This window comes from Pseudomonas sp. MWU15-20650, assembly GCF_023242475.1.
Taxonomy (GTDB): domain Bacteria; phylum Pseudomonadota; class Gammaproteobacteria; order Pseudomonadales; family Pseudomonadaceae; genus Aquipseudomonas.
Genome location: NZ_JALJFG010000032.1, coordinates 1 through 57,671 on the forward strand (window position 1 = coordinate 1; position 57,671 = coordinate 57,671).

The 57,671-nt window shown below is 63.4% G+C and carries 46 protein-coding genes (1 of these 46 running past the window's edge); 32 read left to right on the plus strand and 14 right to left on the minus strand.

The genetic code is table 11. The features are described 5' to 3' along the window. Nucleotides 1-151 precede the first annotated feature (151 nt). The 6 genes from M5B43_RS20870 to M5B43_RS20895 form a co-directional block, all read right to left on the minus strand. Nucleotides 152-970, minus strand: coding sequence for an alpha/beta hydrolase (locus tag M5B43_RS20870; RefSeq protein WP_248751886.1), 819 nt, complete (start codon nucleotides 968-970; stop codon nucleotides 152-154). An 89-nt stretch (nucleotides 971-1,059) separates the two neighbouring features. Next, complete coding sequence (locus M5B43_RS20875) at nucleotides 1,060-2,451, minus strand: alginate export family protein (RefSeq protein WP_248751887.1); 1,392 nt, start codon at nucleotides 2,449-2,451, stop codon at nucleotides 1,060-1,062. After that, nucleotides 2,448-3,344: a glyoxalase gene (locus M5B43_RS20880; RefSeq protein ID WP_248751888.1), complete on the minus strand. Its 897-nt coding sequence runs from the start codon at nucleotides 3,342-3,344 to the stop codon at nucleotides 2,448-2,450. Before M5B43_RS20880 ends, M5B43_RS20875 begins: the two co-directional genes overlap by 4 nt. Before the next feature lie 117 nt (nucleotides 3,345-3,461). Further along, nucleotides 3,462-4,244, minus strand: a complete 783-nt coding sequence (scpB, locus tag M5B43_RS20885; protein ID WP_248751889.1) for a methylmalonyl-CoA decarboxylase — start codon at nucleotides 4,242-4,244, stop codon at nucleotides 3,462-3,464. After that, nucleotides 4,241-5,464 carry a CoA transferase gene (locus M5B43_RS20890; protein ID WP_248751890.1) on the minus strand — a complete coding sequence of 408 codons (1,224 nt, stop codon included), beginning with the start codon at nucleotides 5,462-5,464 and terminating at the stop codon, nucleotides 4,241-4,243. Before M5B43_RS20890 ends, scpB begins: the two co-directional genes overlap by 4 nt. Before the next feature lie 16 nt (nucleotides 5,465-5,480). After that, on the minus strand, nucleotides 5,481-6,776 hold the full coding sequence (locus M5B43_RS20895; RefSeq protein ID WP_248751891.1) for an MFS transporter: 1,296 nt from the start codon (nucleotides 6,774-6,776) through the stop codon (nucleotides 5,481-5,483). Between the two features lie 138 nt (nucleotides 6,777-6,914). Here M5B43_RS20895 and M5B43_RS20900 point away from each other — a divergent pair, with 138 nt between their 5' ends. Next, nucleotides 6,915-7,850 (plus strand): LysR substrate-binding domain-containing protein, encoded by a 936-nt coding sequence (locus M5B43_RS20900; protein WP_248751892.1) that lies wholly within the window; start codon nucleotides 6,915-6,917, stop codon nucleotides 7,848-7,850. Here the strand turns inward: M5B43_RS20900 and M5B43_RS20905 are convergent. Next, entirely contained in the window at nucleotides 7,837-8,409 is a 573-nt protein-coding gene (locus tag M5B43_RS20905; protein WP_248751893.1) for a LuxR C-terminal-related transcriptional regulator, read from the minus strand. The genes M5B43_RS20900 and M5B43_RS20905 overlap by 14 nt on opposite strands. 130 nt (nucleotides 8,410-8,539) lie before the next feature. On the opposite strand from M5B43_RS20905, the gene M5B43_RS20910 reads away from it, so the two are divergent. The 3 genes from M5B43_RS20910 to M5B43_RS20920 are packed head-to-tail and all read left to right on the plus strand — an operon-like array spanning nucleotide 8,540 to nucleotide 12,603. Then, nucleotides 8,540-9,718 (plus strand): acetyl-CoA acetyltransferase, encoded by a 1,179-nt coding sequence (locus M5B43_RS20910; protein WP_248751894.1) that lies wholly within the window; start codon nucleotides 8,540-8,542, stop codon nucleotides 9,716-9,718. A 3-nt stretch (nucleotides 9,719-9,721) separates the two neighbouring features. Next, nucleotides 9,722-11,254: an AMP-binding protein gene (locus M5B43_RS20915; protein ID WP_248751895.1), complete on the plus strand. Its 1,533-nt coding sequence runs from the start codon at nucleotides 9,722-9,724 to the stop codon at nucleotides 11,252-11,254. A 29-nt stretch (nucleotides 11,255-11,283) separates the two neighbouring features. Continuing rightward, nucleotides 11,284-12,603, plus strand: a complete 1,320-nt coding sequence (locus M5B43_RS20920; protein WP_248751896.1) for an MFS transporter — start codon at nucleotides 11,284-11,286, stop codon at nucleotides 12,601-12,603. A 685-nt stretch (nucleotides 12,604-13,288) separates the two neighbouring features. Here the strand turns inward: M5B43_RS20920 and M5B43_RS20925 are convergent. Then, nucleotides 13,289-13,600 carry a hypothetical protein gene (locus tag M5B43_RS20925; RefSeq protein WP_248751897.1) on the minus strand — a complete coding sequence of 104 codons (312 nt, stop codon included), beginning with the start codon at nucleotides 13,598-13,600 and terminating at the stop codon, nucleotides 13,289-13,291. Between the two features lie 217 nt (nucleotides 13,601-13,817). On the opposite strand from M5B43_RS20925, the gene M5B43_RS20930 reads away from it, so the two are divergent. The 4 genes from M5B43_RS20930 (at nucleotide 13,818) to M5B43_RS20945 (ending at nucleotide 16,542) form a co-directional block, all read left to right on the plus strand. Next, the gene (locus M5B43_RS20930; protein WP_248751898.1) at nucleotides 13,818-14,462 is read left to right on the plus strand and encodes a secretin and TonB N-terminal domain-containing protein; all 645 of its coding nucleotides are present in this window, start codon (nucleotides 13,818-13,820) and stop codon (nucleotides 14,460-14,462) included. After that, nucleotides 14,459-15,004, plus strand: a complete 546-nt coding sequence (locus tag M5B43_RS20935) for an RNA polymerase sigma factor (RefSeq protein ID WP_248751899.1) — start codon at nucleotides 14,459-14,461, stop codon at nucleotides 15,002-15,004. Before M5B43_RS20930 ends, M5B43_RS20935 begins: the two co-directional genes overlap by 4 nt. A gap of 37 nt (nucleotides 15,005-15,041) precedes the next feature. Further along, nucleotides 15,042-15,968, plus strand: coding sequence for a FecR family protein (locus M5B43_RS20940; protein ID WP_248751900.1), 927 nt, complete (start codon nucleotides 15,042-15,044; stop codon nucleotides 15,966-15,968). A 67-nt stretch (nucleotides 15,969-16,035) separates the two neighbouring features. Then, a complete protein-coding gene (locus M5B43_RS20945; protein ID WP_248751901.1) occupies nucleotides 16,036-16,542 on the plus strand; it encodes a GrpB family protein in 507 nt (168 codons plus the stop codon). A gap of 145 nt (nucleotides 16,543-16,687) precedes the next feature. Here M5B43_RS20945 and M5B43_RS20950 read toward each other — a convergent pair whose 3' ends face one another. Together M5B43_RS20950 and gspH are read right to left on the minus strand one after the other, a co-directional pair. After that, on the minus strand, nucleotides 16,688-17,299 hold the full coding sequence (locus M5B43_RS20950) for a prepilin-type N-terminal cleavage/methylation domain-containing protein (protein ID WP_248751902.1): 612 nt from the start codon (nucleotides 17,297-17,299) through the stop codon (nucleotides 16,688-16,690). Continuing rightward, nucleotides 17,296-17,748, minus strand: a complete 453-nt coding sequence (gene gspH, locus M5B43_RS20955) for a type II secretion system minor pseudopilin GspH (protein WP_248751903.1) — start codon at nucleotides 17,746-17,748, stop codon at nucleotides 17,296-17,298. Before gspH ends, M5B43_RS20950 begins: the two co-directional genes overlap by 4 nt. Before the next feature lie 93 nt (nucleotides 17,749-17,841). Between gspH and M5B43_RS20960 the strand changes: the two genes are divergently transcribed. Further along, complete coding sequence (locus M5B43_RS20960) at nucleotides 17,842-18,273, plus strand: type II secretion system protein N (protein WP_248751904.1); 432 nt, start codon at nucleotides 17,842-17,844, stop codon at nucleotides 18,271-18,273. Here the strand turns inward: M5B43_RS20960 and gspI are convergent. Next, nucleotides 18,260-18,625: a type II secretion system minor pseudopilin GspI gene (gene gspI, locus M5B43_RS20965; protein WP_248751905.1), complete on the minus strand. Its 366-nt coding sequence runs from the start codon at nucleotides 18,623-18,625 to the stop codon at nucleotides 18,260-18,262. The genes M5B43_RS20960 and gspI overlap by 14 nt on opposite strands. Before the next feature lie 147 nt (nucleotides 18,626-18,772). Between gspI and gspG the strand changes: the two genes are divergently transcribed. The 19 genes from gspG to M5B43_RS21060 all read left to right on the plus strand — a co-directional run bounded on the left by gspG (nucleotide 18,773) and on the right by M5B43_RS21060 (nucleotide 51,515). Beyond that, on the plus strand, nucleotides 18,773-19,222 hold the full coding sequence (gene gspG / locus M5B43_RS20970; protein WP_248751906.1) for a type II secretion system major pseudopilin GspG: 450 nt from the start codon (nucleotides 18,773-18,775) through the stop codon (nucleotides 19,220-19,222). 8 nt (nucleotides 19,223-19,230) lie between these two features. Next, complete coding sequence (gspK, locus tag M5B43_RS20975; RefSeq protein ID WP_248751907.1) at nucleotides 19,231-20,109, plus strand: type II secretion system minor pseudopilin GspK; 879 nt, start codon at nucleotides 19,231-19,233, stop codon at nucleotides 20,107-20,109. Then, nucleotides 20,106-21,176 carry a type II secretion system protein GspL gene (gene gspL, locus M5B43_RS20980; protein WP_248751908.1) on the plus strand — a complete coding sequence of 357 codons (1,071 nt, stop codon included), beginning with the start codon at nucleotides 20,106-20,108 and terminating at the stop codon, nucleotides 21,174-21,176. The genes gspK and gspL overlap by 4 nt, the downstream gene beginning before the upstream one ends. Next, the gene (gene gspM / locus M5B43_RS20985; protein ID WP_248751909.1) at nucleotides 21,169-21,681 is read left to right on the plus strand and encodes a type II secretion system protein GspM; all 513 of its coding nucleotides are present in this window, start codon (nucleotides 21,169-21,171) and stop codon (nucleotides 21,679-21,681) included. The genes gspL and gspM overlap by 8 nt, the downstream gene beginning before the upstream one ends. Continuing rightward, nucleotides 21,678-23,990, plus strand: a complete 2,313-nt coding sequence (gene gspD / locus M5B43_RS20990) for a type II secretion system secretin GspD (RefSeq protein ID WP_248751910.1) — start codon at nucleotides 21,678-21,680, stop codon at nucleotides 23,988-23,990. The genes gspM and gspD overlap by 4 nt, the downstream gene beginning before the upstream one ends. A 55-nt stretch (nucleotides 23,991-24,045) precedes the next feature. Next, the gene (gene gspE / locus M5B43_RS20995) at nucleotides 24,046-25,464 is read left to right on the plus strand and encodes a type II secretion system ATPase GspE (protein ID WP_248751911.1); all 1,419 of its coding nucleotides are present in this window, start codon (nucleotides 24,046-24,048) and stop codon (nucleotides 25,462-25,464) included. Continuing rightward, nucleotides 25,464-26,675, plus strand: a complete 1,212-nt coding sequence (gspF, locus tag M5B43_RS21000) for a type II secretion system inner membrane protein GspF (RefSeq protein WP_248751912.1) — start codon at nucleotides 25,464-25,466, stop codon at nucleotides 26,673-26,675. Before gspE ends, gspF begins: the two co-directional genes overlap by 1 nt. A 333-nt stretch (nucleotides 26,676-27,008) precedes the next feature. After that, on the plus strand, nucleotides 27,009-28,175 hold the full coding sequence (locus M5B43_RS21005; RefSeq protein WP_248751913.1) for a substrate-binding domain-containing protein: 1,167 nt from the start codon (nucleotides 27,009-27,011) through the stop codon (nucleotides 28,173-28,175). Nucleotides 28,176-28,403: 228 nt separating this feature from the next. Further along, a complete protein-coding gene (locus M5B43_RS21010; protein WP_248751914.1) occupies nucleotides 28,404-41,012 on the plus strand; it encodes a filamentous haemagglutinin family protein in 12,609 nt (4,202 codons plus the stop codon). A gap of 465 nt (nucleotides 41,013-41,477) precedes the next feature. Continuing rightward, entirely contained in the window at nucleotides 41,478-42,071 is a 594-nt protein-coding gene (locus M5B43_RS21015; protein ID WP_248751936.1) for a transposase, read from the plus strand. A 59-nt stretch (nucleotides 42,072-42,130) separates the two neighbouring features. Continuing rightward, the gene (locus tag M5B43_RS21020; protein WP_248751915.1) at nucleotides 42,131-43,714 is read left to right on the plus strand and encodes a ShlB/FhaC/HecB family hemolysin secretion/activation protein; all 1,584 of its coding nucleotides are present in this window, start codon (nucleotides 42,131-42,133) and stop codon (nucleotides 43,712-43,714) included. A gap of 25 nt (nucleotides 43,715-43,739) precedes the next feature. Then, nucleotides 43,740-45,539, plus strand: coding sequence for a MotA/TolQ/ExbB proton channel family protein (locus tag M5B43_RS21025; protein ID WP_248751916.1), 1,800 nt, complete (start codon nucleotides 43,740-43,742; stop codon nucleotides 45,537-45,539). An 11-nt stretch (nucleotides 45,540-45,550) separates the two neighbouring features. Next, on the plus strand, nucleotides 45,551-45,976 hold the full coding sequence (locus M5B43_RS21030; protein WP_248751917.1) for a biopolymer transporter ExbD: 426 nt from the start codon (nucleotides 45,551-45,553) through the stop codon (nucleotides 45,974-45,976). A gap of 3 nt (nucleotides 45,977-45,979) precedes the next feature. Then, entirely contained in the window at nucleotides 45,980-46,681 is a 702-nt protein-coding gene (locus M5B43_RS21035) for an energy transducer TonB (protein WP_248751918.1), read from the plus strand. A gap of 42 nt (nucleotides 46,682-46,723) precedes the next feature. Then, nucleotides 46,724-48,424: a putative porin gene (locus M5B43_RS21040; RefSeq protein WP_248751919.1), complete on the plus strand. Its 1,701-nt coding sequence runs from the start codon at nucleotides 46,724-46,726 to the stop codon at nucleotides 48,422-48,424. Nucleotides 48,425-48,442: 18 nt separating this feature from the next. Next, the gene (locus M5B43_RS21045) at nucleotides 48,443-49,069 is read left to right on the plus strand and encodes a DNA repair protein (protein WP_248751920.1); all 627 of its coding nucleotides are present in this window, start codon (nucleotides 48,443-48,445) and stop codon (nucleotides 49,067-49,069) included. A gap of 20 nt (nucleotides 49,070-49,089) precedes the next feature. Continuing rightward, nucleotides 49,090-49,569: a YbjN domain-containing protein gene (locus M5B43_RS21050; RefSeq protein ID WP_248751921.1), complete on the plus strand. Its 480-nt coding sequence runs from the start codon at nucleotides 49,090-49,092 to the stop codon at nucleotides 49,567-49,569. After that, nucleotides 49,566-50,498, plus strand: coding sequence for a peptidylprolyl isomerase (locus tag M5B43_RS21055; RefSeq protein WP_248751922.1), 933 nt, complete (start codon nucleotides 49,566-49,568; stop codon nucleotides 50,496-50,498). Before M5B43_RS21050 ends, M5B43_RS21055 begins: the two co-directional genes overlap by 4 nt. Before the next feature lie 39 nt (nucleotides 50,499-50,537). Next, complete coding sequence (locus M5B43_RS21060) at nucleotides 50,538-51,515, plus strand: LysR family transcriptional regulator (protein WP_248751923.1); 978 nt, start codon at nucleotides 50,538-50,540, stop codon at nucleotides 51,513-51,515. On the opposite strand, the gene M5B43_RS21065 is transcribed toward M5B43_RS21060, so the two are convergent. Further along, on the minus strand, nucleotides 51,512-52,378 hold the full coding sequence (locus M5B43_RS21065; protein WP_248751924.1) for a LysR family transcriptional regulator: 867 nt from the start codon (nucleotides 52,376-52,378) through the stop codon (nucleotides 51,512-51,514). The two genes, M5B43_RS21060 and M5B43_RS21065, sit on opposite strands and share 4 nt — an antisense overlap. Before the next feature lie 93 nt (nucleotides 52,379-52,471). On the opposite strand from M5B43_RS21065, the gene M5B43_RS21070 reads away from it, so the two are divergent. The 4 genes from M5B43_RS21070 to M5B43_RS21085 all read left to right on the plus strand — a co-directional run bounded on the left by M5B43_RS21070 (nucleotide 52,472) and on the right by M5B43_RS21085 (nucleotide 55,271). Next, a complete protein-coding gene (locus M5B43_RS21070) occupies nucleotides 52,472-53,026 on the plus strand; it encodes a DUF4865 family protein (protein WP_248751925.1) in 555 nt (184 codons plus the stop codon). 76 nt (nucleotides 53,027-53,102) lie between these two features. Continuing rightward, nucleotides 53,103-53,675: a histidine phosphatase family protein gene (locus M5B43_RS21075; protein WP_248751926.1), complete on the plus strand. Its 573-nt coding sequence runs from the start codon at nucleotides 53,103-53,105 to the stop codon at nucleotides 53,673-53,675. Nucleotides 53,676-53,783: 108 nt separating this feature from the next. Next, complete coding sequence (cobF, locus tag M5B43_RS21080; protein WP_248751927.1) at nucleotides 53,784-54,539, plus strand: precorrin-6A synthase (deacetylating); 756 nt, start codon at nucleotides 53,784-53,786, stop codon at nucleotides 54,537-54,539. 12 nt (nucleotides 54,540-54,551) lie between these two features. Then, entirely contained in the window at nucleotides 54,552-55,271 is a 720-nt protein-coding gene (locus tag M5B43_RS21085; RefSeq protein ID WP_248751928.1) for a phospholipase, read from the plus strand. A gap of 235 nt (nucleotides 55,272-55,506) precedes the next feature. Here the strand turns inward: M5B43_RS21085 and M5B43_RS21090 are convergent, their stop codons facing one another. Continuing rightward, complete coding sequence (locus M5B43_RS21090) at nucleotides 55,507-56,061, minus strand: hypothetical protein (protein WP_248751929.1); 555 nt, start codon at nucleotides 56,059-56,061, stop codon at nucleotides 55,507-55,509. Nucleotides 56,062-56,133: 72 nt separating this feature from the next. Then, nucleotides 56,134-57,671: the 3' portion of a monovalent cation:proton antiporter-2 (CPA2) family protein gene (locus tag M5B43_RS21095; RefSeq protein ID WP_248751937.1), read on the minus strand. The gene runs 271 nt beyond the window's last position; only the last 1,538 of its 1,809 coding nucleotides appear in the window; its start codon lies beyond the right edge, outside the window; the stop codon is at nucleotides 56,134-56,136.

The window sequence follows — 57,671 nt, forward strand, 5'->3', positions numbered from 1 at the left end:
GGGGTATCGGGTACACCGCATTCGTCCTTCTTTGGGGGCGCTACGCGCCCCAACGCGGGACAAGCCCGCTCGCTACAGGTTACCGGTTGCTCGTTCTAGCGCTTAACTGACTGGCATTGGGGCAGGCCCGGCCAAATAAGGAGAGGGTGTATCAGCGTTTCAGGAACGCCAGCAGGTCTTCGTTCAACTGCTGGGTGTGGGTGGCCGCGAAGCCGTGCGGCGCATCCTTGTACACCTTGAGTTCAGCGCCCTTGATCATCTGTGCCGCGACTTTACCGGTGGTCTCGAACGGAACGATCTGGTCGCCGTCACCGTGGATCACCAGGGTCGGCACGTCGATCTTGGCCATGTCCGCGCGAAAGTCCGTCTCGGAGAACGCAGTGACGCAATCCACGGTCGACTTGAGCGACGCCTGCAGGGCGATCTGCAAGCTTTGGGTCAGTACGCCTTCGGAGACTTTCTGGCCCTTGTTGATGCCGTAGAACGCCGGGTTGAAGTCAGCAATGAATTGCGCGCGATCCTTCAGCAGCCCAGCCTTGATACCGTCGAACACGTCGCTTGGAACACCCTGCGGGTAGTCCGGTTTCTGGCCGAAAATCGGGGTGACGGCACCCAGCAGCACCAGGCCGGCCACGCGGGTGCTGCCATGGCGGGCGATGTAGCGCGCCACGTCGCCGCCCCCCATGGAGAAGCCCACCAGGGTCACGTCCTTGAGGTCCAGGTGTTCGATCAACTGGGCAATGTCGTCGGCGAAGGTGTTGTAGTCGTTACCGGTCCATGGTTGGTCCGAACGGCCAAAACCACGACGGTCGAAGGCAATGGTGCGAAAGCCCCGGCTGCTCAGGTATTCCATCTGGTATTCCCACATGTCGGCATCCAACGGCCAGCCGTGGCTGAACAGGACAGGTTTGCCGCTGCCCCAGTCCTTGAAGTAGATCTGGGTACCGTCTTTGGCAACGAATGTGCTCATGGAAAACTCCTTGGTTATCGGGGGAAAAGCTCAGTGTCACTATTGCTGCAAACCGGGCGCCGGGCTTGTATGGGTGTGCTTGCTTGGGCTTACCAACTGAACTTGAGCTCCACTCCCAAGTAATTGCTGTCATCACCACCGGCGTCACGCAGGGTCTTGCCGACCGCGTAATGCACGGCTTCGACGGCGCCAGTGAGGTTGGGTGTGAAGACGTAGTCGGTACGCAGTTGACCATAGGCACCGGTCCAGCGTTTCCCCGCGCCTGCGGTGCCGGCGACAGGCAGGTTCGGCTGGGTGTAGACCGCGTCGCGGGTGGTTTGTCGCCAGAGCAGGCCGATGGCGGTTTGTACGCTCAGCTTGTCGATAGGCATGACGGTGATCGACGGTTTGATGTGCATCAGGTTGCTATAGCCGGTGTAGCCCGCCAGGGAAAAGTAGTAGCCGTTAGGGAACAATGGATTGAACGTGCCGACTGTGCCGTCACCGGCTTTTCGGTCGCCCGAGGCAATGTCCAGTTGCAGGCCGATGCGCGGCTTCCACGCCAGGCTGTCGAAGGTGTAGCCGGTGCGAGTGCCGCCGGCCCAGGCGCGAATATCCTTACTGCCCACCGAGCCGCTTTGCAGCATGGCCTCGATGTCCCAATCGAATCCTTGGGCGGCGCCTCCCAGGCGAGCGTCCAGTAGATGACGTGTCTCGTCGCCATCAGCGTCCAGGTAATGCGCGGCACTGCGTTCATACACGCCGTAGTAGGCGGACAGTTCATTCTTGCCGTCTATCAGCCGCTCAACACGCAGCATATGAAAGCGCGTGTCACCGTTGGACTTGTCGTCAAAATGCCGTCCGTCCTGGTACTGCACCGGCTGACTGGCGATCCCGATGAAACGCCAGTTGGAGGTCTCCCAGTCGCCCCATAGGGCGTCGAATGACTGGCGTACATTGGGGCCGTCCCGTGACGAGATGAAACGCTGCAAGTCAAAGGCAAAGTCCTGGCGGCCGATACGGCTTTTCAGCGTACCGTTACTGAAGGTATTCACGTATTCGGCGAAGGCCAGGCGCAGGTCCACACGGTTCTGGTCGGCACCGCCGATCGTGGTTTTGTCATACGCCCGTACATCCTCCAGTTGGGTAAACACACGCCAGTTTTCGTTCAGGTGCAGGTCGGCGTGTACCTGGAACCGTTGGATCAGGTAGCTATCACGCTTCTCGTTCTTGACGCCGAACCCACTGGCGTCGTTCATCTCGAAGCGTTCCCGCAGTGTTGCGCCCAACGACAGGTAAGTGAAGGGGTTGGCGCTCGACAACGGAATGTACTTCAAGCTGTCCAGCGGTTGCGTGCGCAACGCCGGGTCTTGAAGGACGGACCAGTCTTCTTGCCAGCGATTGGTCTTGATCGCCGGTCGGGTCGGTTGCTCGTCGGCATGGACGCTGCTGGCGAGCAGCGGCCACAACACGGCCAGGCCCCAGCCTGTATGGCGATTCATTTTGGCGCGTTGAGCTGGTGAATTTCCGCGACGTAACCGCCAGGGAATTCAATCAATGCGCTACGACGACCTTTGCTGTCGAAGGCCGGCACCAGGATTTTGGCCCCGGACCCCGTGGCCTTGCCCAGTGTGTCCGTAAGGTCGGTCACCTGGTATCCCGTTGTTTCATGGCCGAAGGGGTAGGGCAGTTGGCCGTTGGTGACCAGCACCGCCATGCGCCCGAACGCAGACTCGATATCGACGCGACGGTAGGTGTGGCCGGCTTGGCCCACCTCAACGCCAGGGGCGTGTTTGTCATCGGCCAGGACCTTGCCGTGAGAGAAGCCCAGGAACGCTTTGATAAACGCGTCGACACGGTCGGCAGAGAGGTAGACGCGGTTTTCCGGCACCGTCTGGAACGCTGTGTAAGCCGGGACTCGGGTATGCCAGTAGAGCTGCATGTTCACGCCGCCCGGCCATTGCACCACCGCATCACGCCCGATCGGGTCGGGGAAGTCGCTGACGATCACCGCTGCGCCATTCTCCCGTGCGGCCTTGAGCGCAACGTCCATGTCGTTGACCAGGTAGCCGTTACGTTCCTGGCCAAAAGGATGCGGGATGGGTGTTGTAAAACCGAACAGCGATACCGTACCGGCTGGGGTTTGCAGCAATTGCGAGGTGGTGCTGCTTGGCACTGGCAGCACGTTCACCACGACCTGAGGTGTACTTTTGCCACCGAAGGTGGCCAGGAAACTCTGGGCAAAACGTTCCACATCGGCGGGGGCAACGTAGACGTGGCTGGTGTCGTATTGCGGTGCCACGGCCACGCTCGGCGTTGCCGCGAAGGCGTTACCCATCATGGCTCCCGCCAGCAGCGTCAATGCCAACGATACCCTCATCACTTTTTTACACATGCCCACTCTCCAGTACTTTGTAGAAAGTCTGGAGCTTAGGGGCGACGCCGACAGGCGGATTGTACGGACGTGCTCGATTAAACGGTCCAGCGTCTATGCTGGTCCACTGACCTCCTGTCAACGCCCTTCAAATACCGGCGGGCGCCGTTCGGCGAAGGCTGCCAGCCCTTCACCAAAATCGGCACTGGCGCAGGCCAGGCGGCGTAGTTCGGCGATTTGCTCCATGGCCTGCACGGGCATCGGTTGCAGGTCTTCCAGGATGCGCAGTTGCTCCTTGACCGCCTGGATCGCCAGGGGGGCTTTGCCGGCAATGCCTTGGGCGATTTCCAGCGCGGTGGCTTCCAGGACTTCGGTGGGCACCAGGCGGTTGATCACGCCAAAGCGTTCGGCGCGTTCGGCGTCGAGCTTTTGCGCGCAGAAGAACATTTCCTTGAGCACATGAATCGGCAGGTTGTTGAAGAAGCGCAACAAGCCGCTGGTGGTGTAGGGCAGGCCGATATTGGCCGGAGTCATGGCAAAGCTGGCGCTGCGGTCGGCGACCACCATGTCGCAACTCATGGCCAGGTCCACGGCACCGCCCCAGGCCGAGCCGGAAATCGCCGCGATCACCACGCCAGGGTAGGCGCGGATACGGCGTAGCACTTGCTCCAGGGGCTTGCCGTAGGCCACGGGGTCGCGGTCGCGCGCCACTTCGCCGATATCATGCCCGGCGCTCCACACGGCCTGGCCGACTTCGGCCCCGAGGATCACCACACCGACACGCTGGGCGGCGAGGGCGATCAGGCTTTCATCGAGGCTGCCGAGCAGTTGCGCACTGAGGGCATTGCGCTGGCTGGGGTTACTGAACGTCAGGCGCGCAATGCGGGGTTCGACGAGGCTGAGTGACACGTTGGCGGTCATGGTGCGGTTCCTGTGTGACGGTCGGGTTCGCCCGCTTGCAAGAGCACGTTGGCCTTGAGCAGGGATTGGATGGTCGCCGGCGCAAAGCCGGCTTCTTGCAGCACCTCGATGCTGTGTTCACCCAGTAACGGCGGTGGTCGCTGTGAGGTGGCCGGCTCGGCTGCGCTGAACACCGGCGTGACCACTTGGCGCAGTGTGCCCAAGGTCGGATGATTCACCGTCTGGGTCAACCCGCAGTGCAGCACCTGCGGGTCGGCGAACACTTCATCGAGGGTATTGATGGGGCCTGCCGGCAGTCCGGCGGCGATAAGTCGCGCGGTCCAATCGCGCTTGCTGCGGGTTTTCAGGCGGGCTTCCAGGATGGCTTTCAACTCATCCCGACGTTCCACCCGCGCTTCATTGCTGGCAAAGCGCGGGTCGTGCGGTAACTCGGGCAAGTCCAGCAGCCCACACAAGCGCGCCCACATCGCCGAGGTGATCGGCGCCAGGTTCAACGGCCCGTCCAGGGTCTGGAACACGCCGTAGGGCGCAATGACCGCATGGGCATTGCCGGTGCGCCGGGGCACATCGCCCAGGCTCAGGTAGCGTTGGCCATGCACACTGAGCAAGCCCACCAGGCTGGCCAGCAACGAGGTGTGGACGTGCTGCCCCAAACCGCTGCGTTCGCGCTCCAGCAACGCGGCGAGTACGGCGGTGACCAGCCACATGCCCGAGGTCAGGTCGCCAATGGCGGTGCCGGTGCGGGTGGGGTCGCCGTCGTTGTAACCGGTCAGGCTCATCAGCCCGGAATAGCCTTGGGCGATCTGGTCGAAGCCCGGCCAACTGCTCATGGGGCCGTCGCTGCCGAAGGCGTTGATGCTGCCCAGGATCAGTCGCGGGTTGCGCGCACTCAGCACGGGGTAACCCAGGCCCATGCTCTCCAGCGTGCCGGGCTTGAAGTTCTCGATCACCACGTCGGCGCCGTCGATCAGTTGTTGCAGGGTGTCCAGCCCCTGGGGAGTGCGAAAGTCCACGCACACCCCGCGCTTGTTGCGGTTGCACGACAAATAATAGGTACTCACGCCGCGGTCGAACGGGCCCCAGGTACGGCTCATGTCGCCGTCGGGGCCGGGCTCCACCTTGATCACATCGGCGCCCAGGTCGGCCAGCACCATGGTGCAGAACGGGCCCGACAGCGCTCGGCTGAGGTCGATGATCTTGATGCCTTGCAACGCTTGCATGGGCGTCTCCTAAGGGTTATTGCGGCAGGGTCTGGTCACGGGTTTCAACAGCGAATGGCAGGATCAGCACCCCCAGCACAAAGGCGGCGGCCGTCCAGGCAATCGGTGCGCCGATGGAGCCATACCAATGGATGGCCGCCGCCAGCAGGAAGTTGACCCCTGCACCGATAAAGCGCCCCACCGAGGCGTTGAAGGCGAACGCCGTGGCACGGATACGCGTGGGGTATTGCTCGGGTAACCACAGGGAAAAAATCGCGAAATTGCCGCCGAAAAACCCAAGGAACACCAGTGACACCATGAACAAATGCAGGCCATCGTCGAGGTAAAACACCCAGCCGAAGGCAAACACAATGGCAGCCGCCATGCCGATGAAATACAGGCCCAAGGCTTTGCGCCGGCCCACCCGTTCGGCCAGCCACGGCGCCACCAGACAGCCCAGAATGGTGCTCAGGGACAACACCGCCGCGCCGATGGACGCCAGGTGCACCGCGCCGACGTGGTCGATACCGGCGCGGGTGGCCAGGGTGACCACCGCAGTGGCTTCGTACACAGAGCCGGCCCACAGGCCAACAATCGCCACGCCGACCAAGGCCGAGCTGGTGAGCGTGCGGCGCCGGAAGGCGGGGGCGAAGATCTCCCACCACGGCGTGCGAGGGCCGGTCGTGACCGCGTGGCGCTGCGGTTCCTTGACCTTCAGCGCGGTATAGATCGCCACCACGGCGGGAAACAAGCCACACAGGAACATCACCCGCCAGCCGTACGTGGCGCCGACGGTGTAGTTGAGCAGCGCGGCAATGAAAAAGCCCAGGTAGTAACCGGTTTGCAGGTAACCGGCGCCCATCTTGCGCCGGTCCTCGGGCCAGCTCTCGGCCACGTAGGTGCCGGCCAGCGCCCACTCACCCCCGACGCCGATCCCGGCAATCAGACGGAAAATCGCCAGTTGCCAGATGTTGTCGGAGAACGCGGCCGCGCCGGTGAACAGCGAGTACACCAGAATGCTCGCCGCCAACACCTTGACCCGCCCGAAGCGGTCGGCCAGCGGCCCCCAGATAAACGACAGGCCCCAGCCCACCAGAAACAGCCCGAACATGATCGAGCCATACATGGCGATATTCGCAACGCTGGGCTCAAGGCCGGAACGGGGCAGCAGCTCGGTGAGGGCGGGAATCAGCACCAGGGCGAAGATGACGGAATCCACACCGTCCAGCACCCAGCCCAGGTACACCGCCCAGAAACCGCGGATTTGCTCGCGGGACAGCGGCGTTTTGCTCGGGGTTACGCGTATTGCCGACGCGCTTAACGCTTTGGACATGACGACCTCCCATGACCCTGGTCGGGCCTTTTTGTTGTGGGTTCAATCTAGGTCGTAGGAGGCATAAGCCACAAATATGAAATTCCTTTGGTGGCATCGGATTTTTATATAGAGTCGAGGCTTTAGGGGAGGGCACCCATGGACCTGCGCCAGCTGCGGTACTTCGTCAAAGTGGTGGAGTGCGCCAACATCACCCGTGCCAGCGAGGCGTTGCATATCGCCCAACCGGCCATCAGCCAGCAGATGCGCAACCTCGAGCAGGACATGGGCATGCAACTGCTCGAGCGCAGTGCCCAGGGCGTGGTCCCCACGGCGGCTGGCCAGACCTTGTATCGGCATGCCGTCGACCTGTTGCGCCAGGCCGACGCCACCCATGAGCTGTTACGCCAGGATGCCGAATACCCCCAGGGCAAGGTCTCGGTCGGCATGCCGTCGAGCACCGCGCGGATGCTCGCCATGCCGTTGGCACGCACCATTCGCAGCCGCTACCCGGGGATCAAGCTGGAGTTGATCGATGCCCCGAGCGCCGACCTCGCTGGCCTGATCACGGCCGGGCGCGTGGCGCTGGCGGTGGTGGTCGATGGGGTGCCCACGCGTGGCGTGGTAGCCCAGCGCTTGTTCAGTGAAACCCTGTACCTGGTGGCGTGGCCGGCGTTTGAATTACCGCAGGCGCCGGTGAGCCTGCGGCACCTGGCGCACATGCCGTTGGTGCTGCCGTGTGCACCCAACACCATTCGCAGCCGTGTCGAAGCCGCGATGCAGGAAGCCGGGTTGCCCTTTGCCGTGGAGTTTGAAGCCAATTCCACCGACCTGCTGTTCTCGGCGGTGCAGGCCCGGCTCGGCGTGACCATCCTGCCGTGGGCGGCGGCCCATGTTGAGCTGGCGCAACAATCGCTCAAGCTGGCCAGGGTCGATCATCGGCTATTCAGCCGCGAACTGTCGCTGTGTTGGCCGGATACGGCGGTGCACAGCAATGCGGTGCAGAAGGTCAAGGCGACCATCCTGGAGCTGTTCGAGGGGTTTGAGCAGCAGCAGGGTTGGGCGGCGACAGCGATCGGCGTCACGCCACCATAATGATCTTGGACACCAACTCCACCACGGTCTTGGCCTGCAACTTCTTCATCAAACGTGCCCGGTGCACTTCCACCGTGCGGTGGGAGATCGCCAGGTGCAGGGCGATTTCCTTGGATTTGAAACCATTGACGATATGCATGGCGATTTCCCGCTCACGGGGCGTGAGGTCGCCGGTGCCCTGGTGGGTGCGGTCCAGGCGTTCGAAGTGCCAGATCATCAGCTTGAACGGGTCTTTGGGGGTGAGGGTGTAGCCGTGTGACTTGGCCCAGAACACTTCGCCGTTGCGATGCTGCATGAAGCGCTCGTCGGAATAAAAGCCGTTGTCGCTGTCGAGCAACCAGTCATGGCTGCGTTTGCCGATGGCCTGGTAGTCGGCCTGGGACGGGTAGATCAACAAGGTCAACTGGTTGAGCAGTGCTGCACGTGCATAACCGAACAGGTTCAGGAAGGCATCGTTGCAGTCGACTATAACGCGGTCGCTGGTGACCAACTGCGGCGCGGGAGAACGCTTGAACGCCAGGCGTTCGAGATCTTGGAAAGGCTCAGTAAACACGGTCATGGGGCATCCTGCCTCGTTGTTTTGCTCGCTGGCGCGCTACTTATCCATGTAAGTAGTTACACGAATTGGCGCGCGACCCAGGGTGAGCCATTGTAGGTAAAGTTCAGACCAACAACAGAAGAAACTGATTATGCCTGCTGATTGTGTGTCCATTGTTGCCGCCGGTCATTCGCGTTTTGGTCGCCTGGAAGGCACTACGCTGGAAGACCTGATCGTCCAGGTCACCCGTGAAGCCCTGAGCGACGCGGCCATCGAGGCGTCGCAGATTGATGCGCTGTTCCTCGGCCACTTCAATTCGGGGCTGGTGCCCGACGGGTTTGCTGCCTCGTTGTTGCTGCAGGCCGATCCAGGGCTGCGCTTCAAACCGGCCACCCGTTGTGAAAACGCCTGTGCGTCCGGCTCGGCGGCGATCCAGGCGGGGGTCAACGCGATTCTCTCCGGCAGTGCCGAACTGGTGCTGGTGGTGGGTGCCGAGAAGATGACCCACACCCGCACCGCCGAGGTCACCCAGGCCCTGGCCGGCGCCGGCTATCAGAACGACCCGGCCGAGGCCGGCCTGAGCTTCCCGCAGTTGTTCGGCCGCGCCGCCCGCCAATACGCCGAGCGCTACCACTGCCCGTTGGGCTCGATGGCGGCCATCGCCACCAAGAACCACTCCAATGCCATGGCCAACCCGTTGGCGCAGATGCATCGGGTGATGGATTTCGAGCATTGCAACAACGTGTCCCAGAGCAACCCCTTTGTGGCCGAGTCGCTGCGCCTGACCGATTGCTCGCTGATCAGCGACGGCGCGGCGGCGATTATCCTGGCGTCACCCAAGCGTGCGCGGGCGTTTCGCCGGGAGGTGCAACTGCGTGCGATGACCCAGGTCAACGACCTGTTACCCATCGCCCAGCGCGACATCCTGGCCTTTGAAGGCCCGCAGCGGGCGATTCACTCGGCGTTGCGCGGGGCCAACATCACCCTGGCCGACCTGAGTTTCGCCGAGGTGCACGACTGTTTCACCATCGCCGAGCTGCTGATCTACGAGGCCATGGGCCTGGCGCCCAAAGGCGAGGGGCACCGCGTGCTCGACAGCGGTGTGGTGCGGGCCGGTGGGCGGTTGCCGGTAAACCTCTCCGGCGGGCTCAAGGCCAAGGGCCATCCGGTGGGCGCTACAGGCGTCTCCATGCATGCCCTGGCGTTCCGGCAATTGACCGGCGAGCCCATTGGCCTGGCGGTGCCCAACCCTGAGTTCGGGCTGGTGTTCAACATGGGCGGCATGGCGGTGGCCAACTACGCCTCGGTCTTACAGGCGCGCAGGAGCTGAACGGTGAACATTGCCAACTGGCTGCACGACACCCAGCGCCGCACCCCGCAACGCCCGGCACTGTTCGACGGTACGCACCTGGTGGCCGACTACGCCACCTTCGCCGTCCATGTGCGCCAACGCGCCGCGTCCCTGGTCGATCAGCTCGGCCTGGTGCCGGGGGAGGCGGTGGCGGTGCTGATGAAAAACAGCTGCGACTACCTGGAATTACTCTACGCCATCTGGTGGATGGGCGCCGTGGCCGTGCCGATCAACGCCAAGCTGCATCCGCGCGAAGCGGCGTGGATCGCCGATAACGCCGAGGCACGCCTGATCTTTACCGATGGCGGCCAGGTGTTTTCATCACGGGATTTGCCCCTGCGCTGCAAGGAACTGGACGGTCACGTGCTGCCGCCGAGCCGTGGCTGGCCAACCCTGGAGCAACCCGTGCCACGCCGGGACCAGGACCTTGCCTGGCTGTTCTACACCTCTGGCACCACCGGGCGCTCCAAGGGCGTGATGCTGTCCCACGGCAACCTGATCGCCATGTCGCTGTGTTACGCCACGGATGTCGACCCCGTCAGCGCCGACGATGCGGTGGTGTATGCCGCGCCGATGTCCCATGGTGCCGGGCTGTACAACTTTATTCATGTGCGCTGCGGTGCGCGGCACGTGGTGCCGGCCTCCCACGGCTTTGACGCCGCCGAGCTGTTCGGGCTGGCGAGGCAGTTGGGCCATGTGTCGTTGTTCGCGGCGCCGACCATGGTCAAGCGCATGGTCGAGCAGGCACGGCGCCAGGGTTACCACGGTGAAGGGATCAAGACCCTGGTGTATGGCGGCGGCCCCATGTACCTGGCCGACCTGCGCGAGGCCGTCGATACCTTCGGCCCGCGCCTGGTGCAGATCTACGGCCAAGGTGAGAGCCCGATGACCATCAGCGTGCTGCCCCGTGCGTTGATTGCCGACCGTCAGCGCGCGGACTGGGACACCCTGGCCGCCTCGGTCGGCCACGCGCAAGCGTGCGTGGAAATTCGCATCCTGGATGCCGACCACCAGCCACTGCCCACCGGGCTGCGTGGGGAAATTGCCGTGCGTGGTGCCACGGTGATGCAAGGCTATTGGCGCAACCCCGAGGCTTCCCGGCGGGCGCTGGTCGATGACTGGCTGCTGACTGGCGATATCGGCTTTCTCGACGCGGCCGGTTACCTGACCCTGACGGATCGCTCCAAGGATGTGATCATCAGCGGTGGCAGCAACGTCTACCCGCGTGAAGTCGAGGAGGTGTTGGCGCAACATCCCGAGGTGTTTGAAGTGTGTGTGGTGGGCGAGCCGGACGCGCAATGGGGCGAGTCGGTGGTGGCCTTTGTGGTGACCCGCAGTGGCCAGCCACTCGATGAAGCCGAACTCACGGCGTGGTTCCTTGAGCGCATGGCCTCGTTCAAAAAACCGAAAAAGTACGTGTGGCGCAGCGAGTTGCCCAAGAACAGTTATGGCAAGGTGCTCAAGACCGACTTGCGGCAATGGTTGCAAGCCGCGAATATCGCTGCGCTTCCCTAGGATAGACAATCAGACAAGGAGTCCCCTCGATGGGCAATCATCCGCAAGACACGGCCCGCAAGCGGCGCCGTGCATTCCTCGGTGCCACCTCCGGCCACTTGATCGAGTGGTACGACTACGGCGTGTACGGTTTTCTCGCCGTCTATATCGGCCAGGCATTCTTCGTCTCCGATGACCCCACCACCAGCCTGTTGGCCAGCTTCGCCGCATTTGCCTTGAGCTTCTTTATTCGCCCCCTGGGTGGGCTGTTCTTCGGCCCGCTGGCCGACAAGATCGGGCGCCGCAAAACCCTGATCATGGCGCTGGTGATGATGACCGGCTCCACGGTACTGCTGGGCCTGTTGCCCACCTATGCCACCCTGGGCATCGCAGCCCCGATCCTGTTGATTCTGGTGCGTTGTGTGCAAGGCTTTTCGGCGGGCGGCGAGATCGGCACCGTCACCAGCTTTATCTCTGAATACGCAGGCACAGGCCGACGTGGTTTCGCGACGTGCTGGTTGATGGTCACCGCCGTGCTCGGCCTGTTGCTGGGCGGCGCCGTGGCCAATGGCATGACCTGGGTGATGGGCGCCGACGTGATGCAGGAATGGGCCTGGCGCGTGCCGTTCCTGATCGCTGCGCCCCTGGGTTTTATCTCCCTGTATATCCGTCTCAAGCTGGAAGACAGCCCCGAGTTCCTCGCCCTGCAACGCGCCGGGCAAACCTCCCGCGCGCCGCTGCGGGAAGTCTGGCAGTGGAAGCGCGCGATTGCCCTGGTGTTCTTTATCATCACCTTGCACAGCTCGATCTTTTACCTGGTGCTGACCTTTGCCTCGACCTACATGGCCAAGATCCTCAAGTTCGACAGCGGCACGACCTTGCTCTACGTGTTCGTCGCCAGTTTCTCGGCGGCATTCGTGATGCCGTTCGGCGGGGCATTTACCGATAAGTACGGGCGCAAGCCGTTCCTGATGGTGATCGGGACGTTGGCAACCTTGGCGATGTTCTGGCTATTCAAAATGGCGCCGACTGCCACGCCTGCGTCGTTCTTTGCGCCGTTGATGGCGGTGGCGATTCTGTTCGGGCTGTATGCATCGTCGACCTATGCGTTGATGAGCGAGTTGCTGCCCACGCGGATTCGGTCTACCGGGATTGCGGTGGCCTATAACGTGCCGGTGGCGGTGTTTGGCGGCAGTGCACCCCTGATCTCCACTTGGCTGATCAAGGTGACGGGCGACATTACCTCGCCGTGGTACTTCTACGTGGCCACTGGCGTGGTGTCGCTTATCGCCCTGGTGGTGTTACGCAAGGAGGATTTTGTGGCCAGCGGTAATCCGGTGGCAGTGCCCATCAAGGCGGCTTTGGCCTGATGATTGTCTGCGGTGTCCGCTAATTAAGGGCGATCAAGCTGTGGGAGAGGGCTTGGGTCCTCGCCCGTCCGGCCAGCGTGGTTTAACGGGAAGCCTGAGATCAAAAAGCCGGTAGATATCTACCTGAGTCATGGAGATCAAACTGTGGGAGGGGGCTTGCTCCCGATGGCGGTGGCTCAGTCACAGCTGCATTGACTGACGCTCCCTCATCGGGAGCAAGCCCCCTCCCACATTGGGTCCTCGCCCGTCCGGCCAGCGTGGTTTAACGGGAAGCCTGAGATCAAAAAGCCGGTAGATATCTACCTGAATAATGGAGATCAAACTGTGGGAGGGGGCTTGCTCCCGATGGCGGTGGTTCAGTCACAGCTGCATTGATTGACACTCCCTCATCGGGAGCAAGCCCCCTCCCACATTGGGTCCTCGCCCGTCCGGCCAGCGTGGTTTAACGGGAAGCCTGAAATCAAAAAGCCGGTAGATATCTACCTGAATAATGGAGATCAAACTGTGGGAGAGGGCTTGGGTCCTCGCCCGTCCGGCCAGCGTGGTTTAGCGGGAAGCCTGAAATCAAAAAGCCGGTAGATATCTACCTGAATAATGGAGATCAAACTGTGGGAGGGGGCTTGCTCCCGATGGCGGAGAGTCAGTCACCGCTTCATTTGCTGACACTCCACATTTAGCCTGTCTCTCAAGGCCGTTGCGGTTTAACCGACGTCCCAAACGTATTGCCCATGCGCGTGCCGGTCGCTGCCGGGGTGGCTAGACCCACTTGGTTAGGCGGCCGCTTTTGCACCGGGACGTTCTGTGCTTCACGGTTTTTTTGCGTGGCCTTGGACGCGTCCGGGTCGTTGCCCATTTGCTGGCTCAGGCAGCCGTAGTCGGGCGCTTTATAGCCATCCACTGTCACTTCCGTGCAGCCTTTGGCCGTCGTTTCAGCGTGGGCGAGCAGGGGTAATACGGCGCACAACCCTAGGCTGGCGAGTACGGCACAACGCTTCATCGGGGCCTCCTGGCAGGCCCGTGGAGGTGGGCCATTAGCCTGGCAAAGTGTAGTGCAGTGGGCTTGTCGTCACCGTGATGTTTTTTTTGCTATCACCGTAACATCAGATTCATAAACTGGCCTCAGGATGACGGTTTTCAAGGACACGTCGACCGTGCAGCGAAGGCGAGCGGGGGGGGAATTCAGAGGCTGGAGGCGTGCCGCAGGCGCCCTGGTCTTGCTGTTGCTGCTGAGTGGGTTCGAGCCCGCCCAGGCACACCCCCCGCTGCTGACACTGGACCTGCCGGCACAAGATCTGGAGCACGCACTGCACGCCTACAGCCGCGCCACCGGTATGGCGGTGCTGGTCGACCGCGAGCTGACGCGGGGCCGGCGCTCCATCGGTGTGCAAGGGCGTTTCACCGCGCAAGAGGCGCTGGCAGTGTTGCTGACGGGGAGCGGTCTGATGGCTCGTTATGCGCGCGATGATGCGTTTACCTTGCAGGTGCCACAGGTCAGCCAGGCGCCCTTGGCCCGGGGGGCGATGGCTCGCAGCGCCGCGCGGATCAACCACAGTTACGCCACGGCCTTGCAGCAGGCGATCGAGGCCAGCTTGTGCCGTTCTCCGCTGACCCGTCCTGGCAGCTTTCGTGCGCTGGTGCAGGTGTGGGTCAACGCCGAGGGCATCATCGAACACAGTCGGCTGGTCAGCTCCACCGGCGATGCACAACGCGATGAGGCGCTGGTACGCAGCCTGGGCGCGGCACGGGTCGAACGCCCGGCGCCGAGCTCACTGCGCCAGCCAGTGACCTTACTTTTGATGCCCGACACAACAGGAATGCGCATGGAATGCACAGCAGGGAACGGAGCCACGCAGGGATGAAAAATACCGGGCACAGTGCGATGGTCAGTTTGTTCCTGGCATCCTACGAGGACTTCAAGGTGCGTTTGCGCAAGCGCCTGGGCTCAGAGGACCTGGCCAACGACGTGCTGCATGAAACCTACCTGCGCGTCGACCGCATGGATGTGCCGCCGAACCTGCAACAACCCAATGCCTACCTGTACCGCATGGCGCTGAACATCGCCGCCGATCGTCGCCAGGCGGATGCTCGCTTGCTCACCGGCAGCGAAGTCCAAGAGCTGCTGCAAAGTAGCGACGAAGCCCAAGACCCTTCACGGGTGGTGGGCGGCCAGCGCGAGATCCAATCCCTGGTCAAGGCCCTCTACGAACTGCCGGCACGACGGCGCAAAATCCTGATTGCCGCACGCCTGGAAGAGGCGCCCCATCTGGAGATTTCCCAGCGGTTCGGCATTTCCACGCGCATGGTCGAGAAGGAAATCAAGGCCGCCCTGGGCCACTGCGCCAAGCGTCTCGAAAGAAAAGTGATTCAGCGGTTCGGTCCCGGGGCCGGAAAACCGTCTTAGTAGCGAGTCCCTGATAAAACCGTGAGTATTTGCGCGCTTGAACATCTTTAACCTCTCCGCCGCCCGGAACAAACCCGCCAACCCCTTGCACGACGAAGCGCGCGATTGGCTGGTGTTGCTGACCTCGGGCCAGGCCACCGTGGCCGACGCCAAAGCCCTGCGCGCCTGGTGCGCCCAGAGCCCCGAGCATGCCCAGGCATTCGAGCAGGCCAAGGTAATCTGGCAACAACTGGGCGCGGCCGCCGAGCAACTGGAACGTCCACGTCATTTTGGCCGCCGTGCCTTCCTCGGCGGCGCGCTGGCCGCTTCGGCGGCAGTGGTGATGGTGCAGGTCGGCGTGCCGGGCGGCTTCTCCGGGCTGACTGCCGACTACCGCACTGCCGTCGGCGAGCAACGCCAAGTGCAACTGAGTGAAGGGGTCAGCCTGGAACTCAACACCCAGACGCGCATCAGTCGGGTCGGGCAGGGCATCGAACTGCTCGAAGGCGAAGTCGAAGTGGTCGCCCACCTGGCACAGCCGCTCAAGGTCCAGGCCGGGCAAGGCTGGGTGAGCGCGGCGCATGCGCGTTTCAATGTGCGCAATACCGGCAACACGGTATGCGTGACCTGCATCGAGGGTTCATTGTCGGTGGACGCCGCCGGCAACAGTGTGAGCCTGGGCAGCGGCCGGCAACTGACCTACGACGCAGCTGGCATGGACGAACCGATCGTCGTCGATACCCAGGCGGTCGTAGCCTGGCGCGAGCAGGTGCTGGTCTTCAACAACGCACCACTGGCCACGGTGGTGGACGAAATCAACCGCTATCGCCCGGGAATGCTGGTACTGCTCAACAAAGAACTGGGCCAGCGGCGCGTGCAGGCGCGCTTCAGTTTGCAGCAGTTGGCGGGGGTGGCGTTGTTGATTCGCGATGCGTATGGGGCCAAGTGCACGGAGTTGCCGGGTGGGGTGGTGCTGTTGAGTTGAGGTACCCTGTTCAATTTGTAGATCATGGTTAATCGTCACGCATACGACTATCACCCAAGGAAAGCTGATGGCCCTTACCAGTAAAATCTCGCCCTATGATCCTCAATGGCCGTTCCTTTTCACTCGCGAAAAACACCGGCTGGCAGAGGGCTTCGCAGCTGAGCTGATTGACATTCATCATGTCGGCAGTACCGCTGTTCCCGGGCTTTGCGCCAAACCGGAAATCGACATTTTAGTTGTAGTGTCTGAGCACCTCAATGAAGCGGCTCGTAACGGGTTCATGCAGACATTGGGCTATGGACGGGGCTCCGATCTTTCGACCGATCATCACTTTTACCGACGCGATGTCGATGGGGTGCGAACGCATAAAATACATGTGTGCGCTGCCGGACATGGGCAGATTGCGCGGATGTTACGCTTTCGAGACCTCTTGAGAGAAAACGCCAGTATCCGGCAGCAGTATCAGGATTTGAAGCTACAGCTCGAGGCCACTAACTGCGGCGGTATTGCCGAGTATCTTGCACGCAAGGCACCCTGCATTGATGCTTGGATGAGCAGGTATCCAGAGACCTAGAGTCACCCCGGATTGACCCTAGGCCCCGAAGGCTCAGTGAGTTCCAAACACAAGGTACAAACCGCCTCGGCCCACCCGATGGATGCCACCTTATTGGGGCGGCGCTTCCACAAGGCGCTCCCAGAGGGCGTGGTGCTTGGATCGTCTAGCGCAACGGCCCCACCACCTGCCGATACCGTTCCACCCCTTGCGGCGTCTGCCGCACCAGGATGAATTCCAACCCCAGCGGTTCTTCCTGGCGGTTGCCGCTCAACTGTCGCCAGCCTTTGTCCGTTTCCCACACGCGTACTTGCAGGTCACTTACCCCGCTCAATACCACTACGCCGTCCTTGGGGGCCGGCAACGGGAACCGGTCACGTGCGGGGGCGGCGGCGCGGTAGAGGTTGTCGCCCTTGAGCCACCAGCGCACTCGTAGCAGCCCATCCCCGGCCTCCGGGGCGCTGCGGATGATGTCCAGCCGGAACCCTTTGCTGTCGGAACTGCGCACGGTCACGGCGGCCAGCCCTTCAACGTTGGCGGCATCGTCTTGGGCGGCGGTGGGCGCGTTCAGTTCGACGCTGGCGCGCAGGCTGATGTCGCGCTGCAGCTGGTTCAACACCCGTAGCAGTGCTTCGGTCTGTTCAGTGCTGGCCTGCAGGTGCTGGTCGGCGCGGGTCACGCTGTCGAGGCCGCGCCAGGCAATGAGGCTGACGATCGCCATCAGCATGATCGCCACCATCACTTCGATCAGGGTGAAGCCTTGCTGAGATGGCTTCATGGCGGGCTCACCACGCGCATCAGGCCGGCAGTGTCGCGCTGCAGGCTGAGGCGGTGCTGGCCGTCGGAGAGCACCACGCGCAGGGGCGGGTTGATCCACTCGGCATTGAGTACCAGCACTTGCCTGGGCTCGATCAACACCTGCATCGGTGTGCTCTCCCACAGGCGTGGACGCAGTTGGCTGTCGCCTTTGAATGCGTCGATACCCAGGCCGTCTTCGCTGCGCCGGTTGAAACGAAAGCCCTTGGCGTCGGTGCGCAGGGTGATGGGGCGACCGTCGGCGTGGGCTTCGGCCTGGGCCACCTGCAGCAGTTGGCTCAGGCGCTCGGCGTCTTTGCGCAACAGGTGCAGCGGGTCGGGCTTGATGGTCAGGCTGATGGCGGCGCTGGCGATGCCGATGATCACCAGCACCACCATCAACTCGATCAGGGTGAAACCGTGCTGTTTCATCGAGTGGCCCCTTGAGCGTGGGTGAGGGGGTGAAATAAAAACGTATGAATGGGGCTGTAGGCTGGCCAGACGGACAAACAGGAGGTCCTGCCCATGGCATTCGCCCATCGTTTTTCACCCGCCCATGGCGTGCAGCTCGTGGCCTTGCTGGCGGCATTGGCCGGCGTTGCGGTCTGGACGCCGCTGTTGCTCACGTCTGCCGAGTCCCACACGCCCCAAGCGACACCCCAGGCGTTGGCGGCGCGCAGTGACAGCCCGGCGTTGCAGTGGTTTGCCAATACGCCGACAAACCTGCAGGTCAAAGTCTCGGGCGTGCTGGCCGGGGCGCGGGGGGCGGTGGCGATCCTCAGCCTCAATGACGGCCCGCCACGCAGCTTTTTGCTCGGCGAGCGTCTCGGCCCAGGTGTGCGCTTGACGGCTATCGGGGGCGAGGGTGTGGAGATCGAGCGCGCCGGCGAGAAGCAGCGGGTGCTCCTCGACACGTTGCCGGACGCGCCGCCGTTGCCGCTGCTCACTCGGCCATGACCTGGGTTTCCAGGCGCGCCAGGGGCGGGGCTTCGTGGCTGGCGTCGAGTACCTGCACGTAGACCTGAAACAGCCGGCCCTGGGCGTTGATGGTCTGCTCGCAGCGCAGTTTCAGCCGGCCCTGGTCGCAATCGAAGGTCTTTTTACCGCTGCTCGGATGCCCGTCCAGGCGCAACTCGGCCAGGCGGCTTTGCGCCGCCAGCAGCGCCATGGCTTTGTCGCGCAGCAGGCCATTGCTCTGGGTCATCAACCCGGCCACGCGCACGGCGGCGGCCATGGCCACGGCGATGATCGCCAGCGCCACCAGCACTTCGATCAGGGTAAAACCTTGCTCCTTGCGACGGCGGTACATGGCGTTCTCAAAGCCTGGGCACAGGCCCGCAGACTAGCGTCGGCAGTTGACCGAATGGCGACGAAACCTCCCGAGGATTTTCAATACGACTGACATGTGTTCTTGCAACACTGCGCCACGAAATGCACCCAGCCAAGGAATGTCGAGATGGATATCGCGCCCCTAACGTCCCCAGTGTCCGGCCCTCGCCGCCAACGTGGCTTCACCCTGATCGAGATCATGGTCGTGGTGGTCATCCTCGGGATCCTGGCCGCGATGGTGGTACCCAAAGTGCTCGACCGCCCGGACCAGGCGCGGGCCACGGCGGCCAAGCAGGACATTGCCGGGCTGATGCAGGCGCTGAAACTCTATCGCCTCGACCACGGCACCTACCCCAGCATGAACCAGGGGCTCAAAGTGCTGGTCGAGCGCCCGGCCGATGCGAAGAACAGCAATTGGCGCGCCTACCTGGAGCGCTTGCCCAATGACCCGTGGGGCAACCCTTACCATTACCTCAACCCGGGCGCCAATGGAGAGGTGGATGTGTTCTCCCTGGGCGCCGACGGCCAACCGGATGGCGACGGCGTGAATGCCGACATCGGCTCCTGGCAGTTGTAAGGCGCGTCATGAAACGGTATTCGCCCGCAGCGGCGAAGCAGCGCGGCATGGCGATTATCAGTGCGTTGCTGATCGCTGCGGTGGTGGCGGTGATCGCCGGGGCCATGCTCACGCGCCAGACCGTGTTCACCCGTAGCCTGGAGGCGGAGCAAGCGCGTATCCAGGGGCAATGGCGGGTGGAGGGTGGGTTGGCGCGCAGCCGGCAGTTGCTGTGGGAGGCACGCCAAAAGGACGTGCTGACGCGCCTCGATCAGCCTTGGGCGCGTGCTCAGGGCGGGGCATTCGAAGGGCGGATTGAGGACGAGCAAGGCAAATTCAACCTGCGCAACCTCGTCAACCGTCAGCAACTGGATGACCAGCAGCTACAGAGTTTTGAACGCCTGTGCCGCCTGATTGGGGTCGACCCGGCGGTGAGCCGGCGCATCAGCCAGCGGGTGATTGCCTCCTATGACCAACCTGAAAGGCCGGCTAAATACCCGATGCTGCGCAGCCTGGATGACTTGAGCGCGATCGAGGGGCTCGACCCGGTGGTGTTGCAGCGCATGCAGGCCTACATCAGCGTGTTGCCCGGCAACACCTGGGTCAATGGCAATACCGCACGCGCCGAAGTGCTCAGCGCGGTGGTGCCGCAACTCAGCCTGGCCCAGGCCCAGGCCCTGGTGAGCGAGCGGGATGGCGGGCACTGGTTTATCAACCGTGGGGATTTCGTCAACCGGCTGCGCATGCCCCAGTTGGCGGTGGACTCGGTGCAGGTGGGCATCACCAGTGAGTGGTTCCGCCTGCAAGGCCAGGCGCGGTACGAGCGGCGTCGGGTGACGATCTCGGCGCTGTTGCATCGGCCCGAAGACCGCCAGCCGCGCGTGATCTGGTCGCGGGTGGGGGCATGAAACGCTTGCGCATCGGCTTGCCGCCGCTGGATCAGTTGAACGCCGACAGCCCGGTGCATGTAGCCTGGCTGGAAGGTGGTGTGGTGGTGTCCCAAGGGTGTGAGAGCCTGGCCCGGTTGGGCAAGACCCGCCAGGCGCTGGATTGCTTTTTGCACCCCCGCGACAGCCTGCTGACCAGCCTGGAACTGCCCCCGTTACCCGCCGCAAAAACCGCTGCCGCCGTGGCCTGTGCGGCGCAGGCGCTGATCCTCGGCCCCGTGGAGCAGATGCAAGTGGCCCATGGCCCGCGCGAAAGCTGCGGGCGCGTGCAGGTGGCCTGGATACCCACGGCCGGGCTGGAACGGTTGGGGCAGGTCCTGGCGCAGCAACAGCTCAAGTTGCGCGGCCTTTACCCGGCGCCTTATGCCTTGCCGGTGGGCGCTGCGGCGTTGGACGAAGGGTACTTGCTGACGCGCGACAGCCTGCAACAAGGGGCCGTGCATCCATTGGGGCTGCAGGCGCTCGATGTGCCGTTGGTGGCCGCGCCGCAACGCTGGAGCGGCGCCGTGCCCGCCTGGGGCTTGCATGGCCATCTCAGCCAACGGGCCAGTGGCGGGTGGGGCAGGGCGTTGGCCGGTGTTGCCCTGGCGACCGCGATCTGGACCCTCGGCCTCAACCTGTACGCCGCCCGCCAGGTGGACGAAGGGCAGCGGCTCAAGGCGTTGATGAGCCAGCAGGTGCGCCAGGCCTTTCCTGAACTGCCGGTGGTGCTCAACCCTTTGCAGCAGGCCCGTCAGCAATTGGCGGCCCGGCAGAACGATGCCGCCACTGACCCTGGGCAACGCTTCACCAGCCTGCTGCAACAGGTGGGCAGCAGCCTGCCCTTTATGGTGGGCAGTGTCGACCGCCTGACGTTTGAGCAGGGCCGTTTGCACCTGGTGTTGCTCACCGACAGCCGCAGCCCGGTGGCCGAGGGCGATTGGCAGGCAGCGTTGGCCCAGGCGGGTTTTGCCGCCACGCACGATGACCAGGGCTGGAGCATCGGCCCGGCGCAGGCCGCCGCCGAGTCGGAGGCCATTGATGAATAAAGTCCAGCGTTTACGCAGCCAGGCCCAGGTGTTCTGGCGCGGCCTGGCCGTGCGCGAACAACGCCTGCTGAGCGGTGCCGGGCTGGTCTTGGCGAGCCTGCTGACGTGGCTGGTGCTGGTGCAGCCGGCGTTGAAGAAGATCGATTACTGGCAGGCCGAAACCCCCAAGTTGCGGGCCCAGGCCGAAGCTTTGCAGGTGCTGTTGCAAGGGGGCGCAGCCCCGCGCCCGGCCGACGAAACTGCGCTGCGTCAGGCCCTGGACGGTGCGGGCCTGCACGGTCATTACCAGTTGCAGGCGCTGGCCCCAGGCGGTTGGCGCCTGACCTTCGACAGCGCACCGGCCGATGCGGTGGTGGACTGGCTGCTGGGCAATCCCCGTTCATTTTCCCTGGAGGTGTCCGAGGCGCACTTGCAACGCGCTGGCGATGCTGTCGACAACTCGGCCGGCACTGTGTCCGGGACCGTTCGCATGGATCAGGCGCTTGGCGCTAAGGAAGCTTCATGAAGTGGTCAGTCTCCCATTCCGCGCCGTTTCGCAAGGTTGCGCCGCTGCTGTTGCTGGCCCTGAGCGCGTGCAGTCACACCCCATCAACCAAGCCGTTGCTGGTGGACAGTGAACTCGGCCAGCCCCTGGCCGACACCCGCCGCAGTGGCGATAGCGCGCTGGACCGCCAGCGTGAACCTGCGCCGGCGCCTCGTGTGCAACACCCGGTGACCAACAGCGCCCGCGGCCATGCCCCGGCCGTGGTCAAGGCCCGCAACCCGCTGGGCGACCAGCCGGTGCAACTGAACTTTGTGGACGCCGATATCCAGGCGGTTGTGCGCGCCTTGTCCCGCGCCACCGGCCAGCAGTTTCTGGTCGACCCGCGAGTGAAGGGCAACTTGACCCTGGTCAGCGAAGGCCAGGTACCGGCGCACCAAGCCTACGACATGCTACTGGCGGCGTTGCGCATGCAAGGCTTCAGCGTGGTCGACGTGGGCGGCGTGGCCCAGGTGGTCCCGGAAGCCGATGCCAAGCTGCTCGGCGGGCCGATCTACAGTGCGGGCAGCAGCGGCATGCAAACCCGTACCTTCCGGTTGCAATACGAAAACGCGGTGAACCTGATCCCGGTGCTGCGCCCCATCGTGTCGCCGAACAACCCGATCAATGCCTACCCTGGCAACAACAGTATCGTCATCACCGACTACGCCGAAAACCTCGCGCGGGTGGCGCAGATCATCAACGGCATCGACACCCCCAGCGCCATCGACACCGACGTGGTGAAGGTGCAAAACGGGATCGCCGTCGACATCGCCGCGATGGTCGCCGAACTGCTGGACACCCAAGGCGCCGACCAGACCCAGAAGATCAACGTGGTGGGCGACCCGCGCTCCAACTCGATCATTATTCGTTCCGGTAGCCCCGAGCGTACGGAGCTGGCGCGCAACCTGATCTACAAGCTCGACAACGCCCAGAGTAACCCCAGCAATATGCACGTGGTGTACCTGCGCAATGCCCAGGCGGGCAAGTTGGCCCAGTCCCTGCGCGGCTTGCTGACCGGCGAGAGCGAGTCTGGCGGCAGCGACGAAGCCCGTGGCAAGCTCAGTTCGATGGGTGCCACTCCCCAGAGCACGTCGGGCAGCGCAGCGCAAAACAGCAGTGGCACGCCCACCGGCAGCGGCATGCAACCGAGCTACAGCCAGGACAAGCCAACCCCCGGCAGCACCGCCGGCGATCAGAGCACCGCGTTCAGTGCCGGCGGGGTGACGATCCAGGCCGACGCCACCACCAACACCTTGCTGATCTCTGCGCCCGACCCGCTGTACCGCAACCTGCGCGAAGTCATCGACATGCTCGACCAGCGTCGCGCCCAAGTGGTGATCGAAAGCCTGATCGTCGAAGTCGGTGAAGATGACGCCAGTGAGTTCGGCGTGCAGTGGCAGGCCGGCAACCTCGGTGGCAAGGGCGGTTTTGGTGGCGTCAACCTGGGCGGCAGCGGGCTCAATGGCACGCCGGGCGCCAAGACCAGCATCGACGTGTTGCCCAAGGGCCTGAATATTGGCTTGGTCAATGGCTCGGTGGATATCCCGGGCATCGGCAAGGTGCTCGACCTCAAGGTGCTGGCACGCGCCTTGAAGAGCAAGGGCGGCAGCAATGTGTTGTCCACGCCTAACCTGCTGACCCTGGACAACGAATCCGCGAGCATTTTTGTCGGGCAGACCATTCCGTTCGTCACCGGCAGCTATGTGACCGGAGGGGGCGGCACCAGCAACAACCCGTTCCAGACCGTGCAGCGTGAAGAAGTCGGGCTCAAGCTCAACGTGCGCCCGCAGATCTCCGAGGGCGGCACGGTGAAGCTGGATATTTACCAGGAGGTCAGCAGCGTTGACGAGCGAGCCTCGGTGGACGCCGGGACAGTGACAAAAAAGCGTGCAATCGATACCAGCATTCTGCTGGATGACGGGCAGATCATGGTGCTGGGTGGGTTGCTGCAAGACGGCTATAGCCAGAGCAATGACGGGGTGCCGTGGCTGGCGGATATTCCAGGGTTGGGGGCGTTGTTTCGCAGCGAGAAGCGCAGCGTGACCAAAACCAACCTGATGGTGTTTTTGCGGCCCTACATCATTCGCGACAGTGGGGCGGGGCGCAGTATTACCCTCAATCGCTATGAGTTCATGCGCCGGGCCCAGGGTGGGTTGCAGCCGGAACACAGTTGGGCGATGCCGGATATGCAGGCGCCGCAGTTGCCTTCGGTGGAGAAGGCGATTCCTGAGAGCGGGCAGGGGCCGCGGGCGGTGATTCGAGCGGTGCCGGTTTCGCAGGTGCGGCCGTGAGCACACTCAGCCTGAACGATGGAGATCAAACCGTGTGTAGCCGGCAGGGGGGTGTATGAGTTTGCTTCCCTACGTCTGGGCCAAATCCCAGCGCATCCTCCTGCGTCCCGGCGAGGAGGGCCTGTTGTTGACGGTGTGCCCTTCAACCCCCGGCTGGTCGATCAGCGAGGTACAGCGCCAGTTCGGCCAGAGCCCCATTGAACACGTGCGCGACGACGAGCTCGACGGCCTGCTCACCAGTGCCTATGCCGACACCGGCAGTGCCGCCGCCGTGGTCGGCGCCGCTGAAAACGAGGTGGACCTGGACCGCCTGATGCAAGACATGCCCGAGATCACCGACCTGCTCGACACCCAGGACGGTGCCCCGGTGATTCGCATGATCAACGCCTTGCTCACCCAGGCCGCGCGGGATGAGGCCAGCGATATCCATATCGAACCCTACGAAACCCATTCCGTGGTGCGCTACCGCGTCGACGGCACCCTGCGTGATGTGGTCTCGCCGCGCAAGGCACTGCATGGTGCGCTGGTGTCGCGGATCAAGATCATGGCCCAGCTCGACATCGCCGAAAAACGCTTGCCCCAGGATGGCCGCATTGCCCTGCGCGTGGCCGGGCGGCCGATTGATATTCGGGTGTCGACAGTGCCCACCGGGCATGGCGAGCGCGTGGTGATGCGCTTGCTCGACAAGCAGGCCGGGCGTTTGCAGTTGGAAACCTTAGGCATGGAGCCGCAACTGCTGGCGCGCCTCGACACGCTGATTCGCCAGCCCCACGGCATCGTATTGGTCACGGGCCCGACGGGCAGCGGCAAGACCACCAGCCTGTACGCCGCGCTGGCGCGGCTGGATGCGAGCACCAGCAATATCCTCACCGTGGAAGACCCGGTGGAATACGACCTGCCGGGCATCAGCCAGATCCAGGTCAACGCCAAGATCGACATGACCTTCGGCTTGGCCTTGCGCGCGATTCTGCGCCAGGACCCGGACATCATCATGATCGGTGAAATCCGCGACCTGGAGACCGCGCAAATCGCCGTGCAAGCCTCGCTCACCGGCCACTTGGTGCTCGCCACCTTGCACACCAATGACGCGGTGTCGGCGGTCAACCGCTTGGTCGACATGGGCGTGGAGCCGTTCCTGTTGGCGTCGTCCCTGTTGGGCGTTCTGGCCCAACGTCTGGTGCGGCGCCTGTGCCCCCATTGCAAGCAGCAAGATCCGGCCGCGCCCGGTACCTGGCGCCCGGTGGGGTGTGCGCAGTGCAACCAGATCGGCTACAGCGGGCGTACCGGTATCCATGAATTGTTCTGTGTCGATGACGACGTGCGCAGCCTGATCCACCAGGGGGCCGGGGAGCAGGATCTGCGCTTGGCCGCGCGCCGAGCCGGGATGTTCAGTATGCGTGAAGACGGTGAGCGCTGGGTCCGCAGCGGCGCCACCGCCCCCGAAGAAATCCTGCGTGTGACACGGGACGCCTGATGAACCGCTATCGCTATGAAGCCGCCGACGCCAGCGGCAAAGTCGAGGCCGGGCATGTGGAGGCTGACAGCCAGAGCGCTGCGTTTGCCCACTTGCGCGGCCGTGGGTTGACGGCGTTGCGAGTGCAAATCGAAGGGGATCAGCCAACGGCGGCGGGCGGCAGCGTGTTCAGCGCCAAACTGTCGGACAACGACTTGGCCTGGGCCACACGTCAACTGGCGAGCCTGTTGGGGGCCAGCCTGCCGTTGGAAGCGGCGCTGAGCGCGACAGTGGAACAGGCCGAGAAAAAGCACATCGCCCAGACCCTGAGCGCCGTGCGTGCCGATGTGCGCGGGGGCATGCGCCTGGCGGACGCACTGGCCGCGCGGCCACGGGATTTTCCATCGATCTACCGCGCGTTGATCGCGGCAGGCGAGGAGTCCGGTGACCTGGCCCAGGTGATGGAGCGCCTGGCCGACTACATCGAGGAACGCAACAACCTGCGCGGCAAGATCATGACCGCGTTCATCTACCCCGGCGTGGTCGGCCTGGTGTCCATCGGCATCGTGATTTTCCTGTTGAGCTACGTGGTGCCCCAGGTGGTCAGCGCGTTTTCCCAGGCGCGCCAGGACCTGCCGGGGCTGACCTTGGCCATGCTCAATGCCAGCGACTTTATCCGCGCCTGGGGCTGGTTGTGTTTTGCCGGGATCGTGGGCGGTTTCTGGGGCTGGCGCCTGTACTTGCGCAACCCCGTGGCGCGCCTGAACTGGCACAGCCGGGTGTTGCGCTTGCCGCTGATCGGGCGCTTTGTGCTGGGCCTGAACACCGCGCGGTTCGCCTCTACCTTGGCGATCCTCGGCGGGGCCGGGGTGCCGCTGCTGCGTGCCCTGGAAGCGGCGCGCCAGACCTTATCCAACGATCGCCTGAGCCAGTGCGTGAACGACGCAACGGCCAAGGTGCGCGAAGGCGTCAACCTGGCCCCGGCGCTGGCGGTGGAAAAAGTCTTCCCGCCGGTGTTGATCCACTTGATCGCCAGCGGCGAAAAAACCGGTTCGCTGCCGCCGATGCTCGAACGCGCGGCGCAGACCTTGTCGCGGGATATCGAACGTCGCGCCATGGGCATGACGGCGCTGCTGGAGCCGCTGATGATCGTGGTGATGGGCGCGGTGGTGCTGGTGATTGTGATGGCGGTGCTGTTGCCGATCATTGAAATAAATCAGCTGGTCACCTAGGGGGCGTTCTCGGGTTCCTCGTTCTGTCATTTTCCCACCCCGTCGAAGCCGCCTGCGCGGCCTGCAGCCCAGTGGCGAAATTCCCCGCTGAAACCTCGCTGTCACCTGGGCCAAAACCGCTCAAAACCATGACCGAAACACCCGAGAATCTTTCGCAAAATCAAGCGCTTTCTCCCGAGGTTTTTTCCTTTTGCTGTCATCGGATGCTGCGAGATTGCCTACCCATGGCCTCACCCTTCGCCACCCCCGGAACACGGCTTGGGACCGAAGCCATAGCGTCATGCAAGAGCCCTCTACCCCAAAACGTACGAACACGACGAAAGGAGATTCTTCATGTTTAAGCGCACTATGATCGCCGCCTCTTTGGTGGTTGCAGCCCTGGCTTCGGCCCAATCCATGGCCGCGGTGGTCGGTGGCGGTGCCACCCTGCCGGAAAAACTCTACGGCACCACGACCGGTACCGGCATCCTCGCTTCCTCCATTCCAGGTTTTAACGCCTACATCGGCGTTGGTAGCGGCGACGGCAAAAAGGCATTTTTCGGTAACGATTCAACCAAGCTGAAATTGGCCGCCGGCATCACCGTTGACTATGCGGGCAGCGACTCGGTCGTCAGCAGTGCAGAGCTGCTGGCTTACAACAATGACGCCGTCAATGGCCTCTCCGCCTACGGCCCGCTGATCCAAGTCCCGGCTGCTGCCACCTCGGTGACTGTGCCTTATCACATCAACGGCAAAACCTCGCTTAAACTCACCAGCGTTCAACTGGCCAACATCTTCGCCGGCGTGACCAAAAACTGGAATGAAGTGCTGTTCGACGGCGTTGCCGGCCCGAACCTGCCAATCAAAGTGGTGTACCGCACCGAAACCAGCGGCACTACAGAAATTCTGACCACCCACCTCAAGGCGGTAAGCGGTACGTTGTTGCCGGCTGCCAGCAATAGTTTCGCGACGGCTGTCGGGTTCAACCCAGCCGTCAACCCACCCGTCGGTACTCACTATATCGGCGTGGTTGGCAGCCAGGGTGTTGCCGCCGCTGTTGCCGACGTCGACAACAACGGTGCCATCGGCTACGTCAGCCCGGATTACGCACAGTTCAACGATGCCTCTGCGGTGGCTTCGATCAACGGCGCGCTGCCGACCGAAGTCAACGTACAAGTCACCCTCGATACCGTTGCGCCACCTGCCTTGGGCAGCAACGATGCCAAGGATCCGTTGAAGTGGGTTCCCATCTTCGCCAAGCCGACCGCAGGCTACCCGATCGTGGGCTACACCAACCTGGTCTTCAGCCAGTGCTACAAAGACACGACTGACACCGCGCGTATCCGTGCCTTTCTGAACCGTCACTACACCGGCGTGAACAACGCGGCTGTCAGCAGCCACTCGTTCATTCCGTTGTCCGCCACCTGGCAGAAAGCTGTCTACGACAACTTCTACGCCACCACCAGCGCCTTGCGCCTGGGCGACACCAACACCTGCAACGGTATCGGCCGTCCGCTGTAACACCCCGTCTCGACAGGGTTAGCCCCACGACCGGCAATGACTTCGCGTCATTGCCGGTTTTGTCGTTTTCCGGCGCGACCCGCCAGTTGAACCGCACTGCATGAACATTGTGTGACAACAGTTCGGTCGCATCCCTCGGCAACCGCCTTAAGCAATAACCCCGACACGTGGCCGCGCTGTGTTCGCGCGTCCGTCGTTCGCCTGCCCCGTCAAAAGGACCTGTAAGTGATGCGTTCCCGACTGAAGCTGCCTGCTACCCGTGCCGCCAAGGTACCTGCCACCGCGGGTCAAGTGTTACTCCTCAAACCCCTGGCCCAGGTGATTGCGCTGCTGGTGTTTGCCGGTGGCGCGCAGGCGGCGCAGCCCCAGGCGTTCAGTTCGGGCTGGTTTGCCGCCAAGGGCGCGGCGCAGGCGGCCGGCGGCGCACGTCCGGGGGTGGTGCTGCCGGGCACGCCGCCGCCGTTGTCCCAGCAGCAGCGGGGCAACGAGCAGTTGCAGCGCTCCTTGCAGAATCTCAATACCAGCGTCGCCGCGATTGCCGCGCAACAGGCGGTGCAGGCGGCAGCCAGAAGCAACGCCAGTGCGGGTCCGCAGAGCGTCCACAACGGCCTGGGCGGCAATGGCCTGAATGTGGTGATCGGTGCTGACGGCAAACCGCTGTTCGTCAACGCCGAAGGGCCGGTACAGACCGATGCCAACGGCAAGACACTGGTGTCGATCAAGCAAACCGCCGACAAGGCGATCCTCAATTGGCAAACCTTCAACGTGGGCCGCGACACCACTGTGCAGTTCCAGCAGAACAGCGATTGGGCGCTGCTCAACAAGATCAACAACAGCACTGCGCCGAGCCAGATCCAGGGGGCGATCAAGGCTGACGGCACGGTGATGATCGTCAACGGCAACGGTGTGGTGTTCAGCGGCAGCAGCCAGGTCAACGTGCGCAATCTGGTGGCGGCGGCCACGGGGTTCAGCGATGAGCAATTCACCGCCAGGGGCCTGTACAGCTCAAGCAATACCGCGCCCAGTTTTACCCAGGCGGCCGGCCATGTGACGGTCGAGCGCGGCGCGCAGATCCAGACCCAGGTGCCTGCCACCTCGACCGCAGGGGGCGGCTATGTGCTGCTGCTCGGCAAAGAGGTGCATAACGCCGGGAGTATTTCCACCGTGCGGGGCCAGACCACCCTGGCGGCGGGCGATAGCTTTGTGATCAAGAAGGGCTACAGCACCGACGGCAATGTCACCTCTACCACTCGCGGCAATGAAGTCAGCGCCACGGGCAGCGGCAAGGCCAGCAACAGCGGGCTGATTCAGGCGTCCACCGGTGACATCACCCTGACCGGCCAGCAGGTGTTGCAAAACGGTGTGTTGCTCACCAGTTCTTCGGTGGACGCACGGGGCACCTTGCACTTGAAGGGCACGGGCAACAACGCCAGCGTGAGCCTGGGGGAGGGCAGCCTCAGCGCGATCCTGCTCGACAGCAGCAACGCCCTCGACAGCCAGCGCGCCGGGTTGATCACGCCGTCGGTTGACCAGGCTGGCAACGTCGTGCCGGCTGACGTCTACCGCCGCGACCAATCGTTGCTGGAGATCACCAGCGACGGCAGCGTGGACTTTCGCAGCGGCTCCCTGACCCTGGCGACGGGTGGCCAGGTCGGCGTCAAGGCGGCGCAGCGCACCTTGGTCCGCGATGGCGCGGTCATCGACGTGTCCGGCGCCATCGGCGTCAAGTTGGCGATGGAGTCCAACAGCGTCAAGGTCAACATTCAGGGCAACGAGCAGCGCGATGCGGCGGTCAACCGTGACGGTAAGGCTCTCAACAACAACGATGTGTGGGTGGATGTCCGCGACCTGATCTTTGTGCCGGCCGGCACCAACGGCTATGCGACTGACCGCTGGTACACCGCAGGCGGTTTGCTGGAGGTGGGCGGTTACTTGGGCACCCGCAACCATGGCATTGGCGAGTGGATGGCCCAGGGCGGCACGGTAACGTTCGGCGGGAAGGACGTCGTCACCCAGCAGGGCTCGCAGATCAACCTGTCGGGCGGCACCCTCGACGTGCAGGCCGGCAAAATCCAGCAAACCTGGCTCAAGGGCCCTGACGGGCGCTTGTACGAACTGTCCAGTGCGCCGGGGGATCTGCTCTATACCGGGATCTACAAGGGTTACGAAGACCACAGCCAGCGTTGGGGCGTGACCGACTATTACTACAACCCGCTGATCGCACCGCGTGAACGCAGCGAAGCCGGCTATACCGTCGGGCGTGATGCCGGGCGCCTGGTCGTCAGTACCGCCAGCGCCGTGCTCGAGGGGCAGATTGTCGGCGACACCTACCAGGGTGAGCGCCAGACCCAGGCCGCGCAAAAAGGCCTGGACGGTTATCTGCAATCGCAAAAAGCCGTGGCGCGCGGCGCCGCCTTGATGGTCGGCAGCTACGTGCCGTATTACCTCAAGGACAGCGCCCAGTTGCAGTACGCCCTGGGCGCAGATGTGGGCACGGTGAAAAACGTGGTGCTGGGGCCGCGCGCCGAGGCTATCGCGGCCGGGTTGGACTTGAACAGCGTGCTGCCGGCTGAGCGGGCGTCCACGCTGTATCTGGACAACGATGCCTTGAATGCGACGAAACTGGGCTCGATCAACATCGCCGGCACCGGTTCGATTCTGGTCAACGGCGCGCTGGAAGTGGCACCGGGCGGTGACATAACCCTGTTCGGTCCGAAGGTCGAGGTGAACGCCAACCTGACCGCGCATTCCGGCAGCCTGCAACTGGGCAACGTATTGGCGCAGATCACGCCCACCGGCAAAGCCGACGTGACCCTTGGCGGGCGCGGCAGCTTGACGGTAAACACTGGCGTGTCCCTGGACACCAGCGGCCTATGGAGCAACCAACTGCTGAGCGCCGGTGACAGCAGCCGGTTGCCTTACCTTAACGGCGGCAGTGTGGCATTGCGCAGCAGTGGTGATGTGACGCTGGCGGCGGCCAGCCGGGTGGATGTGTCCTCCGGCGCGGCCCTGGATGCCAGGAACCAACTGATCGGCGGCAAGGGCGGTGACCTGACGCTGGCGGCCAACGCCAACAGCGCCGACAGCCGGGGCAACCTGGCCCTCAAGGGCGAGTTGCTCGGGTATGGGGTCAATGGCGGTGGACGCTTGAGTGTGCAGGCCGGCAAGGTGCTGATCAGTGATCAACCTGCTGCGCCCCAAGCCGGCACACTGCAACTCGACAGTGGCTTCTTCAACAAGGGCTTTGGTGCCTATGACATCACCGGCAATGAAGGTTTGCTGGTTGCCGATGGCACTCAGGTCAACGTCACCGCGCCGGTATACCGCCTCAATGACACCGCGCAAAACCTGGTGAGCGGCGCCGACCCGCGCAGCGCATTGCAAATCTGGACCCCACCGCAATACCGCGAAACCCCCACCAAGGGTCAGTTGACGCCACGCAAAGGTGCAAGCCTGAACCTGCAAGCCGGCACAACATTGTCCACTGCCGCGCAGATGGCGGCGGTGCAGGCGCGTATTGGCCAAGGTGCGGTGATCAACGTGGATCCGGGCCAGTCCATCGGCGTGCGCAGCATTGGCCAGTTGACCGTGGACGGCACGTTGAATGCCTGGGGCGGCAACATCACTCTGGGTGGCGTCAGTGTGCAGCCCACGGTGGCCGATGGCGTTGAAGCCAAAGGCCACGAGCGTTCGATCTGGGTCGGCGAACACGCCATGCTGGATGTGGCCGCACGCGCAGCCACTGCCGTCGACAGCCTGGGTCGACGCTACGGCGTGGTGGGCCAGGGCGGCACTATCGTGATTGGCGGGATGATCGACCCGGCCACCGGAATCGCCAGCGCCGCCAACCTGTTTGTGGTGGTGCGCGAAGGCGCACGCCTGGACGCCTCCGGCAGCCAGGCCGTGCTGGACCTTTCCGGTGGCGGTCCCACGCTGGTCGCCAGCCGTGGCGGCAACATCTCCCTGGCTTCCAACAATGGCCTATATCTGGACGGCACGCTTAGAGCCAACAGCGGCGGCGCCGGTGCGGCGGGTGGGAGCCTGAACGTGGCCCTGGAAACGCCGTTGTACCTCGATACCGCCGTTGCCCGTGTACGCCAGGCGCGTGAATTGATCGTCAGTGCCGCCGATTCAGGCGCGCCTTTACCGATCGGCAGTACGCCCGAGTCGGTTAAGGCTGGCCTGACCTACGGCCATGGTCGGTTGACGGCCAGCCAGGTCAACGCCGGCGGTTTCGACAACCTCTCACTGCTGAGCAACGGCCTGATCAGCTTCGACGGTGACATGTCCCTGCGTCTGGGGCAGAGCCTGAACCTGTACTCAGGGGCCATGGCCTTGACCGATGACGCCGCGAGGCAGTCCCAGGTGGTGTTGGCTGCACCCTATGTGCTTTTGGCCGGGGTGGGCAACAACAATAGCGGCACCGACAGTGCAGTACGCCCGACGGTGCAAGGTGGGGTTTCCTCACAGGCTGCAGCTGGCAGCTTGAGGGTTGAAGCCGCAAACGTGTTGGACCTGCGTGACAGCGTCAACTTCGGCGCCCATGCCGAACGCTCCAAAGCCTTGGCCAATGGGATCGACCGGCGCGCCTTCGACGAGGCCCACTTGGTCAGCCAGGGGGACATGCGCTTTCTGGCCCGCAGCGCTGACAAGACCAAAACCGCCCTGACCACCCAAGCCGACCTGAACCTGATCGCCGCGCAGATTTACCCGACTACCGGGGCCGTTGCCGAGGTCACGGCTGGCAACACCGGCGGTGACTTTGACCCAGCGCGTACGTTGCGCATCGGCCGGGTTGGCAGTACGGCCCCGGCGCTGCCGTACTCAGTGTTCGGTAGCTTGTTGCTGAACGCCTCGACCATCGAGCAAGGCGGCGTGCTGCGCGCGCCCATGGGCAGTCTCAGCTTGGGCGTGGACGGCGGCATCACCCGCTCAACCAAAGTGATCAATCTGTTGCCGGGCAGCCTGACCTCCGTCAGCGCTGGCGGCTTGGTGTTGCCCTATGGTGGAACAGTCGACGGTGTGACCTGGCGGTACAACGGCGCGCAGGTGGAGTTGCTGGGGGTCGGCGGCACCCGTAGCACAGGTAATATGGCGGTCGGGGTGGCGCTGACGGGGCGCTCGCTGAATGTGCAGCAGGACGCGATTCTTGACCTTTCCGGTGGTGGCGAGCTGCTCGGTGCGGCATTTGTTTCCGGGCGCGGCGGTTCTACCGATGCGCGCTACAACCCCTTGGTGCAAATGGGCGCGGATGGGCGTTTCACCTTGCCGGGGCTGGGCACCAACCCGGTCTATGCGATCGTTCCCGGCGCTCAGCCCGGGGTGGCGCCCAGTGGTGGTGAAGCGGGGGCGATTGCGCCGCTGGCAGGCCAACAAATCAACATCGGCACCGGCGTACCCGGCCTGCCGGCAGGTACCTACACCTTGCTGCCGTCCACTTACGCCTTGTTGCCAGGGGCATTTCGAGTGGAGATCAACGGCTTGGCAGCGCCGTTTGCCAGCGGCTCCCTGCGCAGCGCTGCGGGCATGAATAACGGCTCCTTGTCGACTGAAGGCGTCCTGTCGATTGCCGGCACTGGCATCCGTGACAGTTTGTCGAGCCAGGTGATCGTCACCCCGGCGGCGGTATTGCGCCGTTATTCCCAATACAACGAGACTCCCTACGCGGACTTTGTTCGCGCTGATGCCGCGCGCCTGGGTGTGCCACGCGCGGCGCTTGAAGCCGACGCCAAAACCCTGAAGTTGCGACTGGTGGACGGCCAAGGAGGCCTGGGCTTCGGCTTTGACGGTGAGGGTCGCTTTAAACCCTCGGAAGGCGGATTTGGTGCCACTGTCGCGTTGCTGTCCGGCGGCGGCATTGAGGTGCTTGGCGATACTGCCCAAGCCAGTCCCGCTGCGTCGATGGTGTCGGTGCGCGCCAGCGACTTGAATGCCTTGGGGGCCGCCCGTTTGGTGGTGGGCGGTGAACTGACGGTGGTGTATGGCCAAAGTGGCAACTTCGTCAGGTCCGACCTGGCAGCTACCACGGCGAGCTCGGTGGTTGTGCGCCAGGGCGCGACCCTGGCGGCGCCGGAGGTGTTCCTGGTGACGGGCAGGTCCTCGGGTGCCATTGAAATCGAGCAAGGTGCATCAATCAATACCTTGGGGCGCGGCAAGGCCGCCTATGATTCGGATAATGGCTTTATCTATCAGCCAGGCACACGCAGTATGTTGGCTGTCTCCAATGGGCGCTTGCAGATGCTGGCGCCGGTAAACGGTGACGGTCTCGGCGGGCCGGGCAGCATCCTCATCGGCCAATGCAGCCTGGGTGCCTGCGGCGGCAACGCGTCACTTTATTCCGAAGGCTCGATTGCCTTTGCCACCATCAACCGATTTGCCTTGAGTGACAGCGTGCGCTACGGCACCCGCCATCTGGCCCTGGCGGTGGGTGGGATCAACGTTGGCAGTGCCGAGGTGCTGGCCGACGCGGCTGCGCGTGGTGTGTTGCCGTCGGGCCTGACCCTCAACCAGCAGGTGCTGGACCGCCTGCTGCGCGGCGATGCTTCCAACGGTGCACCGGCCCTGCAAAGCCTGGCGCTGACCGCCGGGCAATCGTTGAATTTTTATGGCAGCACTACGCTGAGCACCCTCGACAGTTCGGGTAAGTCGCTGCTCGATGAACTGCTGCTGACCACGCCTGCGATCTATGGGTATGGCAGCGCCAGTGATGTGGCGCTGATCCAGACCGGCACCCTGGTATGGGGTGGCGCCACCAGCACGCCGCCAGCCGTGATCAGCAAGGGGGCGGGTACCGGCAGCGGCACTCTGGAGTTGCAGGCCCGGCGCATCGCGTTCGGTTATGGCCGCGATGCCCAGCCCGACAGCCTGGCCAACAATGGCCGCATGACGCTGGGCTTCGCCACGGTCAACCTCAACGCCAGCGAACGTATCACGGCCAACCACAAAGGCAGCCTGACGGTACATCAGACCCAGGGTGCGTACGAGGCTGGCAAAGGCTTCGCCTACAGCGGCGGCAACCTGAACATCAGCACGCCGTTGTTGACCGGCGAAGCCGGCTCGGTCAACCGCATCAGCGTCGGTGGCGCGTTGACTGTGAAGGCCCCGGTCAGCGGCACGACGCCAGTAAATGCAGCGGCCATCGACGCCTTGGGCGCCGAGCTGCTGCTGTCCGGTCGCAGCGTGGCGTTGGAGACCTCGGTGGTGCTGCCGAGCGGCAAACTTACCCTCAGCGCCGATGAAGAGCTGACCCTGGGCGCGGCTTCGCGACTGGACCTCAGTGGTCGCAAAGTACAGATCAGCGATGTGAGTAAATACAGCTGGGGCGGTGATGTCAGCCTGGAAAGCCGTCACGGCAACATTCGTCAGGCGACAGGCTCGCTGATCGATCTGTCTGCGCAATTCAATCAGGGCGGCTTGCTCAAGGCTGTGGCGGTGGACGCCGGTGCCGGGCAGGTCGACTTGCAAGGGCAGGTTCGCGCCGGCAGCAGCGGCTATTACGATGCCGGTGGCACCTTGGTGCCGTACAAGGCCGGTGGCGTGGACATCCGTGCGCAGCAGCTGGGTGATTTCGCCGCCTTGAACCAGCGCTTGAACCAGGGCCAGGTGTTTGGCTCGCGCAGCTTCCAGCTCAAGCAGGGCAACCTGGTGATTGGCGACGAACTCAAGGCCAATCAAGTCAATGTCTCGGTGGATAACGGCAGCCTGACGGTGCTGGGCACTATCGACGCCAGTGGCGAGCGGGTCGGCAGTATTCGCCTGGCCGGCCAGCAGGGCCTGACCCTTGCCGGCAGTGCTGTGCTGGATGCGCATGGCACCGCGTTGCGGGTCGACAGCTACGGCAAGATCATCGATGCACCGAACCGGGCGATGGTGGAACTCAACAGTGGCGACGGTCAATTGACCTTGGCCGATGGCGCGCGCATCGACCTGCGCCACGGTACTGCTGCGGTCCTGGGCAGTGGTCCGGGCTACTACGACGGCGTGGCCCGGGGCACGCTGGAATTGAACGCACCACGGCTCAATGCCAATGACGTGGCCATCGACGCGAGTGGGCAGGTCAACATTCAGGGCGCGCGCTCCATCGCGGTCAACGCGGTGGCCCGTTATACCGATGCGCCAGTGGGCACCGAGCTCTCGGCTGATGGCCGTCCGTATCAGGTGATTGACCAGAACTACCTCAAGCAAAAACACGCGCTTGCCGAGGCTTTTATCAACAGCGCCTTGAACAACACCGGGCTGATGAAGGGCAAGCTCGCGGGTTTGAACAACAGCCGCTACACCGAGGCCTTCCACTTGCGCCCAGGCGTGGAGATCGTCACCCAGGGCGACTTGGTGGTCAGTGGCGACCTGGACCTTTCCGGTTACCGTTATGCCAGCGTCAACCCCAACACGCCCAAGACCACGGTGTACGGCTCGGGTGAGGTGGGCAGCCTGGTGGTGCGTGCCGGTGGCAACATCAATGTCTACGGCAGCATCAACGACGGCTTCGCTCCACCCCCCGCAACCCCGGACGACAATGGCTGGGTGTTGACCCCGGGTCTGCAAGGGTTCGGTGCCGATGTGATCGTACCCGGCCCCGGCGTGGTCCTGGCAAACGGCAGTGCGTTCCCCACGGGCAAGACCCTCAACTACCCGTTGCCGATCCAGGCCACCACGCTGGCCCAAGGCACCGTGCTGCCGACCCAGGGTACACTCGCCGCGCCACTGACCCTGCCGGCCAACACCGTGCTGAGCGCGGCGGTACGCGACGGCACCGGCAACCTGTTGTATGCCGCCGGCACCTTGTTGCAACAACCTGTGGTGCTGGCCGCCGGTACGCAACTGGAGGCAGGTACGGTGTTGGCGGGCGCGGCTTCCCTGCGTGCCATGACCTGGCCTGCGGGCGTGCCACTGCCCAGCCGTGGGGCCGTGGCGGGCAGTGCCACCGACGGTGTGTTGCTGGCCGGCGAACTGGCACTCAAGGTGGGGGCGCTGATCCCTTACGGCACCGACGTCAAGTTGCCCAATGGCCAGGTATCGGTGCCGTTGCGCACCGTGACCGGCGCCACCGCGCGACAGAACTGGGCCGTTGCGCCGATGCTGGCCGAGGGCTCGCAGTCGTGGTCATTGCGCCTGGTGTCCGGTGCCGATACCCGGGCCGCCGACACCCGTGCGATCCAGCCGACCTATGCCGGGGACCTGACCCTGGCCGATACGCACTACGGCATCTACGAGACCCACGACAAGATCATCATCCCGGCTCAACCGGCTCGGCCGGGTGGGGCGTGGTACTGGAGTGACTTTGCTGCAGAGCTGTTTGGCGTCGAGGCGGGGACGCCGGTGCCGGAGTCCGGGTGGGGCTCATGTGACGAGCCTGACATCTGTGTTCGAGTCAAATACGTGTGGAGTGATATTGCGGAGCTCTTCGGTTTTGTTCCCGGGCAACCGGTATCGCCTCAGGACGAAAGTTCCTGTGACCCGGAACTGTGCATATCCCTGGGCGAACCGATTCCGGCAATACCCGAGCAGGTGACCATCGGGAAGGTGAAACTGGTCTCGCCAGTGAACCAGCACTTCAGCGTCTTGCGCACCGGTACCGGAGATCTGGACCTGATCGCTGCAGGCAATGTGACGATGCAGTCACCCTTTGGCATCTACACCGCTGGCGCTTCCAGCGCATCGCGCGCAGGCAGCGCCGGCGACGACTTCAACCGCGCTCGCGCCACCGCTGCGGATGGGACGGTGCTGGGCAGCGCGGCCAAGGCCTATGAAGCCTTGGTGGACAAAAACAGCCCCTACGCCGCCTGGTATCCCGATGGGGGCGGCAATGTGTTGCTGCGCACGGGTGGCAGCCTCAAAGGCGATGTCTGGACGCCGCTCACCAATAACACAATGCCCAACGACGGTCGCGTTCAACTCAACAGCGCGAATCTGGGTAATTGGCTGTGGCGCCAAGGTACGGGCAACACGGCGGGTACGACGCCCATCCCCACCAGTTGGTGGGTCAACTTTGGCACTTATGTGAAGGGCGAAAGTGGTGCCAACCAGTATTTCGAAGACGTTGCACAGATAAACCTGCTGCCGCGCCTGGTGGGATTCACCGGTATCGGCACCCTGGGTGGCGGCAACCTGACCCTGGACCTGGGCAGCGATGGCGGCATGCAGACTCGCCGTGGCTCCGACGACGGTGGGCGGGCACCCCGCAGCCAGGCGTTGGTGTTGGCAGTGGGTAGCACCGGGCGGATGGTCGACGGTCAATTACTGCTCACCGGTGGCGGTGACCTGGATGTGCGTATGGGCGGGGATTTGAACCCAGGGCTGGACGCTCGTGCGATCCGGCCTAATACCGCCAGCGTGCTGTCAAGCGACGTCAAGGCAGAAACCCTCAGCCTCAACGGTGTATTCACCAACCTGCGCGGCGCCTTGAACCTGCGGACCGGCAGCCTGGGGGGCATTGCCTTGAACTATGGCGGTATGCGTGGCGATCAGGACGCCAAGGACACCCGGGCCTACTCGCCGTATACCGCAAGCCTGGGCACGGCCACCGGCGGGATTACGTTGATGCTCGGCGATGCCACGGCCAACCTGTCGACTCGAGGTGACTTGGTGCTGGGGGGGACGGGGGACCCAGGGCGTGTCGCCACCGAAAACACCCAGGCGTTCAATTACAACGGGCAAGACTATGGTAATGGCACCACCTGGTTCTCGTTATGGACCGCGCGGACTGCTATCGACATGTTCTCCGCAGGAGGCAATTTGACGCCTAGCGTGCAGAGCGTGTCGCTTCGCGCAGGGGGCAGCACTGAAGCACTGCAAGGGCAGAACTACTCAAGCTCGGATGGACGCTTCATTTTCCCTTCCAGGCTGGGCGTGGTGGCCGCCAATGGCAGTGTCTATCTCGGCCCGTCGGCGTTGGGCAGTGGCCCGCAGCTCAACAACCCGGGTTACTCGTTATTACTCGCGCCGTCGAGCCAGGGGCGGCTGACGATGTTGGCCGGGGATTCGATCTACGCCAATGGCTACGCGGTCAACCAGTCGGGTGATAGCCTGGGTTCCATGCCGACGCCTTTTGCACCGGCCTTTGTCGGCAGGAACGGATTAAGCCGGGTCGTCGGCAACCTGGGCAGTGAGGCGATAGAGGCCGACTTCTCCTTGTTCGCCTTACGTAGCCCTACCGATCTGACGCGCCCGGGCGCCCAGGCAGAGCCGGCCCGGTTTTACGCCCGGCAAGGCGATATCGTCGGGCTGCGCAGTGGTGAGATCATAACGTTCATCGGCGCACGGCAGGGGCAAGTGCGCTATGAGTCCGCAGGCCCGGTGTGGATGCGGGCGGGGCGCGACATTGTCGGTTCCGGCACGTACCTGGGCACGTCCACGGTGTTTCCTGCGCTGGCGGCCGATAATGGCGATTACTCGGGCAAAAGCCGCGGCAACCTGTTCGTGCATAACCGTCCTGAAGATGTCTCGGTGGTGTCGGCCGGGCGCGACATTGTGTACAGCAGCTTCAACGTTGCTGGCCCCGGTAGCCTGGAAGTCAGCGCGGGGCGCAATCTGTTGATGGAAGACAAAGCCTCCATCACCAGTCTGGGCCCGGTGGCGGTGGGGGATTCGCGGCCCGGTGCGTCCATCGTGCTGGAGGCCGGGGTAGGGCCCAATGGCCTGGATTACCTGAAGTTCGTCACGCCTTACCTGGACCGTGCCAACCAGGCGGTCGAAGGTGTACCCCTGGCCGGGCAGGCCGGCAAAGTGGCGAAAACCTACGAAACCGAACTGCTGCAATGGCTCAAGGAGCGCTATGCCTTCAGTGGCGACGCCGACCAGGCCCGGGTGTATTTCGCCAGCCTGGGCCCTGAGCAACAGCGCATCTTCGCGCGCTCGGTGTACTTCGCCGAAGTGCGTGAGGGAGGGCGTGAATTCAACCTGAGCGCAGGCCCGCGTGCCGGCAGCTTTGTGCGCAGCCGCGCGGCTATCGACGGGCTGTTGCCGAGCAAGGACGTGGCGGGCAACCCGATCGTGTATGACGGCGATATCACCCTGTATGGCGGTGCCGGCGTGCATACCCTGTTTGGCGGCAATATCCAGATGCTCAGCCCGGGCGGGCAGCAGGTGTTCGGCATTGAAGGCGCCGCGCCACCGGCCAGTGCCGGCGTGCTGACCCAAGGTGCGGGAGACATCCAGTTGTATTCCCAAGGCAGCATCCTGCTGGGCCAGAGCCGCATCATGACGACGTTTGGCGGAGCGATTCTGGCCTGGTCCAACAACGGCGATATCAACGCCGGCCGTGGTTCGAAAACCACCGTGCTCTACACCCCGCCCAAGCGGGTGTATGACACCTGGGGCAATGTGACGTTGTCACCCAACGTGCCGAGTTCAGGTGCGGGTATTGCCACCCTGGCCCCGATTGCCGAAGTGCCGGCCGGTGACATCGACCTGTTGGCCCCGGCGGGCACCATCGACGCGGGCGAAGCGGGCATCCGGGTCTCCGGCAACGTCAACATCGCCGCCTTGCATGTGGTCAACGCGGCCAACATCCAGACCCAGGGCAAGTCGACCGGGGTGCCGGTGACGGCGGCGGTGAACACCGGCGCGATGACCTCGGCCAGCGCGGCAGGGGCGGCGGCGTCCCAGGCAGCGGAGGATGCGGCGCGCAGCCAGCAGGCAGCGGCGAAGCAGGGCAGGGCGTCGATCGTGACGGTCGAGGTGCTGGGTTTTGGCACCGAGCCGGTGCCGCGTGAAGCGCAGCAGAAAACGTCCGGGTATAACCCGAACAGCCCGGTGCAGGTGTTGGGCGCGGGGCCTTTGAGTGACCAGGCGCGAGCGCGGTTGACGGATGAAGAGCGCCAGCAGATCAGTTTGTAAAAGAACCTCTCGATGTACCTTTGGGGCGATCGGTGATCGCCCCTTTTTTATGGGGTTGCGAACAACCTGTGGCGAGCGGGCTTGTTGTGGCGAGCGGGCTTGCCCCGCGTTGGGCTGCGCAGCAGCCCCAAAAGCTGTCTCTGCGGAGTATCGGGTACACCGCATTCGTTCTTCTTTGGGGGCGCTACGCCCCAACGCGGGCGGTGCGACGATTCGACAAGCCCGCTCGCCACAGGGGAATATGACGGCCTTCAAAAGTTGTGTAGAAACCTCTGTCCATCGAGGGCAAGCCCCTCCCACATCCCCCCGCCAAATTGCTCCTCACTCAATCCAAAATGAAGCTTTCATGACAAAAGTTCGGTAGCCCGCACCCACTCCCGTCTTGCCTATGTAACGCGCTGGAGGCGATCAAAAGTCCCCTCCAAAGCCGTCAGCAGGACGCCAGGAGTGGGGCACATGGGAACTATGGAACGTTACTCGAAAGTCGGCATGCAGGAGCTCGATCAGCGCCTGTCGAAGATCGTCGAAGCCGCGCGCAAGAAGCCGGTTTCGGTGTACCGCTACGGGGCGCCGTGGGTGTGGATCGTCTCCCAGGACGATTGGCAGGGCGCCTTGAAGGAAGTCTCCAGCTACATCCCCGCCGGCCATTCGCTGGTGTTGCTGCGCCCGCAGATCGACGACGTGCTCGACCAGCATCGCGATGTGTTCCAGGCCGAGCCGGGCATGCTGATCGCACCGCAGACCGTGGTGCACATCCTGCTGCTGCAGTTGCTGTATTCGGTGCCCAGCGAACAGCAACTGCACGAGCAGCTCAATTACAACTTGCTGTTCCGCTGGTTCGTGGGCCTGGACCTGAACCAGAAAGTCTGGGGTATCCAGGTCCTGCAACGCGACATCGCCACGCTGCTGAACAACCCGCGTGCGGTGCAACTTATCCAGAAAATCATCGGTGAAGTGTTTTGTGGCGCCTTGCTGCACATGCCGGAGTTCTCCTTGAACTTCGCCTTGCTGCATACCTGGCTGGCCCGGCACAGCCATCTGTCGACTATCAGCAATTGAGCAGGCCGAACGCCGTGCAATCGGTGAAGGCGCAAAATTTTCGGAAATCAGGGGGCGGTGTGGAGCATCTGTTCAAGTCAACGCTGGCGCTGTGCTGCTTGACGCTTGGGGCTGTGGTTCAGCCGGTGCTGGCCGACGAGGCCGCAGCGGTGCGTCGGGTGGACGTCAACGAGTACTTCGTGCGTGGTAACACCGTGCTCGATGCACCGACCATCGAAGAGGCGGTGTACCCGTTCCTGGGCCCGCAAAAGACCCTGGACGATATCGAAGGCGCCCGCGACGCGCTGCAGAAGATCTACCAGGCCCGGGGCTATCAATCGGTGTTTGTCGAGTTGCCGGAGCAGAAGGTCGATGACGGCATCGTCTACCTGCAAGTCAGCGAAACCAAGGTCGGCCGCGTGCGGGTGGTGGGTGCCAAGCATTACTCGCCGGTGGAGATCCGCGAAGAAGTGCCGGCGCTGAAGGAAGGTGCGGTGCCGGACTTTGCCAGCGTGCAGACTCAGCTCGCCGGGCTCAACAAAGGCGTGGGGCGGCAGGTCACGCCGCTGGTACGCGAAGGCCAGCGCCCGGGCACCATGGACGTCGACCTGCAAGTGGAAGACCAGAACCCCTGGCACGCCAGCCTCGGCCTGAACAACGACTACAGTGCCGACACCGAGGAGCTGCGCTCGGTCGCGACCGTGGGGTACGACAACCTCTGGCAACTGGGCCACAGCATTTCCCTGACCTACTTCACGGCGCCCCAGGACAGCTCGAATGCCAAGGTCTGGTCCGGCGCCTACAGCGCGCCGTTGGATGAGCGCTGGACCTTGCAGTTCTCCGGCTACCAGTCCGACAGCAATATCGCGACCCTTGGTGGCAGCAACGTTTTGGGCAAAGGCCATTCCTATGGCGTGTCGGCGATCTACAACCTGCCGGCCGACGGCAACTGGGCCAACTCGTTCTCGTTCGGGATCGACTTCAAGGACTTCGACGAGCAACTGAAGCTCGGCACCAGCAACGATCAGGTGCCGCTCAAGTACGCACCGTTCACCTTTGGCTACAACGGCTATCGCTACACCGAGCGCTCCCAGTTGGGGCTGGGCTTGAACCTGGTGGTCGGCACTCGCGCATTGTTTGGCTATGGCAGCAACGCTGCCGAGTTCGAATACAAACGTTACAAGGCCAGCCCCAGCTTCGCCGTGCTCAAGGGCGATGGGACCTACACCTACACCTTCGCCAACGACTGGCAGTCGGCAACCAAGGCCGGCTTCCAGTTGGCCTCGGGACCACTGGTTTCCAACGAGCAGTATTCCGCCGGCGGCGCCACCTCGGTACGCGGTTACCTGGCGGCCGAGCGCACGGGCGATGAGGGGGTGCTGTTGTCGCAGGAGTTGCGCACGCCGTCCCTGGCCAAGTTCCTCGGCAGTTATGTGCAGGAGTGGCGCTTCTATGCGTTCGCCGAAGGTGCGCGCTTGCGCCTGCGTGATCCGCTGCCGGAACAAGAAGACGAATACAGCCTGGCCAGCGTCGGCCTGGGCACCCGCGCCAGTTTAAGCAAATGGTTATCCGGCAGCCTGGATTGGGGCTACCCGCTGCTCGATGGACCGAACACCCAGAAACAGGACTCGCGGCTGCACTTCAGTGTGCAGGCGACGTTCTGACCCATTCTTTGCGGAGACTTCACCCATGCAACGCCTATTTCTGAGCCTGTTGATCTGCCTGGGCTTCACGCTTCCGGCCACCGCCCACGCCTGGTGGCAGGACGATTGGCACTACCGCAAGCAAATTACCGTGGACACCACGGCCCAAGGCGCCGCGATCAACCAGGCCCTGGGTCGCACCGCGCTGTTGGTGCGCCTGCACACCGGCAACTTCACCTTTGACGGGGTCAAGGATGACGGTGCCGATCTGCGCTTTGTGAGCGCCGACGACAAGACCGTGTTCAACCACCAGATCGAAAGCTTCGACCCGCTGATGGGCATGGCGCTGATCTGGGTCGATGTGCCCAAGGTCGAAGGTGGCCAGCGCCAGGACATCTGGATGTACTACGGCAACCAGAAGGCGGCGGCCACGGCTAACGGCCAGTTGACGTTCGATCCGAACTACACCGCGCTGTACCACTTTGACGGTGCCAACGGCACGCCGCCCCGGGACACCACGGCCTATGCCAACACTGCGCTGAACGCCACGGGCGCCGCCATCGACGGTGTGATCGGCCGCGCCTTGCAGTTCAGCGGCCAGGCACTGATGCTGCCGGCCAGCCCATCGCTGCAACACGCCGCCGGCGGCGCGTTCACCTTCAGCGCCTGGCTGCGCCTGGACCAGGCCAGTGGCGAGCAAGTGCTGCTGGCGCGTCGCGACGCTGGCCATAGCCTGCTGTTGGGCGCGAACCAGGGCGTGCCGTTTGTGGAGGTGGAGGGGCAACGCGCGGTTTCGACCCAACCGTTGAACCCGGGCCAATGGCAGCACCTGGCACTCACTGCCGAGGGCGAAAAAGTCGCGCTCTACGTCAATGGCCGTGAAACGGCGAGCCTGGCGGTGGCGCTGCCGGCGTTCAATTCGCAACTGGCTATCGGTGCCGATTTGCCGGAGGCGGCCAGCGGTCACCTGCCGTTCGCCGGGGCGCTCGATGAGGTGCGCCTGTCCAAAGTGGCCCGCCCGGCCGCGCTGTTGCTGGCCGATGCCAGCGCCCAGGGTGCCGAATCGAAACTGGTGGCCTATGGCGTGGACGAAGAGCAGTCAGGCTTCGGCTTTGGCAGCCTGGGCTTCCTGCTCAAGGCGGTGCCGGTGGATGCCTGGGTGATCATCCTGGTGCTGGTGGCGATGATGGTTCAGTCGTGGTTCATCATGCTGCGCAAGAACCGCATGGTCGGTCGCGTGAGTGCGGCCAACGAGATTTTTCGCGGCGAGTTTGCCCAGATCGGCACGCGCCTGGAGATGTACTACGACGACGCGGTGTTGGCCGAGCGCCTCACCCATTCTTCGCTGTGGCGCCTGTACCGCGTGGCGATCAAGGAGATCCGCACGCGCCGCGCCCAGGGTGCCGACACTTCGTCGGTCTCGGCGGCGACCATCGAAGCCATCCGCTGCTCCATGGACGGCGTGCGCACCCGTGAAAACCAGGCGCTCAGTGCCAAATTGTCGACCTTGTCCAACGCCATCGCCGGCGGCCCGTATATCGGCCTGCTCGGCACGGTACTGGGGATCATGGTGGTGTTCCTCGGCACCGCCATGGCCGGTGACGTGAACATCAACGCCATCGCCCCGGGTATGGCCGCAGCCTTGCTGGCCACGGCCATGGGCCTGTTCGTCGCGATCCCTGCGCTGTTCGGCTACAACCGCCTGGTGACGCGCAACAAGGAAGTCAGCGCGGATATGCGCGTGTTTGTCGACGAGTTCATTACGCGCCTGGCGGAGATGCATGGCGAGAGCCAGTCCAGCGAAGCGGCGCACCGGCGCGGCCAACATGCGCCGGTATCGGCCTGAGGAGAATCGCCATGGCTAGCGTAAACGCCTCCCACGACGATGACGAAGATGCCGCCGTCGATAGCATCAACATTACGCCCCTGGTGGACGTGCTGATGGTGGTGCTGGTGATGTTCATCCTCACCGCCACCGCCCAGGTCTCGGGCATCCAGATTCATTTGCCCAAGGCCAGTGCCTCGGTGTCGTTGTCCGAGGCCAAGACCAAGGCCATTTCCGTCAACGACGGCGGCCAGGTGTTCCTCGATGCCTACCCGGTCACCCTCGGCGAGCTGGAAGAACGCCTGCGCATCGAGAAAGCCCAGAACCCGGATTTTCCGGTGATCGTGCGCGGTGATGCGTTGGTGCAGTACCAGAAGGTGATCGAAGTGCTCGACTTGCTGCGGCGCCTGGAGCTGTCCCAGGTCGGGCTGGTCACCGGCAAACCGAGCCAGGGCTGAACCATGACCGCACAGATCCCGACGCCGTTGCCTGTGAAACAAAAGCCGCCGTTGCGCCCGTTGAAGTGGGGCGCCGGCCTGCTGCTGGGCGCCGTGGCCGCCTGGTTCTTGTGGCAGTGGGCCAACGACATGAGTGGCGTACGCCGCGAGGCGCCGAAGGTGCCGACCATTATCCCGCTGCCGCCACCGCCGCCGCCACCACCGGAAAAGCCCAAGGAGCCTGAGCCCCAGGTCGAAGAAAAAGTCCCGGAGCCGGTGCCGACTCCCGAGCCGGAAGAGGTCAAGCCGGCGGAGGAAGCGCCGCCGTCACCGGCCGATGACCTGGCCAACCCGATGCAGATCGACGGCGATGCGCAGTCCGGCAACGACGGTTTCAACATCGGTGCGGGCAAGGGCGGCGGCATGGCCGGTTCCGGCGGCGGTGGCTTGGGCACCGGTACTTACAAGCAGTACTTGGCAGGGCTGTTCCAGCGCCTGTTGAGGGAGGACCCGGAGTTACGCAAGAAGGCGTACGCGGTGCAGGCCGATTTGTGGTTGAGCGCCGAGGGCGAGGTGGTGCGGGCCGAGCTGGTGAAGTCCAGCGGCGACGCCGAGACCGACGCGCAAGTGCTCGCGGCATTGCGTGCGCCCCATGCCACACAACGCGTGCCGGCGGCCGTGACGATGCCGGTGCGCCTGTCGCTCAAGGGCCGACGCCCGGATTGATCAAACCCATTCTTTGCAGTTTTCTACAGGAGTTGCGTACACATGATTTCCCCCGTGAATCGACTGACCCTGGCGGTCGGCATGGTCATCGCCACCCTGGTCGGCCAGGCGTCGGCAGCGCCGGTCGCGCCTTCGGAAAACGTCACGATCAACCTGATCCGCCTGTTGGTGCAGCAAGGTGTGCTGACCCAGGACACTGCCAATGGGCTGATCGCCCAGGCCGAAAAGGAAGCCCAGCAGGCACGCCAGGCCAACGCGGCCCCGGTGGTCGCCAGTGGCCCGCCCACCGCGCCTGGCGATGTGCGGGTGCAGTACGTACCGCAAGCGGTGCGTGACCAGATCCGTGACCAAGTGAAAGCCGAAGTGATGTCCACCGCCAAGCAGGAAAACTGGGCCCAGCCCAATACGTTTCCGGATTGGGTCTCGCGCATTACCTTTGACGGCGATATTCGCCTGCGCGACGAGTCGCGTTTTTTCTCGGGCAACAACAGTAATGAAATCGTCGACTACGCCAAGCTCAACGAGAGCGGCCCCTACGACGTCAACAAAGACACCAACACCAAGTTGCCGCCCTTGCTCAACACCACCAAGGACCGGCAAAACCTGTTCCGCCTGCGCGCACGCCTGGGCATGAAGGCCGTGATCTCGCCGGAATGGACGGCCGGCATTCGCCTTGGCACCGGCTCGGACAACAACCCGGTGTCCACTACCCAGACCCTCGGCGGCGGCTTTGGCAAAAAGGACATCTGGCTCGACCAGGGCTACTTGAGCTGGAAAGCCTCTCCCGACCTGACGCTGACGGCGGGGCGCTTCACCAACCCGTTCTATTCCACCGACATCCTGTATTCCCCGGACCTGAACTTCGACGGCATCGCCGCCAACTTCAACCATGCGTTGAACAGCGAGTGGGGCGTGTTCGGCACCCTTGGCGCATTCCCGGTGGAGTACACCTCGGACGCCGCCAGCAGCAACGGTTTCGACAAGGAAGACAGTGACACCAAATGGCTGTTTGGCGGGCAGGTGGGCGCCAACTGGAAGCTCAACCGCAGCAACAGCCTGAAAGGCGCGGTGGCCTACTACCACTTCGACGATATCGAAGGAAAACGCTCCAGCCCGTGCTCGCCATGGGCTGGCCAACCCGCCTGTGACAGCGACGGCTCGCGCCTGGCCTTCATGCAAAAGGGCAACAGCGTGTTCCTGCAGCGTGACATCACGCCCAACCCGGCCACCCCTGGCCTGACCCCGCAACCGCAGTTTGTGGGCCTGGCGTCCAAGTTCGATGTGCTGGACCTGAACCTGACGTGGGACGCCGAGCTGCCCAGCGACTTCAAGCTGCGCACCCAAGGCAACTACATTCACAACCTGGCCTACGACAAGGGCGAAATGCTCAAGCGCAGCGAAGGCCAGATCGTCAACAACATCAACCGTGATGGCCAGTTTGAAAGTGGCGGCAACGCGGCGATGGTGCAGTTCACCCTAGGCAACGCCTTGGAGATGCGCAAGCGTGGCGACTGGAACGTGTTGGCCGGCTACAAGTACATCCAGCCCGATGCCTTGCCCGATGGCTTCAACGACTCTTCGTTTCACCTTGGTGGTACCAACGCCAAGGGCTACTTCATTGGCGGCAACTACGGTATCGACAAGAACATCTACGCCAGTGCCCGTTGGTTGAGCGCCTCTGAAGTGTACGGTGCGCCGTTTGAAGTCGATGTGATGCAACTGGAACTCAACACGCGCTTCTGATGCGCAGGGAGATACCACATGAACATGCGAATAGGCGGGCTGTTGTTAATGCTGATTGCCACCGGGGCCTCGGCCGAAGGTATGGAAGAGCGCTTGCGTACGCAACTGCGCAGCACCACCCAGCAGCTTCAGGCCCTGCAAAGCGAACAGGCCCAGGCCAGCGCCGCGCGCCTTGCCGCGGAGAACCAGGCCAAGCAGGCCCAGGCGCAGATCAAGCAACTGACTGTCGAACTGGAAAAAGCCCGCGGCACCGCCGAGCAACTGGCCGGCCAGCAGCAAAGCCTGCACAGCCAGGCGCAAGCCCAGGTGGCGGCGAGCAATGAGCAGATCGGCACGTTCAAGAAGGCGTATGACGAGCTGCTGGTGCTGGCCAAGGGTAAGGAGACCGAACGCGCTCGCTTGCAGGCGCAATTGACTGAACGTGACACACAAGTGCAGCAATGTTCAGCCAAGAATCAACAGATGTACGGCGTGGCCCAGCAGATCCTCGCCGCCTACGAAAAAATCGATGTGGCCGAGGTGATGAGCATTCGTCAACCCTTTGCCGGTGGCGCGCGGGTCAAATTCGAAGAATTGGCCCAGGGTTTCGGCGATGAGCTATACCTTAATCGGTTTGATGCTCCGCACACCGCCCTGAATCAATGATCAACAAGGAAGAGACCACTATGAGCGATGTTCAACTGATCACCAGCGTCACCCCTCAAAGCCTCACCGAGCTGCTGCAGGAAGCCGGCTACCGCGTTAACCAGACCGAGCAGAACGGCATTGTGCAACTGCTCAGCGCCAGCCAGGGCATCGGCTTTGCCGTGCGTTTCGGCAACCCGACGGCCGAGCAGGGCAGCTACGTGGACTTCACCTACAGCTGCGCGCTGCGGGTGCAGGGCGAGTTGCCCGAAGGGTTGGCCCAGGTGTGGAATGCCTCGCGCCGCTTTGCGCGTTTGTCGTTGCAGGGGGAGTTCCTGCTGATGGAAATGGACGTGGTGGTGGCCGGTGTTGGCGCCACGCACCTGCGCAGCCAACTGGAGTTGTGGGACCGCCTGCTGCAGGAATTTATCGTCTACCTGCGCGACTACAGCCAACAAGCCGCGCAGTTGCAGGCCCAGGCCGCCGCGGAGCCGGTGAGTGAAGAGGCGCCGGTCCTGTGAAAAAACCAACCCTGCTCGTCGGCGCAGGTGCGCTGACCTTGCTGGTCGTGGCGGTAGGGTTGAGTCTGCGACCGGGCACTGGCCCGGTCGCTGCTCAGCAATCCGTGGGCCCGGAACACAGTGGGCCTGCGGTTGCCCGTTTGGGTAACCAACAGATCGACGTGCCTGAACTGCAAAGCGTATTGGCGAGCCTGCCGGCCGAAACCCGTGAGCAGTTGCGTGGCAACCGGGGCGCGCTGGAGACGTGGCTGCGTTCACGCCTGGCGCAAAAAGCCGTGCTCGAACAGGCCGACGCCCAAGGCTGGCGCCAGCGCCCGGAGGTGGAGCGCCAGACTCGCGAGGCTGCCGAGCAGATCGTCTTTCGCGACTACATGCTGTCGGTCAGCCAGGTGCCCGCCGAATACCCCAGCGTCGCCGAACTGCAACAAGCCTACGACAGCGGCAAGGCGCAATGGGTGACGCCGCCACTGTACCGAGTCAGCCAGATTTTCCTCGCGGTGAATGACCCGCAGAACGCCGATGCCGTGCGCCGCCAGGCCCAGGAATTAAGCCGCAAGGCCCAGGCCGCGCCGGCGGATTTTGCCGCGCTGGCCACGCAATACTCCCAGGACCCGGGGACCGCGCAACAGGGCGGCGACTCGGGTCTGCAACCGTTGCAGCAACTGGTGCCAGCGGTGCGTGAGGCCGTGTCGCGCCTCAAGGTCGGCGCCGTGTCGGAGGCGGTGCAAAGCGCAGCGGGGTTCCATGTGCTCAAGCTCACCGCCCAGCAACCGGCGCGCACCGCTACCCTCGATGAACTGCGGGTGCGCTTGACCGACGCCTTGCGCGCCCAGCGGCAGGAACAGATCGCCAAGGCGTACCTGGAAGGCATGCTCAATACGGCGACCTTGAGTATCGACGGCGCCGAGTTGAACAAGGTGCTGGAGTAACGGATTGGCTGCAAAGACCCATAAGACAGGGAGTCACCCATGGCATATCTGGAACCGTCTGGCTCGCAAGGGCCTGTGCCTTACCGCGCGCTAAATGAATCGCGCAGCGCCTGGCTGGCATTGGCTGATGACATTGAACCGGAGGTGGCGCGCTACTTTCTGGTGAGCGCGCGATGCGGGTGCTTCATGCAGGCGGCGCGCAGCTTGAATATCAAGGCGACGCTGTTGCGCAAACGCCTGGCCCAACTGGAAGAACACCTGCGTCATGCGTTGTTCAGCTACCAGGGCAATGGCTTGGTGCTCAGCCGCGACGGCCTGTTGCTGCAAGCGCAGTTGGCGGCCCTGACCCTTGAGCGACACTTGCCGGTGGTAGAGCAACCGCTGATTCGCCTGGCCGTGGCAGAGCCGATCCTGCATGACATCCTCGGTCGCGACTTGATTGCATTGCTGCGACGCAACGCCAGTGTGCGCCTGGAAATCATCTCCATCGACAGCCAGCTGTCGCTGCAAGCGGTGGATGTAGACGTGGTGTTGTGGCTGTCGGACGCCGATGGCCCGGCGCCTGGCCCGAGCTTTGCGACCCAGCCGCCGCGCGCCCTGGCGCGTTTGCAGTACTTGCCGCACATCGCCAAGCGTTATTCGCGCTTGACCACTCGCCCCGACAGCGTCGAAGACCTTGATGACTACATGCTGGTGCAGTGGCAGCCGGACGTGCAGGTCGATGCCTTGCAGCCCTGGAATGACGTCGTGCGCCAGCGCCTGGCCGCAGTGGTGCAGGTGCAAGCTTATTCGCTGATGCTGGAGATGATCCGCTGCGGTGCCTGCATCGGTTTGCTGCCGCACTACATGGGCAGTTTCGACCGGGGGTTGGTGGCGTTGCCAGGCTTGTTGAACCAGAGCATGCAACGCCAGGTGTGGCTGGCGGTGAATGCGCAGGTGCAACAGGCCGAGGCGGTACAGATGATTGTGGACTTGATCGTCAGTACGTTTGAGGGGCGGCGGGAGTGGTTTGATTAGCGCTGCAACACGCTGCGAAAGGTCGCGCTCAAGGCCCGCAAGGTTTCCCGAGAGCGCGCATCGCTGATCCGGCTATGGAGCATCACTTCACTCACCGGCAAGGCGGGCAGACCGTATGCCTGGCTGACGTCCACCGCAGCGGCCGGCGCCACGCGATGGGCGAGGGCGGCCACACCCAACCCGGCACTCACCGCCGCACCGACGGCCATCACGCCACCGCCGACAAAGACTTCGGTCCAATCGATACACGCCTCATCCAATGCCCGCGTCGCCAACTGCCGAACGCCGCAAGGCGCGGCCATGGTCGCCATGGGCAGCGGTGTGCCTGGGGTGTGCTGCCAGGTGGGCGCGGCGAACCAACCAAAGCGCTCCACTGCCAGCACTTCACCGTCCTGGCGCTCGCCTTCATTGCGCACGATGACGGCGTCGAGCTCGTTGCGGTCGAAGGCGGCCATCAGGTCGCGGGAGGAGGCGATACGCACTTCGAGGATCACCAAGGGGTCGTAGGCGTTGATGCGACTGAGCCAGGTGGGCAAGTCGGGGCCGGCGACATGGTCGCTGATGCCAATGACCAGGCGCCGGGGCGCATGGGGGCGCATGTCGCCGAGGGCGCGCTCATGGGCATTGAGCAGGGCGCGGGCGGCCACGATGAACTGCGCACCCTGGGGCGACAACCGTACATGGCGCGGCGTGCGCTCCAGCAGGCGGTAGCCGAGGCGCTCTTCCAGGCGCTTGAGCTTGAGGCTGATGGCGGCCTGGGAGGTGTCGAGGGCTTCGGCGGCGCGGGTAAAACTGGCGAAATCGGCCACCCGTACGAAGGCGTGGACGGTGTCGATATCCAGGGGTTTGAGCGCGTCAGTCATTTCGAATCCTTATCGCACATATAACTGGGCATATCTTGTTGAAATCATCGCCGCTGCGCAAGCTGAAGCCTCATCTTGCACGGGAGCTTTTTCATGTTTGCCAAACAGTATTCACACCGCTTGCCCGCCGACTACGACATGGGCGTGATTCGCCGGCGTGCGGCGCAATTGGGGCCGCAGTGGGATCACACCGAGGGCTTGTTGTTCAAGGCGTTTGTCGCCCAGGAACGTGGGCAGGAGGCGGGGGTGGGTAACCTCTACTCGTCGGTGTACCTGTGGTCAGACCCGCTGCAAGCCGCCGACTTCTTGTTGGGCGAGCGCTTTGACCGGGTGCTCGACAGCTTTGGCCGACCGCATATCGAGAGCTGGCTGCCTCTGGACGTGCAGCGTGGCCCGGCACACGGCGCGTTGAGCCTGTACCGGGAAGAGTGGGCGTTGGCGCCGGGAGCGGATCGGGCCGCGATACTGGCCCAGGAGAAAGCGCGTAATCAGCGTTTGGCCGATAGCCACGACACGTTTGCGGTGCTCTTGGCGCTGGATGTACAGGCGTGGCGCCTGGTGCGGATCACTCTATCGAGCAAGGCGCTGGAGGCGGGGCATCCTGGAGCGGGCTATCAAGTGTTTTACCTGGCCCGTCCCGGGATCTAGCACTGGCATAGGTGTGTGAGGCCGAATACAGTGGCGCGACTGCGCCACCTGTGCGCCAAAGCAGAGTGACATTGCGATGCACGCCACCCGGTTGACGCTCGTCTGCCATGCCCGTACCCAAGCCCAGAAACGCGGGCGTTTTGCCTTGGACGAATCGCTGGACATGGACTGGCAAGCCGCCGTGTTGTCCGAGGTCGGTCGCTTCAAGCGTGCCCCCCGCGTGCTCTGCGGCCCGGAATTGCGCGCGTGGCAGACGGCGTTGATGTTCACCGAGCACCCACAGGTCGAACCGTTATTGCGCGAGTGTGATTTTGGCCGTTGGCAAGGCCAGGCCCTCGACGACATTCAGCAGGCCGAACCCGCGGCATTGAACGACTGGCTGTGCGACAGCCGTGCCGCGCCCCATGGCGGCGAGTCCGTGGGGCAATTGTGCGAACGGGTGGGCCGATGGCTGCATTCCCTCGAACCGTTGCCTGGCCATGTCGTGGCAGTGACCCACCCGTTTGTGATCCGGGCGGCGTTGCTGCACGCCTTGCAATGCGCCCCGGCGATGTTCGGCTCGATTGATATCGAGCCGTTGTCGTCGGTTGAACTGCGGTTCAACGGGCGCTGGCGGTTGCGGCTGGAGGCGTCAATCGGGCGGGGCTGAATGGTCAAGACGATGTACGGCAAAATCACCTGGCGCTACGAGGTGATTTGACCCAGCAGGTCAACGCCATAACATGGCAAAATCCACGCCCCGCATTGAGAGCAACCCATGAAACGCATCCTGATCATCGGCATTGGCGCCGGCAACCCTGACTACATCACGATGCAGGCCGTGAAGGCGCTGAACCGCACGGATGTGTTTTTCCTGATGGACAAGGGCCAGAGCAAGGACAAGCTGATCGACCTGCGCCGTGAGATCTGCCAGACCTACATCACCGAGCCTGGCTACCGGTTTGTCGAGGCCGATTGCCCGGAGCGCGTGCGCGGCGATGTCGACTACACCACCGCCGTGCAGGACCTCAACCGCGACAAGCAGCAGACCTTCGAGCGCATGATCAACGAGGAAATGGCCGACGGTGAAGTGGGGGCTTTCCTGGCGTGGGGTGATCCTGCGTTGTATGACAGCACCATCCGTATCTTGCAGGCGATCCTTGCCAGTGGCCGCTGTGTATTTGAGTTCGAAGTGATCCCCGGTATCACCAGCGTGCAGGCCCTGGCCGCCCAGCATAAGGTGCCGCTGAACCGCATCGGCAAGTCCATCGAGATCACCACCGGGCGCCGTCTGGCGGCGGGGCGGGTGGGTGACGCGGATACCCTGGTGGTGATGCTTGATGCCGAAGATTCCTACCGCACCGTGGCCGACCAGGACCTGGATATCTACTGGGGGGCCTACCTGGGGACACCGGACGAGATCCTGATCAGCGGCAAAGTGGCGCAAGTGGCTGAAGAGATCGAACGGGTGCGCAAGGCCGCGCGGCTGGCCAATGGTTGGATCATGGACACTTATTTGCTGCGCAAACCCTGAGGTCGTTTCCCCATGCTCAAACTGTTTGCCCTGGCGCTCACCCTGATAGCAGGCGCCGCCCATGCCGATTCTACGTTGCACACCGATTTGCCGCTGGCGTACCTGGAGCAGGCCCAGGGCGATGCACGCAACCAACCGCTGGTGATTTTCCTGCATGGGTTCGGCAGTAACGAGGAAGACCTGTTTGGTATCAAGGACGCGTTGCCTTCCACCTGGACTTACCTGTCGGCGCGTGCCCCGTTGCCGGTGGACCCCAACGGCTATCGCTGGTTTGCCAGGAAGCCGGGTGACGGCGATTACGATGGCGAGTCGGCCGACTTGCAAAGCAGCGCCAAGCTGATCAAGGCGTTTGTGACGCAGGCCACGGCCAAGTACCACACCCAAAGCGATCGCGTGTTCCTGGTGGGGTTCAGCCAGGGCGCGATCATGTCTTACGAAGTGGGCTTGCGTCAGCCCGAGTTGCTGCGCGGTATTGCGGCGCTCAGTGGCAGTGTGTTGCCGGTGCTCAAGGCCGAGCTCAAGCCCAATGAGGCGCTGGGTAAACTGGCGATCTTTATCGGCCACGGCACGTTGGACCAGGCGCTACCGTATGTGTCGGCCATGCGGGCGAATGAGGTGTTGCTGGGGCTGGGGCTCAAGCCCGAGTTTCACGGGTATCCGGGGATGCCGCATACGGTGAGCGAGACAGAAGTGCAGGACCTGAAAGCTTGGTTGGAGAAAAGCTTGAAGTAAGCTCGGTCGAAAATGTGGGAGGGGGCTTGCCCCCGATGGCGGTGTACCAGTCAAAGATATTGAGACTGACCCACCGCTATCGGGGCATAGGTAGCTACACAATTACCGTCGAACGCAAAATCTGTGACAAGCCCGCTCGCCACAGGGGAATATGACTGCCTTCAAAGGTTGTGTAGATACCGATGCTCATCGGGAGCAAGCCCCACATGTGATCGTGGTTGTCTATTAAATCGGGTTATTTCCCACCGGTGATTTGCTTCACCAACTCCGCATGCCCTTTCACGTCATCCCCTCGTGAAATCGCCTGGATCACCAGCAAGTGGTTGCCGGAGCCGCCGAGGAAGGTGGAGTTCAAGGTCTTGCCGCCGCCCTGGGTGGCGGTGCTGTCTACCTGGCGCAGGCCGAGGCCCTTGTAGGTGAGTTTCTTCTCGCCCAGCTTCTTGAAGTCGGGCAGGGCAGCGCTCTGGTCCTTGACGAAATCAGCCACGGCGCCGTCGAGGAATTGCGGGTCATTGTCCTTGATCGTTGCGCCATCGTTACGCACGGTTTCGGCGACGATCACTACACTTTTCGTCGTCGAGTTCGCGTACAGGGTGCCTTGGGTGTCGGCGGTGCCATCTTCAGCCTTGCCGGAGGGCAGGGTGTCGGCGCGGTAGGCAGTGGGCAAGTTGAAGGTGAACTTGCCCGCTAAGGTGGAGATCGTCTGTGTGGCCGGCTTGGAGGCGGCGAATACGCTGCCGGCGGCAAGCGCAAGGGCCAGCAGGGCTGCGGTCTTGGTGAAAGTGGCCATGAAGCGCTCCAGGGATGAACGAAATTGCGGCGTATTCTGTCAGAAAATTCGCAATATCGTTCATCCTCGGGCTTACACCTTGTCGGACTCCTCCTCAAGTCTGTCCATCTCAAACAAACGTGCCAGTTCCGTGCGGGCTTCCTGGGCGGTTTGCATGACCTTGGCCGCGTCGTCGTACACCGCGTGTTGGGCGGCGAGCAGTTGCAGGTCGTGGTGTTTGAAACGGTCGATGCGTGCATCGGCCTGGGCCTGGGACAAACCCAGGCCGACCAGGGTGCGGCGGCTCATTTCCAGGCTGGAGTAGAAGGTTTCACGCACCGGTGAGGCGTCCAGGTCCACCAGGCGGTGTACGTGCTGGCGGTTACGCGCGCGGGCGATGATCTTCATGTGCGGGTAGAGGCTGCGCACCAGTGCGGCGGTCTTGATGTTGATCTCCGGGTCGTCCATGGCGATGACGAAAAATTCCGCCTGGTCGACCTTGGCCGCATGCAGGATTTCCGGGCGCTGGGGGTCGCCGTAGAACACCGGCATGCCGCCAAAACTGCGGGTCAGTTCGATGGTTTCCACCGAGGTGTCGAGGGCGATGAACGAGATGTTCTGCGCGCGCAGGATACGCGCCACGATCTGGCCCATGCGGCCCATGCCGGCGATGACCACCCGCGGCGCGTCGCTTTCGATGGCGCGGTATTCCTCGGGCACGTCCACGGGCTTGACCTTGGGCTTGAACAGCTTCGGGCAGATCAACAGCAACAGCGGGGTCACGGCCATGGACAGGGTGATGGTCAGCACCAGCACGTCGTAGAGGTGGGGGTCGAACAAGCCCTGGTCGCGGCCGATCTTGAACACCACGAAGGCGAATTCACCGCCTGCTGCAAGCACCACGCCCAGGCGCAAGGCGCTTTCGCGATTAAGGTCGCCCACCAGGCGGCCGACCGCGTACAGCAGTGGCAGCTTCAAACCGATCAGCAGCAGGGTCAGGCCAATCACCACCAACGGCGTACTGAGTAACAGGCTGAGGTTGGCACCCATGCCCACGCTGATAAAAAACAGCCCCAGCAACAGGCCCTTGAACGGTTCGATCTGGGATTCCAGCTCGTGGCGGTATTCCGAGTCCGCCAGTAGCAGGCCGGCGAGAAAGGCTCCCAGGGCCATGGACACCCCCACCAGCTCCATCAGCCAGGCCGTGCCGATCACCACCAGCAGGGCGGTGGCGGTGGACACTTCGCGCAGGCCGGTCTTGGCGACGATGCGAAACACTGGGCGCAACAGGTAGCGCCCGCCGATGATCACCACGGCAATGCTGCCCAGAATCTGCAGGACGTGCTGCAGGCCCTGGGCGTCGGTCGTCGGATGATCACTGCCGGCCAGCAGCGGCACCATGGCAATCAGCGGGATCGCCGCGATGTCCTGGAACAGCAAGATGGCAAAGGCGAGGCGCCCGTGGGGTTGGTTCAGTTCCTTGCGTTCGGCCAGGCTTTGCAAGCCAAAGGCGGTGGAGGACAGCGCCAGGCCCAAACCCAGCACGATGGCGCTGTTCCACGACTGGCCAAACAGCCACAACGCCACCACGCCCATGACCAGCCCGGTGAGCAACACCTGGGCCAGGCCGA

Excerpts from the sequence above, each read along its gene's own strand:
- gspG (WP_248751906.1), top strand. The coding sequence starts at position 18,773 with ATGGATATCGCGCCCCTAACGTCCCCAGTGTCCGGCCCTCGCCGCCAA.
- M5B43_RS20945 (WP_248751901.1), top strand. The coding sequence starts at position 16,036 with ATGGCCCTTACCAGTAAAATCTCGCCCTATGATCCTCAATGGCCGTTC.
- M5B43_RS20925 (WP_248751897.1), bottom strand. The coding sequence starts at position 13,600 with ATGAAGCGTTGTGCCGTACTCGCCAGCCTAGGGTTGTGCGCCGTATTA.
- M5B43_RS21070 (WP_248751925.1), top strand. The coding sequence starts at position 52,472 with ATGTTTGCCAAACAGTATTCACACCGCTTGCCCGCCGACTACGACATG.
- gspF (WP_248751912.1), top strand. The coding sequence starts at position 25,464 with ATGAACCGCTATCGCTATGAAGCCGCCGACGCCAGCGGCAAAGTCGAG.
- cobF (WP_248751927.1), top strand. The coding sequence starts at position 53,784 with ATGAAACGCATCCTGATCATCGGCATTGGCGCCGGCAACCCTGACTAC.
- M5B43_RS21005 (WP_248751913.1), top strand. The coding sequence starts at position 27,009 with ATGTTTAAGCGCACTATGATCGCCGCCTCTTTGGTGGTTGCAGCCCTG.
- M5B43_RS21015 (WP_248751936.1), top strand. The coding sequence starts at position 41,478 with ATGGAACGTTACTCGAAAGTCGGCATGCAGGAGCTCGATCAGCGCCTG.
- M5B43_RS20895 (WP_248751891.1), bottom strand. The coding sequence starts at position 6,776 with ATGTCCAAAGCGTTAAGCGCGTCGGCAATACGCGTAACCCCGAGCAAA.
- M5B43_RS21090 (WP_248751929.1), bottom strand. The coding sequence starts at position 56,061 with ATGGCCACTTTCACCAAGACCGCAGCCCTGCTGGCCCTTGCGCTTGCC.
- M5B43_RS20950 (WP_248751902.1), bottom strand. The coding sequence starts at position 17,299 with ATGAAGCCATCTCAGCAAGGCTTCACCCTGATCGAAGTGATGGTGGCG.
- gspD (WP_248751910.1), top strand. The coding sequence starts at position 21,678 with ATGAAGTGGTCAGTCTCCCATTCCGCGCCGTTTCGCAAGGTTGCGCCG.
- scpB (WP_248751889.1), bottom strand. The coding sequence starts at position 4,244 with ATGACCGCCAACGTGTCACTCAGCCTCGTCGAACCCCGCATTGCGCGC.
- M5B43_RS21010 (WP_248751914.1), top strand. The coding sequence starts at position 28,404 with ATGCGTTCCCGACTGAAGCTGCCTGCTACCCGTGCCGCCAAGGTACCT.
- M5B43_RS21040 (WP_248751919.1), top strand. The coding sequence starts at position 46,724 with ATGATTTCCCCCGTGAATCGACTGACCCTGGCGGTCGGCATGGTCATC.
- gspK (WP_248751907.1), top strand. The coding sequence starts at position 19,231 with ATGAAACGGTATTCGCCCGCAGCGGCGAAGCAGCGCGGCATGGCGATT.
- M5B43_RS20935 (WP_248751899.1), top strand. The coding sequence starts at position 14,459 with ATGAAAAATACCGGGCACAGTGCGATGGTCAGTTTGTTCCTGGCATCC.
- M5B43_RS20880 (WP_248751888.1), bottom strand. The coding sequence starts at position 3,344 with ATGTGTAAAAAAGTGATGAGGGTATCGTTGGCATTGACGCTGCTGGCG.
- M5B43_RS21030 (WP_248751917.1), top strand. The coding sequence starts at position 45,551 with ATGGCTAGCGTAAACGCCTCCCACGACGATGACGAAGATGCCGCCGTC.
- M5B43_RS20875 (WP_248751887.1), bottom strand. The coding sequence starts at position 2,451 with ATGAATCGCCATACAGGCTGGGGCCTGGCCGTGTTGTGGCCGCTGCTC.
- M5B43_RS20900 (WP_248751892.1), top strand. The coding sequence starts at position 6,915 with ATGGACCTGCGCCAGCTGCGGTACTTCGTCAAAGTGGTGGAGTGCGCC.
- M5B43_RS21085 (WP_248751928.1), top strand. The coding sequence starts at position 54,552 with ATGCTCAAACTGTTTGCCCTGGCGCTCACCCTGATAGCAGGCGCCGCC.
- gspL (WP_248751908.1), top strand. The coding sequence starts at position 20,106 with ATGAAACGCTTGCGCATCGGCTTGCCGCCGCTGGATCAGTTGAACGCC.
- M5B43_RS20960 (WP_248751904.1), top strand. The coding sequence starts at position 17,842 with ATGGCATTCGCCCATCGTTTTTCACCCGCCCATGGCGTGCAGCTCGTG.
- M5B43_RS20920 (WP_248751896.1), top strand. The coding sequence starts at position 11,284 with ATGGGCAATCATCCGCAAGACACGGCCCGCAAGCGGCGCCGTGCATTC.
- M5B43_RS21065 (WP_248751924.1), bottom strand. The coding sequence starts at position 52,378 with ATGACTGACGCGCTCAAACCCCTGGATATCGACACCGTCCACGCCTTC.
- M5B43_RS20870 (WP_248751886.1), bottom strand. The coding sequence starts at position 970 with ATGAGCACATTCGTTGCCAAAGACGGTACCCAGATCTACTTCAAGGAC.
- M5B43_RS20910 (WP_248751894.1), top strand. The coding sequence starts at position 8,540 with ATGCCTGCTGATTGTGTGTCCATTGTTGCCGCCGGTCATTCGCGTTTT.
- M5B43_RS21050 (WP_248751921.1), top strand. The coding sequence starts at position 49,090 with ATGAGCGATGTTCAACTGATCACCAGCGTCACCCCTCAAAGCCTCACC.
- M5B43_RS21060 (WP_248751923.1), top strand. The coding sequence starts at position 50,538 with ATGGCATATCTGGAACCGTCTGGCTCGCAAGGGCCTGTGCCTTACCGC.
- M5B43_RS21045 (WP_248751920.1), top strand. The coding sequence starts at position 48,443 with ATGAACATGCGAATAGGCGGGCTGTTGTTAATGCTGATTGCCACCGGG.
- M5B43_RS20890 (WP_248751890.1), bottom strand. The coding sequence starts at position 5,464 with ATGCAAGCGTTGCAAGGCATCAAGATCATCGACCTCAGCCGAGCGCTG.
- gspH (WP_248751903.1), bottom strand. The coding sequence starts at position 17,748 with ATGAAACAGCACGGTTTCACCCTGATCGAGTTGATGGTGGTGCTGGTG.
- M5B43_RS21075 (WP_248751926.1), top strand. The coding sequence starts at position 53,103 with ATGCACGCCACCCGGTTGACGCTCGTCTGCCATGCCCGTACCCAAGCC.
- gspE (WP_248751911.1), top strand. The coding sequence starts at position 24,046 with ATGAGTTTGCTTCCCTACGTCTGGGCCAAATCCCAGCGCATCCTCCTG.
- gspM (WP_248751909.1), top strand. The coding sequence starts at position 21,169 with ATGAATAAAGTCCAGCGTTTACGCAGCCAGGCCCAGGTGTTCTGGCGC.
- M5B43_RS20905 (WP_248751893.1), bottom strand. The coding sequence starts at position 8,409 with ATGACCGTGTTTACTGAGCCTTTCCAAGATCTCGAACGCCTGGCGTTC.
- M5B43_RS21025 (WP_248751916.1), top strand. The coding sequence starts at position 43,740 with ATGCAACGCCTATTTCTGAGCCTGTTGATCTGCCTGGGCTTCACGCTT.
- gspI (WP_248751905.1), bottom strand. The coding sequence starts at position 18,625 with ATGTACCGCCGTCGCAAGGAGCAAGGTTTTACCCTGATCGAAGTGCTG.
- M5B43_RS21035 (WP_248751918.1), top strand. The coding sequence starts at position 45,980 with ATGACCGCACAGATCCCGACGCCGTTGCCTGTGAAACAAAAGCCGCCG.